This is a genomic window from Lentilactobacillus fungorum, assembly GCF_016860605.1.
Taxonomy (GTDB): domain Bacteria; phylum Bacillota; class Bacilli; order Lactobacillales; family Lactobacillaceae; genus Lentilactobacillus; species Lentilactobacillus fungorum.
Genome location: NZ_BNJR01000010.1, coordinates 1 through 57,671, shown reverse-complemented (window position 1 = coordinate 57,671; position 57,671 = coordinate 1). Strand labels below are relative to the sequence as shown.

Below are 57,671 nucleotides of genomic sequence, written 5' to 3'. Positions count from 1 at the left end.
GAACAAAGGTATTAATAATTAACAGCAGCGAAATAACGCCAAATAGTAAAATGGTCCCTAAGAACCCCTGCTGCTGATTACCATGACCAAACAATGCAACTAGTGGTAACGTGAATACTGCCACAACAATTTGAATCGAACTGCCGAAAAACTGGCGGATAACGCCCAACAGGGTTAATTCCCGCGAATTCTGAGACATCGTCGGCAAAATCGACGTAATCGGCAAATTAACCGCTGTATAAAGAAAGCCTAATCCAAGGTATGTCACATACGCCCAAGCAAGCTTTCCCGAGTAAGAAAAGCTGGGCGTTACAAACGTTAACACAGCAAAAATAACGTATGGCAATGAGTACCAAAGAAAAAACGGCCGGCTTTTACCAAACCGAGAATGGGTGTGATCAATCATCACGCCAATAATAAAGCTTTCAGCAACATCCGCCACCCGCGCAACCATAAATAGGATGGCGGCGTCACTTGGTGCTAGACCATAAACATCCGTATAGAAAAAAAGCAAATAAGTTGTCATCATCTGAAATATTAAATTATCAGCGGCGTCGCTGAGCCCATAACTAATGCGTTCTGGCCAGCGAGTGGCCCATGTAGTAGCCTTCAATGAACCGACCCTCTTTCGTAACTAGATTGTACACAATTCTGTTATTGTGAACAACTGTATTTTCATGGATTTGCGCTCTTGGCTACTTGGCTGAAACGTGCGAAACCAAGCAGAAGTCTGCACATAAGTCACGCCCGCCAAAAATCCTAAACCCATGGATTTTCGCTTTTGGGCCACTTTGCCGAAACGTGCGAAACCAAGCAGAAGTCTGCACATAAGTCACGCCCGCCAAAAATCCTAAACCCATGGATTTTTGGCGGGCGTAACTTATGCTCCGACTTCTAAACGCTTGGTTTCGCACTCTCTAAAACTTAAACTGATCCACCACTTCAAACGTTACATTTTCATTTGCCTTTAATAATTTTGCGACCGGGCACTGATCCAATGCTTCGTTGACCATTTGTTGAGCTTGATCGTTGTCTAAATCATGGAACAAAATTTGGCAACGGACGATAAATTTATAACCCTTCGTATCCTTCACGATATCGACCGCCGTATGAATAATACTATCCGGCTTTAACTGATGCTGCCTTTCAACAATCCCAATTGTCGCGTTGAAACACGTACTTAACGCAAACCCAATAAATTGCTCTGGATTAGTTCCCGGGCTGTCCATTAGTGAGCTGCTAACTCCAAGTGCCAGGCCTTCATTGCCCCTGACATAACTTTCGCCGGTCAGCCCATGTTCATTTACAACTTCTGTATGATAAAGTGATCCGTCAACAGCCATTATTAATTCCTCCCATTAACAAATGATTGACTTCATTCAACACCCCCATCATATGTGATTTTATTTAGTAAGTCCATCAAATAGCGCTCACAAATTGAAACCGCTCACTAAACTGATCCACCCCCATTTATCACCCATTTTTTGATATACTGGAAAGCAGTGTTTCGATTACGAAGGGGGTCTCCTCATGGACAAAAATGAAATGAGCTTAAAATGGCTGGTTACCGGTGCGCTATTCAGCAGCATCGGGATGAGCTTTGTCTGGCCGCTTACCAGCGTCTACTTACATAATCGACTAGGTGTATCGCTTACCTGGATTGGCGTCGTCTTGTTATTTAATTCCCTCGCCAGTGTCCTTGGCAGCTATTTAGGCGGTTATTTATACGATCGCCAAAACCCATACCATCTACTAGTCGGCGGGGTCACCGCTTCAACGATTACCTTGCTGATACTTGTCTTTTTCCATGGCTGGCCAGCATTTGGAATTATTTTGTTTTTCAACGGGATCGCCAGTGGCTGGAACTTAGCTGTGGTGAACTCAATTGGCACCAGCATCAAGGAAAAAGACAGCCGCTACGTGTTTAATATGCTCTATTTTGTCCAAAACTTGGGCATTGTGATTGGCACTTCGCTAGTTGGTTTCATTTACAGCATTAGTGTCACCCTTTTATTTGTCGTGGCCAGCACGTTATTTGTCATCTTCTTGGCAACGGTGATCATCAAATACAAACCAGCCGCCAACAAGAATCGCAAGCGGGTTTCGGATACCGAAAAAACAGCTTGGCGTTCCAGCCAGCTGCCACGAGCCAATGCAATTATTCTCACAACTTTTTTCATGTCGCTTTTTATTATCTGGATTATGTATCAACAGTGGGTTTCCAACCTCTCCGTTTATATGACCAGTCTGGGAATTCCGCTTCGAAACTACAGTTTTCTTTGGACCATCAATGCCGGCTTGATTGTCGTCAGCCAAATCATTATTAATTGGCTGGCCCGCTATCACGAGAACTTAATCTTGCAGGTCTTTTTTGGCTTTACCATGTTAGCGGCTTCCTTTTTTATCTTAATTTTTGCGAGGACCTATCCCATCTTCGTCCTCGCAATGGTGACGTTAACAATTGGTGAAGCCACCGCATTTCCGACAATCCCAGCACTAGTCAACACCCTCACCCCAATTGAAGCTAAAGGGCGCTATCAAGGCCTCATTCAGTCTTGGGCATCCGCTGGTCGGGCACTCGGCCCCCTTTTTGGTGGTCTCGTCATTGAAATGACCTCATTTCCCGTGCTATTTATCATTGCAACAATTGCAGTATTATTGGTGTTAGTGACCACGATTGGTTTATGGCAAGCCCTGCATGGCGAGCTTAAAGCATATCAACGAGGCTAACGGATGTTGTAGTCGTTACCACCATCATTGATGCCTCTGGTTGGTCAGCCGGGTTACCTGAAATAATCGCCAATATAGGCCAAAATTAATCAAGCCAATTATTGCCAGCATTCCAAACGCCCACTGGGACCCCAAAACAACGTTTTGTCCACTAGACAACCCGGATGACTGAACTGCCGTCATGAAGACTGAAATCACGGCCGTTCCAATTGAACCGGCAACTTGCTGACCAGTCCCATATAACGCGTTGGCATCATTTTGCTCGGCTTTATCCAAATTTTTCAACCCATAGGTCATCGTATTTCCAAAGGCCATCGCCCGACCACCGGCATAAATGGCATAAAAAATAGCGACCCAAAGAACTGAAATATGGCGGGCAAAGATCGTAAACCCAATCATCATGACAAAATAAAACGTGTTGCCTAAGTATAACGGCAACTTGCCGCCATAGCGATCCAGCATGATCCCATAGAACGGTTGGCCGGACGCGTTTAAAATACTCCCAGGCAACAAAATCAGTCCACCAACAAATGAGGTCGCACCGTTAACCAACTGAACATAACTTGGCAGCATAAAGTTAATCCCTAAGTTTGAAAATTGTAAGAGAACGTAAGGCAAAAAACTATAGATAAAGGCCGGGCGTTTAAAAACCGACAGCTTAAATAGCGCTTTATGGCTGTATTTGGATCGCCAATAAAACAAACCAAACGCTGCCATACTGACCATTACTCCTGCCAAGCACTTAACCCAGCCAGTTGGTGTTGCTAGTGTATTGACACCTACCAGCAGCGAAATCATTCCAATCGATAGCAATCCAAACCGAAGCCAGTCAAAGGGGTAACGTGTAGCAGGCAACCTTGTATACTGCTTAATAATCCCAATGCCCACCGCTAGGAGAATCACCGCAACGGGCAGCGTACTCCAAAAAATCATCCGCCAGTTCGCCAAGTAGACCACTGCTCCGCCAAAAGTCGGCCCAAATGCCGGCGCCACAATCAAGATTAAATTAGTAATCCCCAAATAGGTTCCTAACTTACTTCTAGGAACAACTTCTAAAATGATATTATTCATTAATGGGGCTGATAGACCCACACAACCAGCTTGAATTAGTCGGCCCACTAGCAAGATCAAATAAGTGGGGGCTAATGCGCACAAAACATCGCCAACAATGAACAACAGAGCCGCTACCACAAACAACGTGCGATTGGTAAACCGACGCTTTAAGAAGGCCGAGCAAAGCATCAACAAGGCCACGGTTAATAAATACCCAGTGGTCACCCACTGAACGGACGTTAGTGAAACACGAAACTGCTTCATTAACGTTGGAAAGGTCACGTTCATCGATGTTTCAATCAGAATACCTAAAAAAGTTATTGAAGCAATCACGGCTACTGCCAAAAACGGATGGTTATGATGTTGACGGTTACGACTGGCTGCTGGCATATCACTTGTCCCTTCTAATTTAATTGAATTGATGCACAACAATTTATTTTAACATTTTCACTAACCAAATTGGTCAAATAAAAACGCCTCAAAGGACGCCTAATTGCGCTGTCTTTGAGACGTTTTTGACTATTTCAACCTATCACTACGACCGATTCATTTGACTGTGGCGAACACCATAGCCGAAGTAAATGGCCAAGCCAAACACAAACCAAATCCCAGAAGCAATCCAGGTTTCAGCTTGCAGCTGTGAGAGCATCACTAGGCACAATAGCCCAGAAATGATTGGTAAGATTGGATACCATGGCACCTGATACCCATGGTGATTTTGAATCTCTTTGTTTCGCCTAAGTGGAATAATGCCAAATGAAACGAATAAGAAGGCAATTAAGGTGCCAATATTAACCAAGTTAGTTAATTGGTCAAGCGGCACAAAGCCGCCCATAAACGCAATTACGATCGTAATGGTGACCAAGCTATTCCGAGGGCTGCCATGCTTATCCAACTTACCCAAGAAGTGTGGCAATAAGCCATCCCGACCGATCGAATAGATCAACCGCGATGAACTATAAGTCATTGTGACCATCATCGTAAACATCCCGGCCAATGCCCCAAGTGAAATGATGCCAGCAACCCAGTTCAACTTAACGAATTGTAGGGCAAACGCCACTGGGTCAGCCACGTCTAATTTGGTATACGAAACCATCCCAGTTAACACAACTGAAACGCCAACGTATAGAATCGTTGCCACAATTAACGTGCCAATAATCCCAATTGGCATGTTTTTCTTGGGATTTTTAACTTCGGCCGCTGAACTAGAAACCGCGTCGAAGCCAAGATAAGCAAAGAATACGGCTGCCGCGCCGCCAAGAACGCCACCATGGGTGCCACCAACCCAGCCAAATGGCAAAAATGGGTGCCAGTTGGTTGGCTTGACGTAAAAAGCCCCAACTAAAATAAAAAGTAGAATAATGCCAATTTTAACGACAACGATAAAGTTGTTCAACCGAACAGAAGACCGCATCCCATGATTGAGCATCCACGAAATTAAAATAACAATGATAATGGCAATCAGATTACCATAAGTTCCCTGACTGGGAACAAATGGGCCAGAAATTGCTTTTGGAAAACCGATGTGAAACCCCGTCAAAAACGATTGAAAATATGCCCCCCAAGCGCTGGAAACAGCCGCAACCGCAAGGACGTACTCCAAAATCAGTGCCCAGCCAAGCACCCAACCGATGACTTCACCAAAAACCAGATTTCCATAGGAATAAGCACTGCCGGCAACTGGCAACGCCGATGCAAATTCTGCGTAACACATTGCTGAAGTTGAACAAACGATAGCGGCCACAATGAATGACAAAATAATACCGGGACCTGCTTTGGTTGCCGCAACCGTCCCGGGCAGAATAAAAATACCAGTTCCAATAACTGCCCCAATTCCAAGCGCAATTAGATCAAAAGCTGACATCGTTTTAATAAACTTCTTGTCTGTTTCCAAGTAGCGATCCAATCTTTCCCGTTGAAAAATTCTTGAACCCAATGACATGATCCGTAACCTCCAGATAAAAATTAACTCTTGATTAGAATTATTAGTCTATTTTAACTTTTATGAATCCTAAAAGTCAATCAGCCAAAACAAGTGGAACCGGTTTCTATCGTAAAAAGTCATTATCTAAAACCTTTTGGTCCAAATATTGTATTCTAGTACTAGCAAGTGAGTTGAAAGGAGCCTTACCATGCAGAAAAATCGTCTAGAAGCCTTTACGGATGCCATCGTCCCGATCATTATGACCGTTTTAGTTTTGGAATTGGGTATGCCCAAAACGTCTACTTGGCAAGGATTTTGGGCGATGCGGGAACAGCTTTTGGCATACGCCATTTCATTCTTTTTACTAGCCATCGTTTGGGGAAACCATCACCACATGTTTCAGCTCGTCCAAACAATCAATGGTCTAGTGATCTGGGCCAATACGATCTTATTATTTTTTCTTTCATTTGTCCCGTTTGCGACCGAGATTGTAAATGATGACCCAAACAGTTTGTTTAGCTCCCAGTTGTACACCCTATTGTTCATCTGTATTAATTTAGCCTGGAATTTCTTGCGGGTAAGCCTATTACGGGCCAATCGCCATCATCAAGTTTTGGTGGCTGCCCTTGCGCATGAACCTAAGAGCTTAATCACGCTGGCTGCCTTCGTTGGTGTCTTTTTGTTAACGTTTGTCTGGCACGAATTTGGCATGATTGGCACTTTTTTAGTGATGATGCTGTGGATTATGCCTTACAAACGGATCGAAGAAGCGATGAAACGCCTATAAAGACTCGTTAACATTCGTGCTGAACTTTTAAATATGTAGAGACAATCAAAAGGGCCTTGAGAGTATGTCATCTCGAAGCCCTTTTGATTATTTTTTAAATCACTAAGCTCATGAGAACGCCTTGGTAACCTAGGAGTTTTCCCTTCAGCTCTTTTCAGTTGGCGAACTAATCTTTTGGATTGGGTCAAAGTAAGCCAGTTGCGTGTAATCCACATTACCACTATCAGTGATGGCTAAATCTGGAATGGCCGTGATTGGTAAAAACGAGAGATAAAACAGTGGATCGGGAAGTCGACTGCCAAGTTGTTCGGCCGCTTCTTTAAGTTCGATTTCTTTTTGCGCCAACTGTTCTGGAGTTAGATCCGTGGTAATCCCGGCAATTGGTAATTCCAATAAAGCAATCACTTTACCATCAATGACCACGACTTGGCCACCGCCACTTTCAATCAACGTATTAGCTGCCAGCGCCATATCCTTAGCGCTAACCCCAGCAACTACCAAGTTGTTATCGTCCGGAGAAGCTGACGTCGCAATCGCCCCTCGTTTAAACGACCACCCTGACAAAAAGCCATGGGATTGATTGCCATTGATACCGTACCGTTCAATAACCGATACGGCCGCCACATCTTTGGCAGGGTCCGGCAAAACAACTCCATCTTGGATTGCTAACTCAACGTCTTGAGCTTTTCTCACGAACGGGCCAACACTGTGAATTGTTCTAACCGTTGCCGTCCCTGCTAATTGCGTCACATGATAATCAAAATCTTGTGGTTGCATTAACTCATGAGCAAGCTTGCCGCGAAGCTGCTCTGAACGATGAGGCGGGTTAAACGCAGCGATCACTTGCTGATTTTCAGAAATTAATTTTCCCTTGCTAATGACGGTCTCAACGTTAAACGTTCCCGGTTGATCGACTAACAGGATATCGGCAGCTTTCCCCGGCGCAATCGAGCCCACTTGATCATCAATGTGATAAGCTTCAGCCCCATTGATCGTTGCCATTTGAATGGCCGTCATCGGACAAACACCTGCTCTAATCGCTAATCGAACCATGTGATCCAAATGACCGTGAGCCAAAATATCTCTGGCATTCACGTCATCGGTACAAAAACTTGTGTGCCGAGCAACCCCAGGGGCGCCCTCCGTGATTGCCCGAATATTTTCCTTGAGAAATTGGGTAACCGAGGATTCTCGAATGACCACGTGCAAGCCTTTACGGGCCTTTTCTAAAAACTCTTCATGAGAATAGCTTTCGTGGTCAATATGGACGCCGCTCATTAAAAATTGATTGAGGGCTTTACCAGTTGCCATTGGTGAACAGCCAAAAATCGGCTTGTGATTCTTTTGGGCAGCCAAAATGGCGTTAAGGGTGTCTGGATCTTTGGTTTCGACAGCTTCACGGACCGTTTCCCAAACACCATAGCACTTTTCATTAGGCTGCAGCCGCTGATGATCTTTGGCCGATACGTCATATTTAATTGTTGATTTGGGAATGGTATACGGCGTTTTGTATGGTAATCCCCAGAATACTTTTAAAGGGCTCTGATCAATTTCTGCGAAAATTTCATCTAATCCTGCCAAGCCAATCGTTGAAATGTACTCATCCAACCCCGACACAATGCTGGTTGTCCCTCTTGGAACGGTTGCTTGCGCAAAACGAGTCATACTCATTTTACTGCATTCAACGTGAATGTGGCCGTCAATCATGCCAGGAACTAAATACTTGCCAGTCGCATCAATTCGCTTGGTAGTAGGGCCAACGTAATCATCGACGTCATCGTCAACCGCAACAATTTTATCATGGTAAATCGCAACGTCTGCCGGATAATACTCCGCAGTATCCACGTTCACCAACGTTCCATTTTCAATGACCATATCGGCAGGAACTTTGGCCGCGCCGGCATCAATTAATTGTTTGAATTCTTCGATCGTCATTTGTATTCTCCATATGTTTAAAGTGAGCGGAGCCAGGCGCTTAGAAAGCGGAGCGTAAGGCTCCTCTAACGGAAATTCCCGGTTCTGGAATTTTCGTTAGAGGTGCTTACGTGTAGCTTTCTGCCTGGCGCAGCTGTCCTACTAAAGTGAGCGGAGCAAAGCGTTTAGAAACTGGAGCATAAGTCTCCTCAACCAGAAATTCCTGGGCTTGGAATTTTTGGTTGAGGTGCTTATGTGGAAGTTTCTGCTTTGCGCAGCTGTCCTGCTTCTTTTCTTAACTTAAGACTTTGGCACAATGTTTAAGACGTAAAGCAACAAAATGAAAACAAAAAACATTGCCCACATAATGTAATTAACTTCTTTGCGTCGACCAGCGACCGTCATCAGAATTGGGTAAGTTAAGAAGCCAAAGGCAATCCCATACGAGATGTTATAAGTCAAGGGCATCCCAATGACCGTTAAGAAAGCTGGCATGGCGATTTCAAATTTATCCCAATGGATTTCTTTGAGTGCTGATACCATCAATACGCCGACAATAATAAGCGCGGGGGCTGTCACTTGATCAGTTACAACCGTCAGTAATGGTGAAAATAGCATTGAAAAAGCAAATAATACGGCAACTGTTAATGAAGTCAAACCAGTTCGACCACCAACGGCAATTCCGGCAGATGATTCAACGTAAGCAGCGGTTGGCGTTGTTCCCATCACTGAACCGGCCAACATTGAAATGGAATCAGACATCAAAGCACGCCCAATTCGTGGCATTTTGTTATTTTTCATGATGCCAGCTTGTTGAGCCAAACCGATTAAAGTACCAGCCGTATCAAAGAAGGCAACTAATAAGAAGATCAAGACAACTGCCCACATCTGGGGATCCATAATTGATGGCAAATGCGTAATCCCCACCCCAAAGGTCGGCGCCATGCTTGGCGCCATTGAAACCAAGTGAGTTGGCATCGCAATCAGGCCGGTAACCAGCCCTAAAATTGTGGTAGCCACTAGGCCAATAAAGATGGCTCCCGGTACTTTTTTAGCCATTAAGATGGCAATCACAAAGATGCCAAAGATTGTCAGCCAAGTGGTCGGCACAGTTAAGGAACCAATGGCAACCAAAGAAGTCTTGCTGGCAACGATTAAACCGCCACCCTGCATGCCGACAAAGGCAATAAAGATCCCAATTCCAGCAGCCATCGCCATCTTTAAGTCCTTTGGAATCGCATCGATGACGATCTCACGAACTTTCAAAAATGACAAGATTGTAAATAACACGGAGGCAACAAATACGCCAGCCATAGCTTTTTGCCAAGGAATGCCCATCCCTAAGACAACGGAAAACGTGAAGAAAGCATTATCGCCTAACCCAGGAGCAATGGCAATTGGATAGTTAGCCAAGAAGGCCATTAACAAACAGCCCAGAATCGAGGTGACTGCGGTGACTGTGAACACAGCCCCTTTATTCATCCCAGCAGCCCCAAGGACACTTGGGTTAACGAATAAGATGTACGCCATTGATACGAACGTCGTCAAACCAGCCAGCATCTCACGGCCAATTGTCGTATTCTGTTCTGATAAATGAAAGGTTCGATCTAGCAGGCCACTGCCCACTAACGTATTGTCGCTCAACTTTTGCATAATTGCTAAAATCCCTTTCCAATAAATAATTTATGCTTCGTATTATTCCACATTTTCAATCATAATTCAATAGGATCATTCGTATTTTATCGTATTGACGATTAAATATATTATGTTAAACTATTGATTGTAACCAAAACACGAACATTTTTGGAGGAATAACGCATGCCAACTGAAGTATCTCCTGAGTTTACTAAGGGATTGCCAAAAGCCGAACTTCATTTACATATTGAAGGCACCCTAGAACCTGACTTAAAATTAAAACTCGCAAAGCGTAACCATGTCGACATCGGCCAAACAACCATTGAAGAAGTCCAAAAAACCTACCAATACGATGATTTGGCTTCTTTCTTAGCTGTTTACTACCCAGCCATGAACGTTTTACAACACGAACAAGATTTCTATGATCTGGCATTTGCTTACCTTCAACGCGCAGCGGCCAATCATGTCCGTCACGTTGAAATCTTCTTTGACCCTCAAGCCCACACCAGTCGTGGCATTCCATTCGCAACGGTCATCAACGGGTTGCATCGTGCGGTTGTTGATGCACGGGCGCTTAATGTTGATGCAGCGTTGATTATGTGTTTCTTACGAGACTTCTCTAAGGAATCTGCTCGCAAAACATTGCTTCAAGCAATGGCCTACAAAGATAAAATCATTGGCGTTGGACTAGATTCCGATGAACATAATAACCCGCCATTGAAATTTGCCCGTCAATTTGAAGATGCCGCAGCTGCAGGACTTCATTTAACGACTCACTGCGATATTGACCAAAAAGACTCAATCGAACACATTCGCCAAGCGTTGGAAATGATGGATGTTGAACGTTTGGATCACGGCACTAACATTGTTGAAGATCCAGATTTAGTCGACTTTGTAGCCAAAAAGAAGATCGGCTTGACCTCTTGCCCGCTATCTAATAGTTTTGTTTCACCAGAAATGAAGGGCAAAGAAGTATTGGCATTGCTAGCCAAAAATGTCAAAGTTTCGATCCATTCTGATGACCCAGCCTATTTTGGCGGCTACATTAGTGATAACTACTACGCTATCGCTAATAAATTTAATTTGACAAAGGACCAAATCGTTACCTTGGCGAAGAATTCCTTTGAAACTTCTTGGATCAGTGATGAAAAAAAGGCTCTTTATCTCAAGGAACTCAATGACTACGTTGCTACCCATTAGCTTAAATTCAGTTTTTCAGTCTTAAAAAGCGACTATGAGCAAAGAAAATGCCCACAGTCGCTTTTGTAATCCCTATTAAGTTATTAAACACTGCCCAAAGCCGAAGCTCAGCAATCGCACCCGTCATTATTCCGCAGCTTTTTCTGCTGTGAAATCTTTTAGCGCAATGTTGCCATCCAAAATACCGCTATTACCAGATAACTTCATCTGCTGGTTAACAAAGTCTAACTTCATCGGATCATCCAGATACATCTTTGAATAACCTTTATAGTACCAATCACCAAAGTTAGTTGATAACTTGGCGTCATAGTCAGGCACCTCAGCAGCTGGATCCACCGCAATAATATCAAAGCTGGTGTCTAATGAACAAACACCTACCTTTGAAAAGGGGCCAACCCCATCATCGAAACTCAACAAAAATTTACGATTATTCGGAAATACTTTCTTGAGTTGGGTCAGTGCATTGTCTGTAATCATTAATTTCATTTTATCAGCTCCTCATCTTTATACGTTACGCCCTTCCCAGATAAAGTCAACTAGATTGTACACAATTTATATTTTAACTTTGCTTATTCACGGTTATAATGATTTCGAGGTGATTGAATGACTAAACCAAACAAAATGAAAGCAATTGTTATTAATGAATACGGCGACGCATCCAAACTAGTTGCCCAAACGCTACCATTGCCATCGATTAAGGCCAACCAAGTGTTAGTTAAAGTTGTCAGCGTAGGCGTCAATCCAATTGATTGGAAGACTCGCAGCGGCCTGCGTCAACAACGATACCCGTTTAAATTTCCGATTATTCTTGGCCAGGAAATGGCTGGCGTGGTTTCGGAAGTGGGTGCTGAAGTCACTGGCTTTAAACCCGGTGATGCAGTTATGGGGTACGGGACTCCCAGCAATCGCGGGACTTACGCTGAGTTTTACGCCATCGATGCCGATCAACTGACTCATAAACCGATTACCGTTTCCTTTCAAGAAGCAGCTGGCCTGTCGCTTGCCGGGACCACCGCTTGGGAAGCGCTTTTCAACGCCGGTCAGCTTAAAAGTGGCCAAACCGTGCTGATTTTGGCTGGTTCCGGCGGTGTCGGTTCGCTGGCAATCCAGCTGGCTAAAAATGCCGGCGCTCACGTAATCACGACAACCAGCACAAAGAACATTGACTTTGTTACCAAATTAGGTGCTGATCAAGTCGTCGACTACACGGCCGCTGACTTCACCAAAGAAGTTAATCCTGTTGATTTAGTGTTCGATACGCTCGGTGGGCAAAATCAATTAGCTGCATTTAAAGTCACTAAGCCGAGCGGCCGGATCATCTCGATTGTCGAAACGTTGCCGCAAACAGCTGAGTTAAGCAAACAGGCTCATGTCTATTTTGAAAAGATGAATGCCGCCCCAGCCCACGAAATCATCTCTCAACTCAGTGCCCAATTAGGCGCTGGCAAACTTAAAGTGCCATTGGCTAAGCAGCTATCCTTCACAGTAGCCAATGTCCGTGAGCTGCATCAATTGAGTGAAACCGGACACGTCGTGGGTAAGTTAATCCTAAATGTCTAACGATACAATCAACGGATCGGATGAAGCGTTATTTACTAAAACTTCTTTTATGACTTCATAAAAAAGGGCCAGCTGAAAAATCAGCTGGCCCTTATGCGGCACTCATATTGCTATGAATGGACTTCTTAGACTCCACAATCCATCGAAGTCAGGCACCACAAATCCGTGCTTAAATTGTGTCCCGCTCAAAATATCACCTAGTCGCTTGCGCGAACAGCAAATGCTGCGTGATCTCTCGACTCATCGCACAAGAACAGTATGCCACAATTTATTGTTAACATCAACTATTTCTTAGACTTATCTTTAGGTTTTTTCTTTGCTGTTTCCGCCAAATTCGCTTGGACGGCCGTGAGCTTCTCAACCACCCAATCATTCATCGTCTTCGAATAATCATCAACGTGCCCAATAAAGTCCCCGGCACTGGCAACTTCATCAATTCGTAACCCGGATTGGTTCACCAGTGGCGACGTGATAACCAAATAAACGTTCACTGCCAGCTCATCTTGATCAGAAATCATTTTAGAAATCCTGGCCGGTTCTTGTAATGGTAAGTTAATCAAGTTGGTTTCCAATCGAATCGTCGCATCGACATCACTCACCTGAAGTTCACCATACCCGAGCTTTCCTAAATTAAGTTGTTCCTCAACAAATGCATAAACCGGCTGCATGGCGGCCCCTGGATCAGCAAGAATTGCTGCCAATTTTTGAGAAATCGATTTTCCAGGAATCTTTTCGTTAGTCACGTCTTCGATAAAGCTTGCTACATCTCTTTGCATTTAATTGCACCTACTTTTTTAGATCTTTTAATTTTTCAGCCTGTTTTTCTCGATGGCCCTTTTGTAAAACAACCCGCATCCGGTAGGCCAGCATAAACCAATATAGATTAACAGTAATGCCCACAGTCGCAATTGCGACCATCAGTACGCGAATAATCACGTTTGCACTGCTATTGGTCATCATCACGTTTGCCATGCCCACAAAGCCAACTGTGTAGATCGCAACCACGGCTGCCAACAAATAATAGCTGACCTTAACTTTTAGGATGGCCAAAATGAGGGTTGCCGCATAAAAGGCAATCGCAATATAAGTCACTTGGAACGCTTCTGACAGCTTAATCGTCGCATGTAATTTCATAACCGGCAAAACCATTAGCCAGTTCATCACTAAAAACATCCCTAAAGATACAACCGCCCACCAGACAACTTTTTTCTCTTCTGCTTTCATCTAATCCCCTATCCTATGCTTTCAAGAAAAAAAGGATAAATTCAGTTGTGAATTTTATCCTTTTACCTTCAGTCTTAGTTTAACTTATTTAGTTAAGTTAGGAAAGTTAAGTTCATCAATCTAATGAATCTTTTCGAAAAGCAATAGTGAGTTTGCTAATCAAATAGCATTGCCAAAATATCGTCCTTGGCGATTCCCGTAAAGTACTGGTTAGTGTCAATATCTTTTAGGACGTTAGCGACATCTTGGCGTTCAAAGCGAACGCCTTTTAGCTGGTCGGCCACTTCACCGGCATCTTTCGGGCCAAAAAAGTCACCGTAAAATTTAACGTTTTCAATCTTGCCATCCTCAACTTGGAGCCGCGCGTCGATTGTGCCATTTGTAAAGTGTTGACGTTTCTTTACGGTAAATTCAGGTGAATTGCCATAGACCCAATTCCAGTTGTTATAATAATCATCAAAAATCTTATCAATCCCATCTTGATCCGCTTCAGTTAGCTGATACGCCTTATCTTTAATCTGATCAAGATCATCCACATGGAACAGCTCTTTTAACAGTCGATCCCGGAATTCCGGGGTAGTGAGATTTTGATACTTCGGCGCTAAATAAGGCTTTAAATTCGTAACTCGAGAACGAACGGATTTAATCCCCTTTGACTTAATCTTATCTTCTGGGACGTCCAAAGCCTTTGGAATAACTGAAAGGTCCACGTCCAACATTAACGTTCCGTGGGAGAACGTCTTGCCATTTTTGGTGTACATTGCATTGCCAGAGAATTTCTTGCCGTCGACTAAAATGTCATTTCGACCGCTGACTTCTGCTGAAGTTGCCCCCATGTCGTGCAGGGCATCAACAATTGGCTGGACAAATGATTTAAAGTCGCCAAATTCTTCACTGTCACTGTCAACCACAAAGCTAAAGCAGAGGTTACCAAGGTCTTGGTAAACCGCACCGCCCCCCGATAGACGTCGGGTAACCACAATGCCGTGCTCGTCAACGTACTTTTTATTAATTTCTTCAAGCGTATTTTGGTTACGGCCAACGATAATACATGGTCCTTCGATATAAAATAATAATAGCGGTTCGTCGAATTGAATTTCATTCATCAGGTATTGTTCGGTCGCCAGGTTACGGCGAATATCATTTGATTTCATGACATAATAATACATATTCAAAACCCTCTTTTCATTTTTTAACTCACAAAGAATGTTAGCACCAAAGGTAAGCGATTACAATCACAAGAAAGGGGCACTCCAATTTTTTCAATTTTAAGTTGGCAATGCCCCACGATAATTACCAATTAGCGTTACACCCCCACTAAATTTGAGAAAACTGCTTGATAACTTCACAAAATAACCTAACCACCCATTGGTCACCGAGAACTGTTTCAGTTTATATACACCGAACACTTCATTATTAATAAGATAATACCGATTTCTAATCGCTTGCCCCCACTCATTTTTTTGCTTACATTTTAGCCGGAGAATGTTATAGTTTAAGTAGATGTAAAACGATGACGGGGTGATAACATGCAAGAACAAAACTACCAAAACGTCCTAGTACCTGTTGACGGTTCGGCTGTCACTGAGCACGTATTGCAGCGAGCAATCGAAGTTGCCAAAACCAACGACGCCCATTTAGATATTTTAAATATCTTAGAGGTCAACCAGTTTAATCAGACTTATGGGAGTGCTGTAAGTGGTGACGTTGTTTTCAAATTGACTGAAAATACCGAAAACAAACTAAAGGAAATGCAACAAGAAGCTGAAGATGCTGGCGTTAAGGACGTCAATATTCATATTCGCTTCGGAAATCCAAAGCCAATTATCGCTCGTGAATTTCCAAATGACCATGACACCGACGTCATTGTCATGGGATCGACTGGTTTAAGTGCCGTCGAACGGTTAATTATTGGCTCCGTTACCAGTTACGTTACGCGAACTGCTAAGTGCGATGTCTTAATTGTTCGTTCAAAAAAGCCTAATAAGCCAACCAAATAAAAGCGTGATTAATGAGCTGGGACAGCGATAGTTGTCCCAGCTTTTGTATCGTCATCGTTAATCGCCTACAAAGAAACAGTCATCAACAATGCTGTTAAGCTCAACGACCACCCCTATAAGCAAAAGTGGTTGGTTTAGCTGTTAACAGCCGCTTGTTTCAACGACTTCATTAAAGAGGATAACCGCATGCAACCTACTCAATGGCAATACCATGAAATCGTGCCGCCAAGGATGGATCGGCACTCGCTCAAATCACTTATGAAAGACTACTGGCAATTACCCCGCCACCTCATTTTTAGCATCCGCCGTGCTCGGCGGGTCCTAGTTAACGGTCGTTATCAACCGGTCAACTTTACCGTCAATGCCTACGACCATGTCGAAATGACCTTTTTGCCCAGTGATTTTGCTCATCCTTTCCCCCAGGTTAAACCTGATTCAGCAGCCAACGTAATGATTTTATACGAAGACTCAGATCTGCTAGTCACTAATAAACGATGCGGCGATAAAACCCATCCTAACCAACCCGGTGAAGTCGGGGCGACCATCAATCATCTAGCCGCATACTTAGCGCCTAAAAGAACTGTTCCATATATGATTCATCGCCTTGACCAGCAAACTAGCGGGGCAATTATTTTTGCTAAAAATCCCGTCGTAGTCCCAATCTTAGTTGCCAACATTCGCGAAAAGCAAATCAAGCGAACCTACTTGGCATGGGTGCAGGGAACCAGCCTGCCAACCCAAGGCACCATCTCGCTGCCAATTGGACATGATCCAAAAGATAAACGTAAACGCCAAGTTAACGGCCAAAATAGCGTGCCGGCTGTCACCCATTATCAAGTTATCACCCAAAAAGGGAACTATTCGTTATTAAAGATTCAACTAGAAACTGGGCGGACTCACCAAATCCGGGTCCATTTTAAAGCGCTTGGTCACCCCTTGGTTGGCGATCCGCTGTATAATTCAGGTGGTGCAAGCGATTTCTTATTACTACATTCATGGCAGGTTCAACTGTTACTGCCATTTTCAAAAACAGTCAAGACAATCACCGCACCGTTGCCAAAACATTTCATTGATTTTCAAAACCAACTATGAGTGATAACCCTCGTACTTTGAAAGGAGATTCCTATGGCCGATAAATTATTATCTACTTATTCTGCAACCGAATTATCCAAAATGATTCGAGCTGGTAAAATTGACCGCAAAGAATTGGTTAATGAGTTAATTGAAACAATTAACGATCGAAATCCCCAGCTAAACGCTGTCATTAGCACTTGGCCAGAACGGGCACTTAAGATGGCCGACCAATTTCATCATGCTGACCAAAAGTTTGCCGGCGTGCCAATTCTGCTAAAGGGGCTTGGCCAATCATTCAAAGACGAACTCGACACTGGCAGCTCGCAACTATTGGCAGAGCACAAAGCGACCTTGACAAATAATTTTGTTAAGGGCTTATTAAATGCTGGTCTAATTCCGGTTGGTGAGACTAACGCACCAGAATTTGGTTTCAAAAACGTCACGGATTCAAAATTATATGGCAATGCGCATAATCCATGGAATCTTGATTTTCAACCCGGTGGCTCTTCAGGCGGTTCAGCGGCTGCCGTTGGCGATAATTGGCTGCCGATTGCTGCTGGCAATGATGGTGGCGGCTCCATTAGAATTCCATCATCATTTTCCGGTGCAATTGGCCTTAAGCCAACCAGGGGGCGAGTTCCCGCCGGCCCAATCGAGTGGCGCGGGTGGCAAGGCGCTTCAATCAACTTTGCAATTACCCGACATATTTCAGACACAGCTAATTTACTTGATGCACTGACAACTGTTCAAATGGCTGCCCCCTTTCAAGTGCCTAAGCCATCGGAGAGCTTTTTGACGTCATTAAACAAACTCCCTCAAGATCTCACAATTGCTTATTCGACCAGATCACCGGTTGGCACCCCCGTCTCCGAAGAAGCTGAGCAAGCCGTTTTAGAAGCCGCTCAATTTCTTGAAGATGCCGGCTTTAATGTTGAGGCCGCAGATGCCCCGATTGACGGTATTGGCTTGATGAAGAGTTATTACGTCATGAATGCCGCAGAAACTGCCACCCTATTTGCCAACATGCACTTATCAGACCAAACCATCAAAGATCACGTTGAGCCACTAACTTGGGCGCTAGCCGTAACCGGTCGTTCAGTGACGGCCGTTCAATATAGTCAAACACTGAGCTTTTGGGACACCGTTGCAAGTGATATGGACGAATTTCAGCAAGCCTTTGATTTATACTTAACCCCAACAACTGCCCATCAAGCTCCCAGAATTGATACACAGCTGGTTTCGGATGACAACCTGGCTAAGCTGAAAAACATTGAAGCATACGATCCAGCCGACCAACTTCAGATTATTTGGGATCAGTGGCTGCCGGCACTCACTTTATCGCCATTTACTCAGTTGGCTAATATTTCCGGTCAACCCGCGATCAGTTTACCCACACACGTCGGTAAAAACGGCCTCCCACTTGGAATTCAGTTAATTTCCCGAAAGGGCCGTGAAGATTTATTGCTTCAAATGGGCAAATTCTTTGAGGACCACCATAAGTTTCAATTGAAGCAATAACGATTGTTTTTTTAGACAAGTTGGTCAAAGTAGTGGGCTGGGGCATTTATTCATTTTGGGTCAGTTATGCAAAGCAGGGATCTGTGCGTAAGCACCTTTGCCAAAAATGTCACCTCTAGGAAATTCCGGCAAGGAAACTTACCTTCGGTTTCTAGTCGCTTGACTCCGCTCATTTTAGGACAGCTACGCCAGGCAGAAATCTCCGTATAAGCACCTCTAACAAAAATCCCAAACCCGGGGATTTCTGTTAGAGGAGACTTATACTCCGATTTCTAAGCGCCTGGCTCCGCTCACTCTATTTTAGGACAGTTGCGCAAAGCAGAAGCTTGCACCTAAGCCATCTCGGCCAAAAATCCAAGCCCGGGATTTTCAGCCAAGATGGCTTAGGCTCCAGCTTCTAACCGCTTTGCTCCGCTCACTTTCTTAGGAGGCACTCATGGACATTCAACCAAGATTAATATTTCGACGGCTAATCACCGTATTAACCATCTTTTGCGGCCTGGGGGTTGTTGGGGTTTATTCACCATTAAAAATGCCAACAGCATCAACCACGTTTGCAGCCGCTACGCCGACCGACGCTTCCTTGGCAAACCAAGCTTCCTTAACTAAAGGAAACGTTTCTGCAGCTTGGCAGCAAGGTTATCAAGGTCAAGGAATGGTCGTCGCCGTCATCGATAGTGGCATCCAACCCCATCGAGACCTCACTTTAAGCAACCCAGCAGCCGCCAAAATTACTCGTGCCACCGTCAATCGCTTTATTGCCGAGCACGGCTATGGCCGGTATGTCAGTGCCAAGATTCCATTTACCTACGATTATGTCAATCACGACAATCATCACACTAACCCGGATGCCCAATCTTCCTTTCACGGTGAACACGTGGCCGGAATTATTGCCGCAAACGGATCTGCCTCACAAACTAACGCTCAATACGTTAAAGGTGTCGCACCTCAAGCCCAGCTTCTAAATATGAAAGTCTTTGGCGGTTTTGCTGACGAATTTCCCAGTGATGTTTCCCAGGCAATCTATGACGCTGTCGCCTTAGGTGCGAATGTCATTAACTTGTCTTTGGGAATTCTCGTTGGTAATCAATCAATCGTCGATCAAGAACAAGCCGCCATTCATTACGCAGTTGATCACGGTGTCGTCGTGACGGCTGCCACAAGTAACTTTGGCCACGCAGGCAGCATCTTAGCTGATAATAATGAAGATGCTAACTCTAACCAAACAACTTATGAGCCAATTAATACTGGCACCACTAGCAATCCAGCCGTTTCCGCCGATGCAATTGCTGTCGGTGATGAGAATACAGCTTTAGGGGCCAAAAGCGCGATGGATCCCATTTCTGGTTGGGGACCAACCCCGCAATTTGATCTCAAACCTGACATCAATGCCCCAGGCGAAAACATTATTTCTACTTGGCAGCATAATACGTTAACCTCTGATAGTGGCACTTCAATGGCATCCCCATATGTTGCCGGCGCGGCTGCCCTTGTGATGCAAAAATTGACTCGAACCCAGCCCAATCTCCACGGTAGGCCACTAGTAGCTGCCGTCACGGCGGCATTAATGAACGCGGCCCAACCAATGGCTGATTCTGATTATCCAGGCGAAATCGTTTCACCACGGCATCAAGGCGCTGGCCAGATTAATGTTGCCCATTCGCTTAATTTGACCGGTTCAGCGACGGATGCCAACTCAGGTCAAGGATCCGTGTCGCTCCACTCAATTGGCACAAACACCAATTTTGCAATTAAGGTAACCAATTATGGCAACACTCCGCAAACTTACACCATTGACCCCGGCACGCCCGCCACCGAAACTCGTGAATTGAAACCGACTGGCATCGGCATTGTCCATGACACGCCGTTAATTGGCGCTAGTTTAAAAGCTTCAACTGATACCATCGAGATTGATCCTAACCAAAGCAAAGTAATCAATTTTAACCTGAATATTGCTGATTTGACCCCTTCTAATCGTCAGGTTGAAGGTTACATTGCTTTCAACAACACCGCCAATGCCAGCCAAACGTTAAGAATTCCTTACTATGGCTACTATGGCGACCCCACCACTGAACAAGTTATCGATAAGCCGGCTAACCAATCCGGCAGCCATTTTTTTGGCGGTTATCTACTGGACGATCACAACACGCCACTTGGCCTCTCCGACCGGGTTTCATTAGCCAGTTACGTCAACGCCCATCCAGCTGTTTGGGATAAGTTGGCAGCTAAGATCGCCCCCAAAAAGGTTGCTTTTTCTCCCAATGGCGATGGTCAAGCAGACGCAATTACCCCCTACATTTTTGCCAAGCAAAATTTGGCCAACGTTAAAGTTCAAATCTTAAATCCCGCTGGCCACGTTATTCGTATCGTGGATCAAGAAACTAACACCACTAAATCATTTCATGAAAACGGCAATGCTTATAATAATGATCTAACCCTTTCTGCTTCCATGCGGTTAGCGCCTAAAAAATTTGCTTGGAATGGGACCGTTTATCAGCAATCATTCGGCAAAATGCACCCGGTAGCCGACGGCCGCTATACGTATCAAATTAAAACAACCAACTTCAATTCCGGGCAACATCAAGTTCAAACCTTTAATTTGCCGGTAAAAGTCGATACAGTTGCCCCAACAATTTCAAAAATCAGCTATCAAAACGGTATTCTAGCTGCCCACTATGCTGATAGGGGCGTTGGTTTTGGCCGCTTGTCTGCTATGCGGTTAACGATCAACCACGGCAGCACCATTGGCATTGGCCTGAAAAGTTCAGGCCAGGACAATTGGGGGGTCATCCGTTTTCGTTTGCCTCAAAAGCAACGTCAATCACTGGCCAAACAAGGCGGCCGGCTTCAACTGGCTTTAGCTGACGCAGCCGATAACACCATTAGTCGAACGTTTAAAGTGAAACCAACTATCAATCAAAATCTGCCAGTCTCGACGCAATCCGGTTCTAAAAGCCTGTGGCGGCAAGAAACGCGGGATCTGCCTGCGATGCAAAGCAGGGAACCTTATGCTTTGACGACCCGGTTTACGAAGACCCCAGGGATTCATTTTAAACATCTAAACGATAACAGCCTTTCTATCATTAACGCCGACAACCCTGCGTATAATGCTACCAATCACACACTGCAAATTGATGGTCAAGTAAAGCAGGCACACTCAAAGTTAATCATTTTAGCTAACCCAAACGAAGCCAGCGCCAAAAACCGCGTTCACCTCACTCGAAATGGCAACTTCCAGTTTAAGCTCCCCCTCCATTCGCCCAGTCAACGCGGGATTGGCTACCTTTTTAAACAAACAATCAAACACAAGACTTATTCATATCGGGGTACTTTAGAAGTCATCACTGACACAACCCTACCGACGCTCAAACTTGATCAAGATGACCAAGCTACTTTGAACCATCAAACCGGCACCTACGATGTGACCACCAACCAGCGCCAGTTTACACTAAGCGGGACAGTGGATGATAATGTCGACGGGTATTGGCTTGATATCAACGGTAACAATCTTTTTCATGAACAAAATAACGCCGGGTTTAACCCCCTGCCATCGCAAACCATCGCCAATCCTCATGAAGCGCATCATTTCAGCCAGACCGATAACTTGCAGCCAGGGGCCAATTACTTTACCGTGGTGGCCACTGACCAAGCTGGCAATCACGTCACCAAAGTATTTCGCGTTTTTAAGACAAATTAATCAAAATAAGGATTCAAACGCCAAGCCATTGCCAGTGTTTGAATCCCTATTTTGATTATTTAATAACTATTTTTATTTGCTAATCATCTGACTCATGCTGAGCCTTATAAGCTTTCCAAGCGGCCAGCCCAGCGTCGGTCAAGCCATCAACCGTTTTGCCATCACTTTTAATCAAACCGGCATCAATGAGCGGCTGGGGATGGCCGCCAATCGCATTGTCACAGTAGTCAACAAAGTGGTTGATCAAGGTACCAGAGCCAACCCGGCCAGTTTGAATGGCATCCAATATATCAAAATCAGTTTGTGAGATTTCCATGATTAAATAATCCTCCTTTTAGATGACTTTATTATAATTGAATTTCAGCTAGATTGTACTAAAGACGCTTCAGGAACCGAACCATTTTAGTTCAAAAAAAGACCGCAAAATCCAAACGAATTTTGCGGTCCCTCTTGATTAATCATTGATAATTAATCTAAATTACTTCTTAAGGCCTTCCCACTTCCAGTTAACAACTTCTGGAAGATCAGTACCTTCTTGACGAATGTAAGCATTGTGCTTATCAATCGTGTCGTTCATACGTTGGATGAAGTAACTGCCCTTAACTGAGTAAGCTGGAATATCTTGAACAGCTTCCTTAGCTAAGTCGAAACGATCCAATTGGTTCAAGACGCGCATGTCAAATGGTGTGGTAATGTCACCATTTTCACGGTAGCCATGAACGTGCAAGTTATGGTTGTGACGATCAAAGAAGATGTCCTTGATCAAGCCTTCGAAGCCGTGGAATGCGAAGATAACTGGCTTGTCAGTCGTAAACAAGTTGTCAAATTCTTCATCACTCAAGCCACGAGGGTCAACCTTAGGTGAACGAAGCTTCAATAAATCAACCACGTTGATGTAACGAATCTTCATTTCTGGGAATTCTTTGTTCAAGATTGAGATGGCAGCCAATGCTTCCAAGTTAGGTTCTGAACCTGCGGCAGCAAAGACAACATCTGGTTCTTGACCCTGGTCAGTTGATGCCCAATCGATGTAGCCAAGACCATTCTTAACAAGGTTTTGAGCTTCATCCATGGTATACCATTGACGACGTGGGTGCTTTGAAGTAACGATTAAGTTAATCTTTTCGTAAGTTCTGAATGCAGAATCACCAACAGCTAACAATTCGTTAGCATCAGCTGGCAAATACTCACGGATGAATTCAGGCTTCTTCTCAGCTAAGTGAGTGAGCATACCTGGATCTTGGTGGGTATAACCATTGTGATCTTGCTGGAATACGGTTGATGTATCAACAAAGTTCAATGAAGGATATTGCTTTCTCCAGTATTGTTCTGAAGCTTTACGTAACCACTTGAAGTGTTGAGTCAACATTGAGTCAACTACTCGACCAAATGATTCGTAAGTAGCAAAGAAGCCATGACGACCAGTCAAGACATAACCTTCAAGCCAACCTTCTGCTTGGTGTTCTGAAAGTTGTGAGTCGATTACTCGGCCGTGGTTTGAAAGATCTTCATCATATGGTTCGTGAATATCTTCCATCCATTGACGCTTAGAGTCATCAAGTAAGCTGTAAAGACGGTTTGACTTAGTTTCGTCAGGACCGAAGCCACGGAAGCTGGTAGGGTTAAGTTCGGCAACCTTTTCCAACCAGTTTGACCATTCAATCATATCTTGCTTCTGAGTAACACCACGATCGAATTTAACTTCGAAGTCGCGTACATCAGGGAGCTTCAATGGTTCTGGCTTGATACCACCGTTAGTGATTGGGTTGACGGACATCCGCTTGTCACCCTTAGGAGCAAGTTCACGAATTTCTGGCTTCAATGTGCCGTTTTCGTCAAACAATTCTTCTGGCTTGTATGACTTCAACCAGTCAATTAATAAGTCTTTATGTTCCATTGAACCTGCGGCAACAGGAATTGGAACTTGGTGAGCACGGAATGAACCTTCGATTGGGTTGCCATCAAGATCCTTCTTAGGACCAGTCCAGCCTTTAGGTGAACGGAAGATAATCATTGGCCAGTTAGGTAACTTAACGTTATCAGGTGTCTCGTTTTCACGGGCATTCTTTTGAATTGACTTAATTTCTTCAATGACATGATCAAGTGTCTTAGCAAAGTCTGCTTCAACCTTAGCATGATCTGTGTCAGCCGTAGCTTCAACGAAGTATGGATCCCAGCCCATTCCTTTGAAGTAACTTGTTAAGTCTTCGTCACTCATCCGTGAAAGAATGGTTGGGTTAGAAATCTTGAAGCCGTTCATGTTAATAATCGGAAGAACAGCACCGTCAGTAATTGGGTTGATGAACTTGTCAGAGAACCATGATGCAGCCAATGGGCCAGTTTCTGATTCGCCATCACCAATTTCAACAGCAGCGATTACATCTGGGTTGTCTAAGATTGCACCGGTACCATGTGAAAGTGAGTAGCCAAGTTCGCCACCTTCGTGGATTGAACCTGGTGTTTCTGGTGCAGCATGAGAAGCAACGCCACCTGGGAATGAGAATTGCTTGAACAACTTAGCCATACCTTTTTCATCTTGGCTGATGTTTGGATAGATATCTGAATAACTACCGTCAAGGTATGAGTTAGAAACCATTACTTGGCCACCATGACCTGATCCTTCAATGTAGAACATGTTCAAATCGTATTTGTTAATCACACGATTCAATTCTGCATAAATCAAGTTTTGTGATACGATAGTTCCCCAGTGTCCAATTGGCTTAACCTTAACGTCCTTGGACTCAAGAGGTCGCTTAAGCAATGGATTGTCGCGCAAGAACAATTGGCCTACGGAAATGTAGTTTGCGGCACGCCAGTACTTATCAACAAGTTCCAAATATTCTTTGGAATCGTAATCTACTGTCATTAATTAACACTCCTTCTTCGATTTAACAACAAAGCTTCTGTATAGAATGTTCGAGAAATTGACAGACTTTCGTCTCATCAATTTACATCACTAATACTAAACGATATTTGCAAAAAGTCAACCTTTTTACAAATTGATACGGTCCAATATTAAATGTCCCAAACTCCTATACTTATTAGCCATTATGAACGGTTATAAATCTTTCGTCCACCATTATTAATGTTTTGTAACAAAATTTTCGAAATCATTACCTCATTAGTTCTTGTCGTCGCCGATTCACTAATTGAATGATTAAAAGCCCTGCTAAAACAGCGGCAGTGGTCAAAAAAGTGAGCCGCATGCCAAAAATGAATGCCGCCGGGTGATGATTGGGATAATTACGAGTTGTCTGGCCAAGATAGCTGCTAATGCCACTAAACAGGAGTATGTTGGCAAAAATCGCTCCAAAGGTCATCCCGGTGTTTCTGGCAAATCCTAATAAACCACTGGCCACCCCTAATTGATTTTGGCCAACCGCATTCATGACCAACACATTTGTCGGCGCTTGAAATAGGCCGTTTCCTAGACCAACTATTCCAAGCCAACCACATAAAACTACTAACGAGGTTGAAGAAGAGACCGTTGCCAGGCCAAGCTGGCCAATCAGTAGCGTTACTAGCGAGACGCCAGCAATCATATGAGAGCCTAATCGATCGCTAAGCCAGCCAGCAAATGGCGATATCACAATTTGAATGATTGGAAAGCTAATCAAAATCAAACCGGCTAGGTCTGTCCTGACACCCCGGTTTGCTTCCAGATACAGCGGTTCAATAATATTGACGGCAAAATTAATCCCGTAAACGATGACCGTTGCCAATAACCCAAACGAAAAATCAGGGTTATGAAATAGTCGAAAATCAAAAACCGGATTATCCATTCGTCTTTCTATACTGATAAGTCCAATCATTGACAGAACCGTTAAAAAGCCTAAGCTGACAAAAATCGGATTAGTGAAGCCCATCTCTTGGCCTAACACTAACCCAACAAACAGACTTCCAGCCGTCATAATCAAACTAAGCATCCCCGGCCAATCCAGCGGCCGTTTTTCAATTGGCTTATCCGCTGATAAAACCAGCTGGCCTAAGATAATCGCCACCAGTCCTACCGGTACGTTCACCCAAAATATATAATTCCATGGCAAATAAGCCAAAATCAAGCCGCCTAAACCAGGGCCGGCGATGCCACCGAAGGCAACGACTGAGCCAAAGCTGCCCAAGGCCAACCCCCGTTCGGCCTTAGGGAACGTCTCGGTGATAATGCCAGCATTGGTGCTTAAAGTCATACTAGCGCCGATTGCCTGGATCGCGCGCATCAACAAAATCCAACCAAATCCTAAGTTGACACCGCACAATAATGACGCCAGCGTAAAAATCAGCGTCCCCCATTTAAATAGCTTAACTTTCCCATAAAGATCTCCTAGTTTACCAAACGGCAGCAATAACATACAAGTGACAATTAGATAACTGGACGCAACCCAGTTAATTCGCGCCGTTGAAATACTAAGCGAATGAGCCATCACCGGCAACGCAATGTTCACAATACTGCTAGTTAAAGTCGACATAAACGAAAGTAACACAACGGCAGTAAAAACGCCCCAACGGTTATTCTTTAGTTGGTTATCCACTTGTCGTCATCCCCTATTATTAGGATTTTCTTTCTATAGCTATGTCTAGAATAATCGCTTTTTAACCAAGTGGGGAAAGATTGATTTGAATTCACCTAATTCAGCGCTTTGCAAAATCGATTCGAACAGTTACCTAAACTCTAAAAATGTGGTTTCGCTCGATAGCCAACGAAACGCGCTTGATATATAAACAGCCAAGCCTCCTGTCCCTAAATTTGTCATTTTAGGGATGGGGGGCTTGGCTAATTTGGGTTAATCAGTTGGCTTTCAAAACAAATCAGGTTCGGACAAGCAAAAACCGGCATATAAATTCGGAAACTGGGAATTGACTTAAGAAGCACTACTATGCGCACTCTAAGTGTCTGATGCCTACACGCTAGCCATTTTCATCCAAACTCACAAACGTATTGTAGTTCAAATATTTATAATGAATCCGCATATTGGAAACTTCAAATGGCGTGCCATCATCTAAGAAGAAGATGCCTTCCATCACACCAACCGGTTCGACGGGTTTTAACCCCAACAGCTTTTGGTCTTCTTTTGTCGAAGGGTCAGCCGTAATTGTCATGAATGACTTCGTAACCGATTTGCCCGTTGCATCCTCAAAGTAATTAAAAATCGATCCTTCAACCCGCTCAGCATTAAGCTCCGGAGCCACGCGAATCGGGATGTACCCTAATTCAATCATAAAAGGATTATCATCAAACGACCGCAATCGCTTAATCTGATAAACAAATTCTCCTGGATTCAAAAAAAGTTCCGTTTGCAGCTCGTCACTTGCTGGGATGACCTTGAAATCCAATAATTTAATTTTAGGGACTTGACCATCGCTTTTAAAGCTATCCGTCACGCCTAAGTTAGACCCTTCATACTGAAAGATCGTCTGGTTTTTTTGATATAGTGGGTTAATAAACGTGCCCGAGCCGCGCTTTTTAAAAATGATTCCTTGATTTGCTAGGACGTTCAACGCCCGCTTTACTGAGCTTCTGCTAACACCATAAGATTCACTTAGACTTCGTTCATCCGGTAAGCGCTTAGACACAAATTCGTTAGCCTGGATACGGTTCTTCAAATCTTTCATGATGTTGCGATACACTAAATCAGTCATTGCTGCTCCTTAATTAAATCGTCCAATTGATCTATTATCTCTAGAGTATAACAGATATTTTGTTTCTGTTCAGACAGAATTCGTTTTTGCGATGTGCTAAAATAACTTGTGAGGTGTCGGAAAAATGGCAAAAAAGAAAAACAAAAAAGTTCACAAAACGCTCGTTGAACAAATTCTTGATAAACATCACATTCCGTTTGAACAACTAGAGTTTCCAACTCATCAAGAAGGTGACGTTGCCCAAATCAGTGTCGATCACGTTGACCAAGACGAGCACCAGATTTTTAAAACCCTTGTCCTCGAAGGCAAAAAGACCGGCCCAGTCGTCGGGGTTGTCCCAGTGGATGAACACTTGGATGAAAAAAAGCTCGCCAAAGTTTCTGGTAACAAAAAGGTTAACATGGTGCCGTTAAAGGACCTGTTAAAAACGACCGGTTACCAGCATGGGGCCAACACGCCGATTGGTATTTGGGAGAAGTTTCACTACCCCATCTATATCGACCAAGAGGCTAAGGAAATGGGCCAAATTATCGTTTCATCCGGTCAAATTGGCCGCTCTGTCAAAGTTGACGCTCAACAACTAGTCGATCTGGTGAATGGCCAATTCGCTGACATAAAGGAATGATCGCCAATGCTCACAACCATTTTAATCAATATCGGTTTGGTACTCGGATTAGTGATCGGAGTACCATTTCTTTTTATCATTTTGCTTTCCCTGATTAATCGAAATACCAAGCGCCAGATCGCCACAACCTTTGGCATTAACGGCCAGCTATACTTTGGCTTTCTGGGCATCATGATTCACGAAACCAGTCATTTAGTTGCCGCCATTATTTTCGGCCACAAAATTGACGGCTGGCGTTTAATTAAGTTTCCGTCAGCAGAAGCGCCCACCTTGGGATACGTTCATCACACTTGGCGGCAAAACAGCCTTTATCAAAATATGGGGAATCTCTTTATCGGCGTTGCTCCCATCTTTGGCTGCTGCCTCGCAATCCTATTTAGCTGTCGCCTATTGCTTCCAGAAATTTATCAAACGATCACGCATACCATTACCGGGACGGCATCGCTTGGGTCGCTCAGCTTACCAGTCAATCATTGGGGGTCGGCTTTACTCTTCATAATCATCGCTGCTAATATTTGTATCGGTGGCTTTGATCTAAGCCGCTCAGACTTTCAAAACGCCGAACAAGGGGTTTGGCAAGCAGCTTTTTGGTTAGTCTTAATTGCCATCGTGATGTCGCTGCTGCCATTCCAGTTAGGATTTTTTAATTGGCTAAAACAAGTAATCAGCGTGCTGGTTGTTATCTCTTTATTTAATATTCTTATTTCGATAATCGTCAACCTACTGTTTCGAATTAGATAATCATTTCAAACCATTCCACTCGTCCACAAATTCGCTTAAAAAATCGAGCATAACTTGTTGCCGGTGGGCGGCAATTTCTTTGGCCGTTTCCGTATTCAATTGGTCCTTAAGCTTTAGCAGCTTTTCGTAAAAATGGTTAATCACCGTGCCTCGCTTGCGGTATTCGGATTTATCCATATTTTTACGGGGCATCATCCGAGGATTATACATGATCTCACCAAAATGGCCGCCAAAATAAAACGTCCGGGCAATGCCAATCGCGCCGATTGCATCTAGCCGATCGGCATCTTGGACAATTTGGCCTTCAATCGAAAGTTGGTGGTGTCGTTTAAGATTAGCGCTATAAGACATGTTATCGATAATTTCAAAAACTTGTTTGATAAATGCGTCATCATGGCCGACTTCTTTTAGCTTGGCGGTGATGGCTTTTCGTTTGGCCGCTGGATTGGTCGTTACCTTATCATCGGCCACATCATGCAAATACGCAGCCGTTAGCACCAGTTGCTCGTCGGCCGGTTCAGTTTTTAAAATCAATTGGGCCAGACGAACGACCCGTTCAATGTGCGTGTAGTCGTGACCGGTGGTTTCATAAGCAAGTTCATGTTGAACAAAGTCTCTGATTTGACGTAATCCGGGAATCATGGGGAAGGCTCCTTTTGGTTTTGGGTTGTTTTTTCCATTATAGTCCATCTGATCGCTGGGAAGATGAATGAGCTATGATAACGAAAAATCTTTTCATCCCATGAAATTTGTTTCATTCGTGCTGAAAGGTGGTTTGCCACCTGAATGACCAACACAATATTGTATGGTAGAAAAGTTAAATTGACATACGACCTATTTCACTATATGTCGTATGTCGTTTTGAACCCACTTAATAAAGGCAATTCCATTAAAAGTCTAACTGGAGATTTTAATCGAATTACCTTTATATAAAATCGTGTTTGGTGAATGATCACCTTCACACAAGCATGCACGAGCATCATAATCGAATGTCAGCGCTGCATCATGACTGCTCTCACCTTCTTGAGTATCACAGTTACATATGATTACATTGATTTACAACATCAAGTAGGGTTCCATTACCCGGTTTACTTTTTCTTCTAACAGCATTATAGATTTTAAATTGGGGAACTATAAATATCGTAAAAAAGATGATAATCGTCGAAAAATGATGTGAAAAAGCCTTGAAACAGAACCAATTGAAATTAAAGCCCTAGTTTAGAATCACTTCCAAGGGCCTCAATTATTATTTGAAAGTCCTGACCCGCGTTCCAACTTTTTAATCCGGCTGTTTCGATTGCTCATCACTGCTTCAACAAGCAACAACACCAGCAAAATCAGAATCCAGATAATCAGCACAAACGCCGCGGACTTGGCATCAGTCAAAATGCCTAGCCCTTTATTTAACTTAGGTTTATAAGCACTCGGAATCGCGACGTTTTTAACCATAATATTTCGAATCAACCCCGCAATTTCATATCCCGGCCACTTCACAACCAGTTTTTGCATGAAACTTGGTAACTCACCAAAAATGATATAAGAACCGGAGAAAAAGCCAGTCAGGGCACCAACAATCGCTGATAATGACGAAAACACCGAAATTGAGTTGACTAAATTAGTAATACAAGCAAAAAACAGACAACCAAATAGCACTAACAAAAACGCGTAACCAATGGTCTGGACGAACATCTTCACACTTAACAACGACTTTGCTTGAACATACAGATAAGCATAAGCAATTACGATAAACGCCAACGTTGACAATGAAGCTTCAATAATGGCTGCAATTAAATATGAGACTGACATTGACCACTTTGTCATTTGATTATTAACGATAAAATCATCTTGCTTATGATCCAAGTTATCTTTGATTCGTTGTTCAAACGGTGCCAGGGACGCTGAAATCCCAACAATTGAAATCAACCCAGCAATCATCCAAAGATCAACATATTTCTTTGCATGAATCCCCTTTGGCATTGCTAGTAAAATATTATCTCTGAGAAAAAAGACGTAAATTAACAAGGTAATTAATAGTGCCAAAAACGAGAAAAAGATGGCCATTTTATCACGGCGATAAATCGCCAGAGTTCTCCTAATAAATTTAGTTTTCATTGTGAGTCGCCTCAATATTTTTAAAGAGATCGTCAAATGACGTGTGCTTAACTTCAAAATCTCGTTGCTTTAATTGCTCGTGACCCGCTAAATAAGCAACCACTTCACTTGAATTGTCAAATAACTTAGTTGTCTGCACAATATCCCGTTCCTCATTTTGGGGATTTCCATAGACCACTAATTTGTACCTCGGCATTTGACTGACAAATTGGTCCACAGAACCGAAATACTTTTCTTGTCCATCTTGAATAAACAACACCTTATTGGCATAGATCAGTTCTCCCAAATCATGAGTTGTATAGATCATTCCCACAGTTGGCCCATCACTCATCAAGTGTTGGACTTGCTGCCAAGCCTCATTTTTAATATCAATATCCATTCCTGCTGATAACTCATCCAACAACAAGACGTTTGGCCTCAACATCGTTGTTCTGACGAAATTAACAATTCGCTTTTGGCCGCCCGATAATGCACCATATAATTGCTTGAGGTTTTGAATTTGAAATTGATCAAGTAGTCGTTTGGCGGCTTCCAGCTCCGCATTGCTTCTTGCTCTAAAACGTAAATTTTGGAGAATACTAAGGGTTTCGTCTAAGATATTATTTTGAAAAACAGCGCCAAGACGAGCTTGATTGCGAATAACTTTTCCTTGATCTGGCGGTAAAATTCCCATGATGATTTGCAGTAACGTTGACTTACCAGAACCATTAGGGCCGATTAACGCGATTCGATCTCCAGAATTTAAGCTAAATGACAACCTAACAATCCGGTTTCGCTTACTGACATTTCTAACCTCAACTTTCACGATAACCCTTCTCTCTGATTTGGCTGTAAAAGTATACAAATACATTATAACTATATAATTCACGTTTATCACTCAGCCATTTAATTTTCTGTCCAAGCCAAATGAGGAGAGACAATGCCAGAACTGCATCATCTCTCCTCATTTGGTTAACCTTCAAACACTATCCAATTCTTATAAAGATGCTATTTTGTTTCCACGCCTTTACCTTCATAATCATCAATCATAATCTGCTTCAGGTCGGCGATCAACGGTTCCTTTGGGTTAGCAGTCGTGCATTGATCTTCATAGGCCAAGGTTGCTAATCGGTCTAAAGCAGCATCGAACTTAGCCTTGTCAACGCCTTGAGCCTTCAAGCTCAACGTAACGCCAACTGAATGGGCTAATTCGATGAACTTCTGAACCAATCCTTCGATCAATTCATCATCATTTTTGCCTTGGATACCAATGTATCGGGCAATTTCTGCATAGTCTTTGTTAGCTCGGAAGTACTCATACTTAGGCCATGCGGCAATTTTTTCAGGTAACTTAGCATTGAACCGAATGACGTGCGGTACGGTGATCGCAATGGCAATCCCGTGGGTGATGCCAAATTCGCCGCCCAGTTTGTGAGCAACTGAATGAGTAATTCCTAAGAAGGCATTTCCAAAGGCCATCCCGGCTAAAGTAGCTGCATTGTGCATTTCTTCACGGGCGTGAGTGTCGCCATTGTACGACTTGGTCAAGTTGTCAAATACCAGCTTGATTGCTTGTAATGACAATGGTCGCGTATAATCAGAGGCCATCGTTGAAACAAACGATTCAATTCCGTGGCAAAGTGTGTCCAATCCAGAAGCGGCAACAGTCCCCTTTGGAACGGTCTCAACAAATTGCGGATCCACGATCGCAACATCTGGGGTCAAGGCATAGTCAGCCAATGGGTACTTAACATGGGTCTTAGAGTCAGTAATAACGGCAAATGGCGTCACTTCAGAACCAGTCCCGGAAGTCGTTGGAATGGCGATCATTTGAGCTTTGCGCGGCTTCTGGAAGCGGTATGCCCGCTTTCTGATATCAATAAACTTTTGCTTAGCGCCAAAGAAGCTGGTGTTGGGATCTTCGTAGAATAACCACATGTTCTTTGCGGCATCCAGTGGTGAACCACCACCAAGGGCGATGATTGTATCTGGCTTGAATGCCCGCATCTGGCGAACACCTTTTTCAACTGTATCAGTGGTTGGGTCGGGTTCAACGTCTGAGAATAATGAGTATTCAATTTCATTTGGTCGTCGTTTTAATTCATCCAAAACGGTGTCGACGTAGCCATGTTCAACCATGCCCGGGGTGGTTACGATGAATACCTTGTTGATACCTGGCATATCGTCGAGGTAACGAATTGAGGTCTTTTCAAAGTATACCCGCGGTAACTTAATCCATTGCATATTATTTCGTCTCTTTGCGATTGTTTTAATATTTAAGAGGTCGTAATCAGTTACATTGTGAGAAATTGAGTTAGCTCCCCACGAACCAGTTCCAAGGGTCAATGATGGCGTCATTTCGTTATAAAGATTGCCAAGCCCGCCAAGGCCACCTGGGGTGTTAACCAGCACCCGGGCTGCTTTCATCTTAACCCCAAACTTGAGCGCAACATCGTCATCCATCGTCTGAATACCAGCCGTGTGACCTAAGCCGCCAAAATTGAGTAATTGTTCACAAATGTTAAATGCGTCTGCTTGGGTCTTCGCCCGATAAATACTAATGACGGGGCAAAGCTTTTCAGCTGACAAAGGCTGCTTCGGGCCAATCCCAGTAATTTCAACAGCAAGCACCTTCGTGTCGTCAGGCACTTTAATGCCAGCCAACTTGGCAATATGCTTGGCAGATTTCCCAGGAATTGGGCCGCGGACACTTCCGCGCTTGGGATCAAACATCGTGTCAGATAGCTTTTGTTGTTCCTGCTTAGGAACAAAGTAAACCCCATTTTTAACAAGTTGTTCTTTGACTTGATCATAAATGTCAGTATCAATCACCGCACTGTTTTCAGTTGCACAGATCATCCCGTTATCAAAGGTTTTTGACAAAATCAAATCGTTAACTGCTCGTAAAATGTTTGCCGTTTTTTCGATATAAACCGGACCGTTACCAGGACCAACGCCTAAAGCCGGCTTGCCAGTTGAATAAGCGGCTTTAACCATGCCTGGACCGCCGGTTGCTAAAGTGCTGGCAACTCCTGGGTGATTAATTAATTTGTTAGTCGCTTCAATACTTGGTTCAGTAATCCACTGAATGCAACCCTCTGGCGCGCCGGCCGCAATTGCAGCATCACGAACAACCTTTGCGGCAGCAATTGAAGATTTCAAAGCTTGTGGGTGAAAACTAAAGATAATTGGATTTCGCGTCTTCATTGCGATAATTGACTTAAACAATGCCGTTGAAGTCGGATTGGTAACCGGTGTAATGCCGGCCAACACGCCCAAAGGTTCAGCAACCGTGATCAATTGGCGTTCTTCGTCGTCTTTAATGACTCCCACGGTCTTGTGATCACGAATGCTGTGCCAAATCTCTTCAGTCGCATACATGTTCTTAATTGCCTTATCTTCAGCAACGCCCCGGCCGGTTTCTTCATAAGCCATTTGGGCTAATTCCATGTGCTTATCCTGCCCAGCCATAACCATTTGATGCGTGATATGATCCACTTTGGCCTGGTCAAATGAATCCATCACTTCAAGTGCTTTTTGAGCTTTTGAAACCAATCCATTAATCATGGTATCAACATCGGTCTTAACGACTGGCTTTGTTTGCTTTTTTTCTTCTACTTTATTTTCAATCATTGCTTGCCTCCAATGAAAATAGCTTTGTTATCAATTTCACAATTATTATCATATCACGTTTTTTTAAAATGTAAATCTTTTTCGTTCAAAAAATCACAATTGTTTCAGTAAGCGTAGAATCATTGGTGTATCAAGGTAAATTAAAAGGAGAGCTCCTAGCTAAGCTCTCCCTTAAATGAAACCGATTTCACAATTTTATATGTGAACGCTCTCACTACTTATCAACTTTTGTTAATGGTTTTTCAATGATTGCCAATAATTTTTCGGATTGAATCCTGTCGATAATGACATTCACGGCTACTTGCATTAATTTGTCATTCAAATTAGTTTCTTCAGTCGCCCGGCCACTATTTTGACCATCCATATTTTTAAACGAAAACATCAAGCGTTTAATAAAGCTGTCATATGCTTGTTGCGGATAGATATTAGCGGTCACTTGATCGATGCCATGGCGAATCGTATCAAGCGAAAACGCCGGCTTCAACAAACTAATCAAAAGCACATCAGCAATTTGCATGGTTTGGTACTTCTTTTTAACTGGTGCCATAATCGCCTTATGCTTCACGTAATTATTAATCATTGCCGGGGTTACCTTATCAACCCCAATGGGGCCCAGCGTATCGTTGACCAACGCAGTCACTTGATCCATATACAGTGAGAAATTGGGTAATTCTGACCACAACGGTAATTCGATGGCTTTTAGCTTTTCTTCCCATTGTTTGTATTGTTCTTCGGCGTAGCTCATGAAATCACTCCTTTTGTATTATTATACCATATTATCTAGTCATGAAGACTAGATAATCCCAATAAAATAAGGCTGGCAAAATGAAGCCAACCCCAATAGCCTTTTAATCATTATCGTAACGACCGTGCCTTTTTTTGACGCCGCTTTTCCCGCTGCGTTAAAAAGGTTGAAATGACGCCTTGAAGGAACATATACAGCGGATACGCGGATGCAATTAACGGCACTGCATACAACCAAATATCCTTATCAAAGAACGAAACCAGTGAAAAAATATTATTGAAGAAAATGATAATCGCCAAAAAGACGATCAGCACCAGCAAATCCATCCCAGCTTTGAGCCGATTGAGCGGCCGGGAAACCATCACAAGTGCCAGCCAGCAAATTGCCCCAGTTAATAAGACACATAGTGTTGAAGTGAATTCATAAGGCAACCCAAAGAATGACCCCACAATTTCAATTACGATAATGTAGCCAACAATACAAATCGCGGCCGGTGTCGAAATAATCAGCACCTGTTTCATAAATTGATTGGTAATTCGAGCAAAGTTCGGTTCCAGTGCCAAGAAGAAAGATGGAATGCCCACCATCAAAGAAGTGATTGGGGTTAATTGAATCGGTTCAAAGGGATAATTCATTGCCAAGAACACGAAAATAAAGGATAGGGCAACTGAATACATTGTTTTAATTAAATACATTGAAGCCACTCGTTCGATGTTATTAATAACCCGTCGGCCTTCGTTCAATACGTCAATCATGGCATCAAAATTCGAGTTGATTAGGACAAAGTCAGCAATACTCTTCGTGCTTTCACTGCCAGAAGCCATGGCAATGCCACAATCTGCTTGCCGCAATGCCAACAAGTCATTGACACCATCGCCGGTCATCGCAACGGTGTGCTGATTTGCCTGTAACGCGCTAATTAATCGCTTCTTTTGATCGGGAGTTACTCGGCCAAAGACCGTATTTTCCTGGGCAATTTTTCCAAAGTCTGCTTCTTGATCAATCGTCGACATATCAATTGCGTGTTCAGCTCCCCTAATATCAGCGCTTTGGGCAATCGTTGCCACCGTGGTTGGATCGTCTCCAGAAATCACTTTAATATCAACATCTTGATTTCTAAAATACTGAAATGTATTGGCAGCGTTGGGCCGGATAACATCTGATATTAAGACCAGCCCCATTAGTTCTGGATTTACCAGCGGCTTATCAGCAGCCAATGCCGCGACTTGAGCCACTGCCAACACTCGATAGCCCTTTTTGGCATAGCGGGTAATTTGTTCGGTTAACGCGGTCGATAGCGTTTTGAAGATAAATTGCGGCGCCCCAAAAACGTATTGGCCAGCGTCATTGCCAACGCCACTCCATTTTCGTTCAGACGAAAATGGGACGATGGTTACTGGCCGCCAACCAGGATCATCAATTGCTTGCGTAATCGCCCGAGCCGTTTCGTTATTATCACCGGTGCCATACGTAATGCCAGCAACAATTTGTTTTAACTGTTGCGCACTCACAGATGCCTTAGTCGGGATGGCGTCAATGAACTTTAAGTTGCCGCTTGTAATAGTTCCCGTTTTATCCAAACAGATCACGTCAACTCTGGCCAGCGTTTCAATCGCCGGCAAATCTCGTACCAACGTATGTTTTCTTGCTAAATGCATCGCCGATACTGCCAACGTCATCGATGTCAACAACACCAAGCCTTCTGGAATCATGCCAATCATTGCGGCCACCGTTCCTAAGATGGCCCGGTTGACGCCGGTTCCCCCATATAACTTTGCGACAAACAAAATGATCCCTAATGGAATAATCACGTAGGTTAATACTTTAATAATCCGGTTAATCGTATTTAACAGGATGCTAGCCGTATCTTCACCTTTTTTGGCTTCATTAGAGAGATGATTAACAAACGTATCCGCGCCAACTTTGGTCACTAACATCTTGCCGGCACCGCCAACCAAGAAAGTCCCAGAGGTTAACGGATCGCCCGGCGCCTTTATAATCGTCTCCGATTCACCGGTAATTGGCGATTCATCGACTTCCATCCCGCGGCTTTCGATGACTTGGCCATCAACGGGAATCTGATCCCCTCGCCCAAGCGAAATAATATCGTAGAGGACAATGTCTTCTGAGCGCACGGGGAGTATCTTGGCATTTCGAACAACGCTGATTTTCCCTTCGGAAAGGAGCACCATTTTATCAACCTGGCGTTTAGACCGAATTTCTTGGATAATCCCAATTGCCGTGTTAAATATAGCAATGCCAAGAAACAGCAGGTTTTTATAACTACCCGTGTAAAAGACAAGGGCACCCAAAATAACGTTAACCAAGTTAAAGAGCGTCAAAATATTATCGCGAAAAATCTCCTTTACACTTCTGGTAAGGGACTGTTCGGCAGTATTTTTTTTACCAGCCTTAATTTGCTGTTCAACTTGCTTGTCGCTTAGTCCACGCGCCGTATTGACATCTGCTAGATTAACCTCAGCCATTTACTTGACACCTCGCTTTATATCAATTGTACAAAATAACGATTTAAAAGCACATTCTTTTGCATCTTAATGGCGTAAACTTAAAACTATCTCAAAAAACAACGTCAGGCAAGGAGCGCTTTGACACCCTCATTTAAACAAATAGCGCAATCATCCCTACTTTGGAATGGTTACGCTATTGCTTAAATGGCCAAAGATCAGCCGTTTGCCGCAGTTTTAGCCAACTATTAATGGTATTACAGTTGTATTGGCGAACCAGAAATTCGCTTTTATCCATGCTTCGTCATCGTTAACGTACCAATTGCATTGAGATTACCGGACAATCTTCTTATTCAAAACTTCTGAAAGCTTCTTTAGGGCATCATCTCGGGTTTTGATGACATCCATATTCCAAATAATCGAATCGATGTCGCCACCATCAAAATCAAACTTTTCAAAGTAGATATAAGGATCATCGTCACTCTTTTGGAAAACCTTATCAATTCGGTCAGCAAATCCCTTGGTCCAATCGTCATCATCCATTTCTGGAATCTCTTTTTTGGTCACGTAACCTTGTTGCTTAATCAGGTCAACCGCCTTATTGATATCATCATCCGAATAATCAAATTTTTTGCCGGTTTCGCGTTCTGCTGCATCGGCTTTTTGCTCTGCTGCACTTTCCTTAGCCTTTTGAGCCATAAACCTACATCCCCTTATTTTGATAGGGCAGCTCCTCAAGCAATCAACTTGCACCAAATACCCATCACACAAGTTCCTATTTGACAATGGGTATTACTTTGACGGTCTTAAAGCATCGAGCCAATCTAGCAATCATGAATTGCTTGACGCCGCTCATTTTGAATCTATTATAAGCGTAGCACTGTTTCCCGGCAAAATTAAGAAAAACGTCGAGACTAATTGTCAATAATTCCTAAATCACTTAAAAATTGTCTTATACGGGCGTATAATGAATTGTAATCTGAGGTGTAACAGATCAGCATTAATATTATTATATCGAAATGAGGAATTGAATTTTGGGAGATAGCCAGATACTGACTAACCTATTGATTGTCATCGTTACTTTCTTCTTCGCGGCGTTCTTTGTTGCCAGTGAATTCGCACTCGTTCAAACAAGAGCCAGTGCCCTTGAAGAAAGAAAAAAGAATTTACTTCAAAGTAAGGCCAATAAACCGAAGCGGATCAAAAAATTAGACCGCGAGATCCACATGGTTACCAACCTGAATGAATATCTCTCTACCACCCAAGTTGGTGTTAGTTTAGCTGGAATTATTCTAGGTTATTTGGGTGAATCATTTGTGGTCACGATTTTAGTGGACGTCATGGAAATCCACAACTCACCAATTGATCCAACAACGGCCCATGCAGTCGGTGCGGTAGTTGGCATTATTATCTTAACTTATTTAGAAGTTGTTTTAACTGAAATTGTGCCTAAAAACATCAGTATTGATATGCCGTTGAAAGTATTGAGTTTCATTTCAACCCCACTGCATTATTTTCATATTATCTTTTACCCATTTGTTTGGCTGCTAAACGTTTCGGCCAACGGCATTGTCAAAATGCTGGGGCTGCAAGTTGCTAATGAAAATGACGAGTCGTTCTCACAAGCTGAAATTTTAAATTTGTCAAGAAATGCAGTTAAAAGCGGCCAACTGGAACAAAATGATTATCTTTATATGCAACGGGCTTTTCAATTAAACGATAAAGTTGCCAAAGATATTATGATCGATCGTACGCAGCTGATCGTCATCGATATTACGACTACTGTTAAACAGGCCATTCAAGTTTACCTACAGAAAAAGTTCAGCCGAATTCCGGTGGTTGCTAACAATAATAAAGACAAAATCTTAGGTTATGTTTATAACTATGATTTAATTCGCCAGTCGCAAGTTGATTCAACAATTAAGGTTGACCGCTTGTTGCGAGATATTTCAACGACACCTGAAATGACCCCCATTACTGACGTCCTCCACCAAATGATTAACAAGCGAACGCCAATCGTCGTTGTGGTGGACGAGTATGGTGGGACATCCGGTATCATCACCGATAAGGATATTTATGAAGAATTATTTGGGACCGTTCGTGACGAAATCGATCCATCCTTTACTGAATATATTTTCAAACAGCCAAACGGTACTTATCAGGTTAACGGCAAGCTTACGACTCACGACTTTGAACGTTATTTTGATGCCGATTTTCCTGAATTTACAACATCTGATGCCGTCACTTTAGCAGGATATTTCTTGGATAATTATCCCGATATCAAAGCTGGTGATGTCATCTCATTTGAAAACTTTGACTTTAAGATTATCGATTATGAGAATTCATTTATCAACTGGTTTGAAGTTACTAAACACCAACCTGTTAAACATTCGGATGATGACGATGGCACATCAGTTGATCAATAATACAAATAAAAGGCTGTCCTCAGGCGATATGCGGTCAGCCTTTTATTTGTTTGTTAGCATTGTCTTTTAAGTGGGTTTTAGCAACCGCAAAATGTTTGGCCTATTTGGCGTTTTCTAGGTACTTTGCTCCGCTCACTTTCTAGGACAGCTATGCAAAGCAGAAGTCTGCGCGTAAGCACCTTTGCGAAAAATTCCAGGCCCGGGAATTTCTCGCAAAGGAGACTTACACTCCGACTTCTAACCGCTTTGCTCCGCTCACTTTCTTAGGACAGCTGCACAAAGCAGGGATCTGCGCGTAAGCACCTCTAACAAAAATCCCAGAACCGGGGATTTCCGTTAGAGGAGACTTACACTTCGATCCCTAACCGCTTTGTTCCGCTCACTTTCTTAGGACAGCTGCACAAAGCAGAAAGCTGCGCGTAAGTCTACTTGCCCAAAAATCCAAACCCGGGATTTCTGGGCAAGTAAACTTACACTCCGCTTTCTAACCGCTTTGTTCCGCTCACTTATACATTAGGAGGGTTTTACTTGAAAAAGTTATGGCAAAAAACACCCACCTGGGTCACTTATTCGGTGCTGTTTGTCGCACTCATTAGTGTTTTGGTTGGCTGTTTATTTATGACTGGCAGATCAATGATTTGGGAACTGGATGGGATTGCCCAGCATTATCCCATTCTCGTCCAATTTCGACATATGATTGCCCAATTTCTTCAAAACCCAAGTAGTGGTTTTACTCACTGGGCCTGGAATATTAGCTTAGGAGCTGACCAACTTACTAATTTCTCCTATTACGTCATGGGCGACCTCTTTAATTATTTGATTATCCTATTTCCAAAGAGCCAAATTGAAACTGGATTTGCCTGTTTGGTATTTTTAAGAATGTATGCTTCCGGGTTAGCATTCTTGTTATATGCATCATCGTATCATTTTAGTAAGCTCAGTAAGGTGATCGGGGCTTTAGCCTATACCTTCAATGGCTATGCTTTAGCTACTGGGTTCCATCACCCATTCTTTATTCTGCCGCTCATCTTCTTTCCCCTATTATGTTACGGAATTGACCGCGTTTTAACCAACAAATCGTGGCTACCGCTGATTCTGGCTGTCTTTTTAGTGCTGTTGGGCAACTTCTATTTTGCCTGGATTCTTGGCATCGGCGCCATTTTTTACACGGTCATTCGCTTACTTAGCCGCTTCAAACAAGCGGATTTTCACTTCTTTAAGTCTTTAGCTAAATTAGTTGTATCCGTTATCCTTGGTATGGGGATGGCGGCAATTGTCTTTGTTCCAACCGTTATTCTGGCAACCGGTTCTACTCGAATAACTAATAACTTTGCCAACGGGATGAAGTTGTTTCCCCCAGAATATTACCTAAATATTTTCGATTCTATCCTGCCAACTGGGCGGGCAATGAGCTTCTGGCTAGTTATCGGGATTTCATCAGTCTCATTTTTAGGTGTTATTTACATACTACGCCGATTCAAAACGTATCTTTGGCCAAATATCGGCTTACTGATCGTGTTAATTGGGATTTTAATTCCAGCTTTCGGTGCAGTGATGAATGCCATTTCGACTCCCTCTAACCGCTGGGTTTTATTGGCTAATTTAATTTGGGGAATGGCAACCGTTATTTTTGTTGATAATCTCGACCGCTTTACCAAGAAGGATATTAGCTGGTTTGTTATCGCGGCCATTTTATTAATTACGATTGTTTGGGCGGCCAATGGGTTCTTACTGAACTTAGAGCGGCATGACTTTATTGCTTATGGCTTTTTGTTATTGACGGTGATCGTCGTCTTATGCGCGTTTGCGTTTCATTGGCGGCAAACCACCAAAGGACTGGTCCTGCTCTGCGTCTTCATGTTAAACATCGCTGGCAATATCATTGGTATCTATAGTCCCAATTCCAGCAAATTAGCCAACCAGCAATTAACCCGTGGGTTGGCAACTCGGCTGAGCAGTGATTATTATACTGGTGCCAATAAATATCTTGAAACCCAACCGGGCTTCTTTAGGGTCTCAAAAGCACCGCGCTATCACTACAATGAACACCTTCAAAATCAAGCTAATTACACTAACACCAATACTGACCTTTCAATGAATACTGGCTTAAATGATGAATCGGTTTATCTAACCCTTCAAAATGGTTACCTGGGCAAATTTTCTCAATCACTTGGCAACAGCCAATTTTCAATGAATACGCCAATTGCCCAAGGCGATTATCGAACCGCCTTTAACGACTTGCTGGGCGTCAAATATATTTTTGCCAAAGCTAATTCAACTAAACAGCCAGTGTTGCCTTATGGGTATCAGCCAATCCGGGACAAAAACGGTAAGATTAAGACGTTTGAAGCTGCGCCCCGTGTCAACGCCGTCCCGGCAATTGAAAATATGGACGGCACCACCATTTACAAAACTAATAACGCGTTGCCGCTGGTTTATACCCAGGCCAAAACCGTTTCGCCCAGCGTATTTAACCACTTAAACGCCGTTGACCGAGAACGGGTTATGACCCAAGCGGCCGTTGTTAATAGTGATCAAAATAATACCAATCCGCTCAACTATCAGTCGCCAAGCCACAATCTCAAGTATTCTGTTCAAGTTGATAAGACCAAGATTGTTGATTCTGCCAGCCAGCTTACAAAATATCGACTAGGAATTTTGGGTGATGCTAACGCGGACAAAATCATTAAGCAGCCCCATGCTCAAGTCAGCTTATCAGCCAATCTCCAAAAGACCAAAGACCTTTTGGCAAATAATCGAATGATCTTAGAAAATAATGAATACGAAAACCAAAATGGCCTTAAGCAGATGGTCTCAGACGTTACTGGTAAGCCATTTGACTATTCATTGACAATCCAAAAGCCGCAGCAGACCAAAAACGCTGAGTTATACTTGGTCCTTTCGGGAATCAAACAGACCGATGGCACAATTGCCGATCACAATCAATGGTACAAAAATCAATTTCTGCTACAAAACAAGTTTTATTCAAGGTTAGGACAATTAGATGTTGCGCGTCATAGTTTATTAAAGCCAACATTTGGTGGCTACTTCTTTGACGCTCGGGCCAAGGGATATCATAATGGTTATGCTCAATACGATAAGGATAACCTGTCCAACTACCGGCAAATTAACAATATGGTTTTAAACTTGGGCTATTCTACCAGTGCTAGAAAGACTATCACCCTAAACTTTAACCAAGTTAAAAATATCAAATTTAAGTCCGTCAAATTAATCGCCATGCCCTTTAACAAGGCTTACGATCGGCAAATGAATCGGCTTCAAAAAACTGGGTTGAAGAATCTGAAGGTTGACCAAAACGACGTTAGCGGAACCGCTTCGAATAGTCGCGCAACAACATTAGTCACTTCGATTCCGTATTCAACCGGTTGGCAATTAACCATTGATGGTCAAAAAGCACCGACTTTCGTTGTTAATAAGGGATTTGTTGGGGCTAAGCTGCCCGCTGGCAAGCATCAAATTCACTTTAAATACACCACGCCGGGGTTGCCAATTGCCAAATTCGTTTCGATGGGTAGTTGGTTAATCTTTCTTTGCTTGGCCATTTTTACCGGTGCTTACCAACTATTTCACCGGCAAGCCAAAAAGTTCGAGCATACCGCCTCTCATTTAAAGAAACCCAAAGAACACCGCGCTTGATTACTGAAGCAACAACCAGTACAGTTAGATAAGAATATGATTTGAAAGTAATAATGTGCTTATTATTGAGGAGGTCCATTTTGAGTCCAATTAAAATTCTATTTATTTCAATTGAGGGAAATACCCGCTCATTCGTAAAAAAATTAGCCGATTATGCGTCTGGCATGCATGATCAAGATTCGCAAAATCCAGTTGTCTCATTTAAAGAAATTTCGGAGCAAACCGATTTTGCGGACGAAGTCGATCCTTTCTTCGCGTTTGTTCCAACCTATTTAGATGGGGGAAATGGCATTGATACAGGTGTCAAAGAGTTGATGACAAATACACTAGGGGAATACATCGACTATAATCAGAATGCTTCATTATGCCGTGGCATTATCGGCAGCGGCAATAAAAATTTTAACGAACAGTATTGTTTAACCGCTCGCCGCTATGCCTCCAAATTCAACGTGCCATTTCTCGCTGATTACGAGCTAAGAGGGACGGGGCGAGATGTTGAGCGCATCTATGAGTTGCTAAAAACAACCGCGTAATCATTTTAATGACAAGGCCAACGCCAATTGTATTTTTGCTGCTATCACTAAAAATCGGCAACGTTGAACCGTTTGCCTGTCAAATCAATCTGTTTAATTACAAAAACCACAAGTATCCTCAAATCAGGAATGCTTGTGGTTTTTAGTAACTTGTAAGGCCAAACGAGTCTTAGTAGCTGCAATAAGTAATCAGCTCTATGCAGTAATTTATTTTTCAGTTAGTCCATCTTCGCAATCTCTCGGCTTTTGTTGACAACCATTAAGATGATCAAAAAGCCAATAATCAACCCGGCTGCCAGTAAAAATAGTCCCCGATACGATGCAAAGTCGAGAATCACCCCGCCAAACAACGGTCCTAGGGCGCGACCAAACGACATAAATAGGTTATACATTCCTTGAAACTTACCACGCTGCCTAGGGGTTGATAAGCTGTCAATCCAAGCCGGAATTCCTGGAAAGCCAATCATTTCACCAATTGTCGTAATCACCATGACTAAAATAAAGGCCGGATAGGTTTTCGCAAAAATCAAACAGATAAACGATAACGCAAAGATGGCCGTGCCAACATATGTCTGGGTACTCAGTTTAAACCTCGTACTGGCTCGATTAACAAACGGCTGACCAAATACAATCATCAAGCCGTTTAACGTCCATAACAAGCTGTAATTTTCAAATGGAATATGCAAGCTAGTCATATGAACGGGCACGACACTCTCCCATAGCGCATAGGCCAGGTATAGGGATAAGACAACGCCGCAAATTGCCAGAACCATTTTATTAACATCAATCTCTGGTGGTGCGCCTTTTGCCACCGTTGTCTTTTTCGGGATTCGCCGGTCTACGGTTACGTTGAAATCAATCAAGGTAATCACCAACAGAGCGAAATAAAAAAGAGAGGTTACTGCGAATACAACGGTGACGCCATGCTTTAATAAAAAGCCAACCATGAGTGTCCCAATGACAATGCCGACATTTTGACCAATATACAACACATTAAAAATAGCTCGCGTTGACCGACTTTTAATGCTAGCGGCGTATGAGTTTAATAATGTCATGCAGGCACCATCGCCTAAACCAACGAATAACAGCATAATTGAAAACATCGGCCAACCATGGAAGAAGATCAGGATGATGATTGCCGACGTTGAAATGATGACACTAATGATCGTCGTTAAGTATGGAGACCATCTATCAAATAAGTAGCCCCCCAGATAATTCCCCAACATCATAAACCCAGACATCGCCAGCAGCGTAAACCCAGCAAGGGTCAACGACTTATGTAAATAGTTATGCATGTACACCGTTACGAGTGGCCACATGAAGGCTGCCCCCGCATTTAAAATTAAGGAATAAATAATAACCGAGTTAAATCGGATTTCGTTTCTCCGCTTGAACAATTAATCAGTCCTTTCTATAATGGCCATTTCTTGTCATCATTTCTTGTCATCACTTCTTTAACCATTCTCGCATATTCTAAAGGAAAACAAAACAAAAGAAGCCAGAACCAAATTGCTTTGATTCCAGCTTCTCAATAATCAATCACGGGTTAATTACTTTTCTAGCGCAAACTTATAGTAATGTACCGGTGAATTGCCATATTGCACTTTGATGGCTTTATTTGATTTGTTGACGATAATAAAATGCATATTGTCAGTAAATCTTAAGTAGAACTTCTGGTAGGTCTTATGACCACGTTGGCGATAAGTAATGCCCCAAAAAGTCTTACTGTAGGTTGTTACCTTGTAGCTAGCATAGTTAATCAACTTCTTTTGGAACTTACCATTCTGATACAAGCCTTGGTTTAACCCACCAGCTTGGCTAAACTTCGTGACAACCGTGTAACCATTGTTATTACCGGAGCGCCAAGTCCCAGTTGGTTCGTTGATCGTAATCTTGCTACTTGAACTGCTAGTAGTCGAAGAGGTCGTTTTGCTGGTTGAACTGGTACTTGCTGTTGCGGATTTGGCAGCCTTAACCGTCATAATCCGATAAAAATAAGATGTTGAGGAGCGCCGAGCATACACGTAAAGTTTCTGATTAGCCTTAAGGTTGGTATGAAGGTCGGCACTAAACTTACCAGTTTGACTGTCAGATTTGCTTGTAGCAATCGTCTTTTTGTTAGCCGTTCTGACAATAATTGAAACCCCTTTTGAGGCGGTTCCGGTAACGCTCTTTGAAGTGTTATAAACGTTGTTGACCTTCAAGGAAGGCGAACTTGCCGATGCGTTCACTCCGAATCCTAGCAGAAATGAAAATACAACTGCGAAAAAAGCAAATACTTTGATTTTTTTCATCGTTAGTTACTCCTAATTTTTAATTTGCACTTTATATTATAAGGGATTCCCCACGAATGTGTTCGAATGTTAACCCCTTTTATATGTTTCTTAATAAACCGGGAGGGTGCTAAAATGACTGGTGCCGATGTGAAAAGCGCCTTCATGAAAATAATATTCATTTACATTGTCAATACGCTTTTGTTGCCTGGCTATGTGTTATATAATGTTAGCGAACTGGTATAGACAATATACCTGAATGACCTAGTTAATTTATTGATAGGAGTGAACATTTTGCCAACAGAAAGACGTTCTTTAATTGTGCTCTTCGGAGCAACCGGTGACCTTGCCACTCGTAAACTTTATCCAGCAATGCTAAAGCTTTACGAAAAAGGGAATATTCGTGACCACTTTGCCGTAATTGGCACTTCCCGCCACAAGATTGATGATGCCAAATACCGCGAAATCGTCGAAAAATCCGTTGCCAACGAAAGTAGCAACAAAAAATTAGTGAACGACTTTATCAGCCACTTTTATTTTGTAACTCACGATGTTACTAATATTAGTCATTATGCTGACTTAAAAACCAAGGCAGCCGAACTTGATAAACAGTACACGTTAGGCGGCAACCGGGTATTCTATATCTCAATGGCCCCTAACTTCTTTGGAATTGTTGCCAAGAACTTAAAATCTCAACACCTATTATCTGAAAACGGCGGCTTTAACCGGCTAGTTATTGAAAAACCATTTGGCCGTGACTTTGATTCCGCTAAGAAACTCAATGATGACTTAAGCAACGCATTTGAAGAAAATCAAATTTTCCGAATTGATCATTACCTCGGAAAGGAAATGATTCAAAATATTGAAGCCATCCGCTTTGGTAACACCATTTTTGAAGCTTTATGGAATAATCGTTACATTGACAATATCCAAGTAACCTTGGCTGAGAATTTGGGAGTTGAAGAGCGTGCTGGTTACTACGATAACTCCGGTGCGCTGCGAGATATGGTTCAAAACCACATCATGCAAATTGTTAGCCTACTTGCGATGGAGCAACCGGTTGCATTCAAGGATACTGATATTCGACAAGAAAAGGTAAAAGCTTTACGGAGCCTTCGGGTTTATAACGTGGCTGAAGCCTCAACTAACTTTGTCCGAGGTCAATATGGCGGCGTCGGCAATTCCAAGGAATATCGTCAAGAAGATGGTGTGCCAAAGGATTCCAATACCGAAACTTTTGTGGCCGGTAAATTATTGTTTGATAACTATCGCTGGTCCGGTACCCCATTTTATATTCGGACTGGAAAGAAATTAGCCGATAAATTCACGCGTGTCGACGTTGTCTTCAAGAAGCCGCTGGTTGACATCTTTGCCTTCCCACAAAGTGGTAGCGCCCCATTAAGCGCGAATGTCTTAACCATTTTCATCGAACCTAACCAAGGCTTCTCATTGATGGTCAATGCTAAAAACAGTGAACAAGGCTTCCATACTGAACCAGTTAACTTACAATTCCTTGAAGATTCCAAGCGGACCAAAGAAACCCCTCAACCATATGAACGCTTAATCCATGATGTTTTGAAAGGTGACGGTACTAACTTTGCCAGTTGGCCGGAAGTTGCCAGCGCTTGGAAGTTTGTCGATCAAATTCGCCGGGTTTGGGATATTCAGCAGCCAATGTTTCCAAATTACATTCCGGGCTCAATGGGACCAGTTTCTGCTGATGAACTGTTAGCCAGAGATCACCGCGAATGGGTTTATAAACTAAACAAATAACCATGAAAATGTTTTTCAAAATCAAGCCATTTGTTTTCACAATCTTTCAACTTATTTGAACAAATTCCTACTCTAACGTGCTTTTTTGTTCACTTTATGATTGTGAGATGGTACACTATCGGTGTAGTATTGTGTCGTAATTCTTAAAAGAAAAGGATGGTTTTTAAATGTCTGATCAAAAAGCAAATATCGGAGTCGTCGGAATGGCCGTTATGGGCAAGAATTTAGCCCTTAACATTGAAAGCCGCGGTTATACAGTAGGTATCTTTAACCGTACCGGTGCCAAGACCGAAGAAGTAATGAAGGATCATGGAGACAAAAAACTGGTTCCTAGCTATACGATTGAGGACTTTGTTCAGTCTCTTGAAACCCCTCGTCGAATTGTCATGATGGTTAAGGCTGGTAAGCCAACTGACGCCGTTATTGATGAATTATTACCATTACTCGACAAGGGTGATGTTTTAATCGACGGTGGTAACACAAACTTCCACGATACCATGGCTAGAAACGCCCGCCTTGATAAATCAGGAATCAACTTTATCGGCATGGGGGTTTCAGGTGGTGAACTTGGTGCTCTGCAAGGCCCTTCATTGATGCCAGGTGGCCAAAAAGAAGCTTATGAGTTGGTAGAACCAATTTTGAAGCAAATCGCTGCCAAGGCGCCTGCTGATGGCGAACCATGTGTTACCTACATTGGCCCGAATGGTGCTGGCCACTACGTTAAGATGGTCCACAACGGTATCGAATATGGTGACGAAGAGTTAATCGACGAAAGTTACAATATTTTACGAAACCTCGCTGGCTATAACGTCGATGAATTAGCTGACATTTACAAAGACTGGAACAAGGGTGAACTTGACAGTTACTTAATCGAAATCACCGCTGATATCTTGACTCACAAAGATGATTTAGGCGACGATAAGACTAAGCCAATCGTTGACATGATCCTTGACCGGGGTGCTAACAAAGGAACCGGTAAGTGGAGTTCACAAGATGCCCTTGAAATTGGCATCGACCAATCAGTCATTACCGAAGCCGTTTATGCCCGATTCATTTCAATGTTCAAAAAGGACCGGGTTGCCGCTTCTAAGGTGTTACCAAAGCCTAAAGCTGACGTTGACTTCGATAAGAAGGAATTGGTTGAAAAGGTCAGAGAAGCCCTCTACTTTGGTAAAGTGATGAGTTATGCTCAAGGCTTTGACCAATTAAAGGCTGCTTCAGATCAATACAAGTGGGATATCAAGTTAGGCGAAATGGCCAAGATTTGGCGTGCCGGCTGCATTATCCGGGCTCGTTTCTTGCAAAACATCACCGATGCTTACGACAAAAACCCAGATCTTCAAAACTTATTGCTTGACCCTTACTTCACTGATATCTGCAAGAAGTATCAAGAATCAGCTCGTGACGTGGTTGCATTGGCTACTAAGGCCGGCGTACCAGTACCATCATTGGCTGCTGCCGTTTCTTACTACGATTCATACCGTTCAGAAGTTGTTCCCGCAAACTTATTGCAAGCTCAACGTGACTACTTCGGTGCTCATACCTATGAACGTGTCGATCGCCCAGGAAACTTCCATTACACTTGGTATGAAGAACAATAGAGTGCTCTTTAAGCTAGTTTGCTTTTGAGCATTAATAAAATAATAGGGATTGGTGTGCGAGTTTGCATATCAATCCTTATTTTTTGGTTAGGCGGAAAAGCTGGTCATTAGTAAGCAGTGTTAGCTACTTACAAACAAAATAGTAATTTATCAAATTACAATGGCTGCAAATAGGCATGTACAGTGATCCAATCTGCCAAGCAGCTAGCAAGCAGGAGTACTATCCAGATTTTGGAAAGTAAGCAATTGCCTTATTGAAACCTCAAAATTAGAAAAAGAGCTCTAAACTAACAGAAATCCGTTAATTTAGAGCTCTTTTAGTAAGAACTTGTTTAGCTAAAATTGAGTTTCTGGGGATTGGTAAAGATAACTCTTGTCGGGTTTTAAATGCTTGGCAACTGTGGCATTACCATAATAAAGCTGAATTCCTTCAATTTCCACTTTACTCCCTTGACCAGCCCAATCAGAAGCACTTCCCAATCCAGGCCTCATCCTTCCTAAGTAAACCAGCTTTAATTATTTGCTTGTCTACCCAAGAAGGCGTACATCCCCGTGATCAAAGTTGCTTGTTTGTCAAAAAACTAAGCACCTTTTTCCGCCTTAATCTTCTGGCCAAATTCCGTTTCATCAAAATGATCAATCACATTTTGTAAATCAGGTTGGGTCAAGCTGGCCCCAAACAATTCGCTGCCGGGCTCGGTCATAATCCCATCCGCTAATCGGTAATGCCGCACCGTATCAAATCCCATCGTATTCACAAATTGCGCTACTTGATCAACGGCTTCATGGTTATCACCAGTTACGAATAATGCCTTTCGATTAGCCTCGCCAGCTGCTTTGGCCTCTTCTTGGAGGTTGTGGTAGCCCATGTGGTTGAATGTTTTGACAATTGTACTCTTATTGAAATACTGTTGAACCTGCTCACTGGACGTTGACGACGGGTCTAACACTTCTTCTCTAATTCCATCCGTCTCCCACCAGTAATTCATTGCATCAATCACTAACTTCCCTTTAAGCAGCTTGGCAGGAATATTTTTATAGCGACTGAGCGGGATTGCCAAAATAATCAAATCGCTTTTACTAACGACGCCTTGATTAGTCGCCGGCGTCGCCCCCGGTGCCAACGTACTAATGGTCAACGCAATTTTTTGAACTGATCCGGAACCAGAAATTCGGACATGATAGCCGGCTGCAAGTGCCAATTGGGCCAAGACGATACCAACTTTACCAGCACCTATGATCCCAACCGTTTTAATCTCACTCATGCAACCGCCTCCCCGGATAGGATTTCCTTAACGCGCGGAATCACTTTCGTCCCATAAAGCTCAATCATCCGCTCGCGCTGAGCAGCAGTTTGATTGCCAGCCCCATAAACCAGATCAAAACGACCTAAGTCAAGTAAGTTAATTGTTCGGGCAATTCGCTGGGCAACGTGTTCTGGATTACCAACGTAAAAAGAACCCGACTGAGTTTCGCCATCAAATTGCTCTCGACTCATTGGTGCCCAGCCGCGGGTGAGGCCAATTCGATCAAAATTAGCCTTAATATTTTTCCAAGCAACTTCAACAGCTTCATCCTCATCGTCAGCAATAAAGCCATGGGAGTGAACCGCAACTGGATAGACTGGCATGTTGTATTGCGCAGCGGCTTTTTTATATAGATCCAAGTATGGGACAAATCGATCCGCTTGGCCGCCGATGATCGCCAAAATTACTTTATAGCCATACCGGGCCGCCCGAATGATTGACTCTGGTGACCCACCGATACCGATATATGTTTCCAAGCCATCATAGTCAGTCTTTGGATAAACGTCTTGATCCTTCAGGGACTGGGTAAACTTGCCATCCCACGTAATTGGCTTTTCTTTAATCAGTTGGCTATACATTTCAAGCTTTTCGTTGAATAAATCATCATAATCAATCAAATCGTATCCAAAGAGTGGAAACGACTCCGTAAACGATCCGCGGCCAAGCATCACTTGCGCGCGGCCTTGCGAAAGGCCTTCGAGAGTCGCAAACCGTTCATACACCCGCACTGGGTTATCTGAGCTGAGAACGGTAACGGCCGTTGCCAATTTAATTTGCTTCGTAACCGAAGCGATGGCCCCTAACACAACTTCTGGACTGGAGACGCTGTAATCGGGGCGATGATGTTCACCAACTCCAATCACATCAATCCCCAGCTTATCAGCTAGCTCGCCTTCCTTGACGATTTGGCGAATTGATTGGCCGGCTGTCAACAATTCACCATCTTCTTTGGCAACAATGTCTCCAAAAGTTTCGAGACCAAACTGTAATTTATCTACGTTAACCATATGCTTCCTCCCACCGCTTATCTTTTGTAAGTATGATATCAGATTATCTTAAATCGGCGTAAAAAGCAACTAAAGTGTTGCCGCTTCTCGCTTGGTTTCGCATGTTGCAACGGGGTTCAATGGGGTTGTCTATCACTAAACTATCTACTTCGTTTTCTTCCAAATTAACGAAAAAGAACCGGTGACAACCACTTAGTTATCATCAGTTCCCGCTAAAATTTCAGGTATTTAATTATTCGTGGTGTGTCATGCCACTCAGTCGATCAAGGGTTTCCTGCTTAAGGTAGTAAGGGGTGATTCCATCATCCATGGCTTTGGATAATAGCCCCTGTGCCTTCTTTTGGGCAATCACTGTCGGTACTTTTAAGGCCATTACCGACTTATTAATCACCATTTGATGAACATCGACACCAGTCCGATAATGCAACGGTTGTTGACTAATTCTTTGCTTGGATTGTTTAGTCTTTCCTTTAGCCACGAAAATCCCTCCTTACATATAAAGTGAACGCTCATAACCGCCGAGTAAGCTAGGCGCGTAAATGCAGCCATCGAAGCATCAGTCTGCCCCAGCAAAAACTCTTGAAGCCAAATTTTTGCTGGGAATGATTGTATGCAGGTGATTATTTTATATAACTAACCTGCAAGTTCATTAACTTCATAATAGCAAATTCCAAATTGAAAGTATATTGAAATGACTAGTCACGAACGCTAATTTGGTTGAACTTATCTTCATACCACTGATCCCATGATCCAGCCATCAAATGGCCTTCAGCATCATAGTCGGGATTAATCACCGAAATTACGTGCTTAATATCTTGGCCACGATCCTTATACAAGTCCGCTCTCATTTGTTCGGGAGTAAAGGCCTGATTTTCAAAAACAAAATGATTAATATCTGCCAAATAATAGTCAACTTTATATTCGGCTAGAATTTCAAGATCATTTTTCTTTAGCCATCTTAGATAAAAGTCAATAAAATCTTGAATTGCTTTTTTGGTCGCTGTTTCGTCTAGCTTATCGATTGATACGATGTTTGCCACAGTGCCACCTCCTCCATAATCCTATTATGCCACAAATATTAGGGCATAGTCTAATTTAGTAGTATGATAAAAGTGAATCCAAAATAATCAAAGGATGCGGATATTATGTCAAACAGAAAAGTTTATACAGATTATTTTTTTGATGAGCCTGCTTATAACACCCACGATGGTGGCTACGTGCCACTAGTCGAGCCAACGACACCTCAACAACCGCTTAGAATTCCAGAGCTCCTCAAGCCTGACAAAGAAACGGCAAGTGATATGTACTACACGGTCACTGCCCAGGCTGGTGAGGTTCAGTTACTTCCCGGGGCCAAAACAGAGACTTGGGGATTCAATGCACCGTTACTTGGTAAGACCATTCTTTTCAAAAATGGCAAGACCATTCACATTACCTTAAAAAATGACTTACCAGAATTAACAACTTTCCATTGGCATGGACTAAACGTTCCTGGTCCTGTCACCGATGGCGGCTGTCATGCGCCAGTTTATCCAGGAGAAAGTACCGAAATTCAATTCAAGTGCCATCAACCAGCAGCAACCCTTTGGCTTCACGCGCACCCATGCCCATCAACAGCTGAACAAGTCTGGAAGGGCCTGGCAACCATGGTGGTTGTCAAAGATGCCGTCGAAGACAAACTGCCGTTTCCTCACCATTATGGTATCGATGATATCCCGTTGATTTTACAAGATCGCCGCTTCCATGAAAATAATCAGTGGGACTACTTAGCTGACTATGATCCCGATGGCGTTCAAGGGCCTACCCCACTCATTAATGGAACCGTTAATCCATATTTTGATGTTACTACACAGCGATTGCGGCTCCGGTTGCTAGATGGTGCCAACCGACGGGAGTGGCGCCTTCATTTTAGCAATGATTTAAAGTTTACCCAGATTGCCTCAGATGGTGGTGTGCTACCGGAACCTGTCGATTTCACCCACTTGATGCTTACCTGCGCTGAACGGGCTGAAGTGATCGTTGACTTTAGCGGCTACAAGCCAGGCGATGTGGTGACGCTTTATTCTGACGATATCCCAATTGCCCACTTTAGAATTCATGAATTTGCCCCAGATCACACCAAGCTTCCCAATCACTTAGTTGATATCCCTGATCCCGAAGTGACTGCCAATGCTCCTGTCCATCAAGTAGTCATGTCTGGAATGGATGAAGAAGTCATGATCAATAATCAAAAGTTCGATATGCAACGAATTGATGACCGGCAACAAGTTGGCAAAGTTGAATATTGGGATATTTCTAATACAAATGATAAAGCTTCGGGCATGGTCCATCCTTATCACATGCATGGCACCCAGTTCCGAGTCATTTCTAGAAACGGTCATGCCCCTTATCCAAACGAGAATGGTTTAAAAGATACTGTTGGGGTTAACCCGGGAGAAACGGTTCGCTTAAAGGTTTGGTTCGAACACCTTGGCGTTTATATGAATCACTGCCATATCATTGAGCACGAAGATGGCGGTATGATGGCGCAATTTGAGGTCTACGATCCTGATCACCCTAAGAAATATCAACTGATGGACATGACAACCTTGATGAATGCGTTTGCCAAAGAGCGCGGCGTCAAAGTGTCAGACCTCCATATTCCTGGAATGGATATGTAATCTTTATCCTTGCAACCATCTTTTGGATATGATAGGATACCTTATGGAATGAAAATTGAATATGGCTGTTAGGTGAGGCTCCTATGTGAAAAATGCTACTGCTCAGAAACGTCGAAAAACGCCAATGAGTCAGCTGTCCAGGTCAGAGTAAGGCTTGGACTAACGTAGCTGTTATTATAACTACATCACATAGTGCTAAAGCTCAACGACTGGCGAAGCTTTATTTTGTGTGTCCAGTCGTTCGCGGCCGGACATTTTTCATTCTAATCAAACTTTTTAAAGAGGTGAGCATCATGACAGCAGAATTTATAGATCCTGGAGCGTCGAAACATCAGTCTACCAAGGGAAAACCGGTTGTGATGACTCCCCTCACAGCTTTGATTTAACGAGAAATTGTTACAATCGATTTTCCCAAGATCATGAATAGTTTGACCGCCTAAACGTTTTGTTTCTTGCTTAGTGGCTTTAGTGCTATCTGCATCACAAGAAAATTCCCGTCTTCGTTGGTTTAGGTTCGTCAACTCTTTTGGGAATTCGATTAATGCAATTTCTCAGTGGTTTTGAGCATATAGGTACTGACGTACTTGTGTTCAATCGACTTCGGCCGATAAACGCTTCACCCTTTAGGAGACTATTGGGGGAGAATGAGATTAATCGTTATATATTGCCAACACATAAATACGATAATCATAGTAATTATGAGGGACATTACCTCCAAGAATCTGGTGGAAACTGATTCTTGAACAATGACTGCTATCTTATCGAATAACATCATAAAGCCGCCAACGTAAATTCGTTAGCGGCTTTTTAATTTAATGTTTTTTAAATGAAGCAATGTATTTTTTCGACTTTTCTTCGTCAAACTCTTTTTCTGATTTACCAATTACGACGGTTGCAAGCGAATTCCCAACTACGTTAACAGCGGTTCGTCCCATATCCACAATTCGGTCAATCCCGGCAATAAATGTCAACCCGGTTACTGGAACGCCAATCGTTGAAATTGTTGCCAATAAAACAACAAATGAAGCACCAGGAACGCCAGCCATCCCTTTTGAGGTAATCATTAAAACAACCAGTAAGGTAATTTGTTGGCCAATCGACAAGTTAATGTGATATGCCTGAGCTAAGAATAAAGCTGCGATTGATTGATAAATTGCTGAGCCATCTAAATTAAAAGTATATCCAGTTGGAATTACGAAGGAAACAATTCCCTGACTAGAACCAAATTTACCCATCTTTTCAATCATTTTTGGCAAAACTGCTTCAGAGCTGGCGGTTGAGAACGCCAGAACAATTTCATCCTTAATAACCAATAAGAGATCAAAAATACTGAAGCCAAATATTTTAGCAACAATTCCCATAATGACTAGAATAAAGGCAGCCATCGTTACGTAGGCAATCGCCACAAAGTATCCTAATGGAATTAAGGCCCCAATCCCCATTTCGGCTAGAGCAACTCCAATTAAGGCACAAACGCCAATTGGGGCAGCGTGCATTACCCAATTAGTTACTTTAAACATCACTTCTGCTACTGCATTTAAAGCATCAATTAAAATCTGTCCTTTTTCACCAATCGCTGCAATCCCTAAACCGAAGAAAACAGAAAAGAAAATCACTGGCATCATATCGCCATTAGCAAGTGAACGAAAAATATTTGTTGGAATAATGCCTAATAGGGTTCCCCAAATTCCAGTATGCTGTGCGGATTTTGCGGTGGCCATATATTGGCTGATATCAGACCCGTGGAGCGAATGAATGTCGATCATCGTCCCTGGATGAAGCACGTTTGCTACAATCATTCCAAGCGCAATGGCAATGGTCGTCATCAACTCAAAATAAATGATGGTTTTTAAACCAACTCTACCCAGCTTCTTAATATCCCCCATGCTGGCGATCCCGACAGTTAAACAAGATACAACGATTGGTAGCACAATCATCTGAATTAAGTTGATGAACATCGTCCCAATATTTTGCATCGTTGTAATGGCAGTATTATTTTTATAAAAAATGATCCCAAAAATAACCCCCAAAACTAATCCAATCAAAATTTGCCAGCCCAAGGTCAATCGATACGCCTTATAGTGCTTCATAATTTCACCCGTATTCTATTAAAATATGTACTTATATTAATATAAAACAAAAGCCTTCAACAGTAAATAACCATTGAAGACTCTTATAGCT

The 57,671-nt window shown here is 43.0% G+C and carries 45 protein-coding genes and 1 riboswitch (1 of these 46 running past the window's edge); of the genes, 16 read left to right on the top strand and 29 right to left on the bottom strand.

Translation table 11 applies throughout. The features are described from left to right. Both YK48G_RS04615 and YK48G_RS04610 read right to left on the bottom strand, forming a co-directional pair. Positions 1-613: the 5' portion of an MFS transporter gene (locus tag YK48G_RS04615; protein ID WP_203629553.1), read on the bottom strand. 713 nt of this gene lie to the left of the window's left edge; only the first 613 of its 1,326 coding nucleotides appear in the window; it begins with the start codon at positions 611-613; the stop codon falls past the left edge of the window. A gap of 304 nt (positions 614-917) precedes the next feature. Then, on the bottom strand, positions 918-1,343 hold the full coding sequence (locus YK48G_RS04610; protein ID WP_203629552.1) for an OsmC family protein: 426 nt from the start codon (positions 1,341-1,343) through the stop codon (positions 918-920). A gap of 187 nt (positions 1,344-1,530) precedes the next feature. On the opposite strand from YK48G_RS04610, the gene YK48G_RS04605 reads away from it, so the two are divergent. After that, positions 1,531-2,730, top strand: a complete 1,200-nt coding sequence (locus tag YK48G_RS04605; protein WP_203629551.1) for an MDR family MFS transporter — start codon at positions 1,531-1,533, stop codon at positions 2,728-2,730. A gap of 24 nt (positions 2,731-2,754) precedes the next feature. On the opposite strand, the gene YK48G_RS04600 is transcribed toward YK48G_RS04605, so the two are convergent. Further along, positions 2,755-4,173: an MFS transporter gene (locus YK48G_RS04600; protein WP_203629550.1), complete on the bottom strand. Its 1,419-nt coding sequence runs from the start codon at positions 4,171-4,173 to the stop codon at positions 2,755-2,757. A 145-nt stretch (positions 4,174-4,318) separates the two neighbouring features. After that, complete coding sequence (locus YK48G_RS04595) at positions 4,319-5,725, bottom strand: APC family permease (protein WP_203629549.1); 1,407 nt, start codon at positions 5,723-5,725, stop codon at positions 4,319-4,321. A 190-nt stretch (positions 5,726-5,915) separates the two neighbouring features. Between YK48G_RS04595 and YK48G_RS04590 the strand changes: the two genes are divergently transcribed. Continuing rightward, a complete protein-coding gene (locus YK48G_RS04590; RefSeq protein ID WP_203629548.1) occupies positions 5,916-6,494 on the top strand; it encodes a TMEM175 family protein in 579 nt (192 codons plus the stop codon). Positions 6,495-6,638: 144 nt separating this feature from the next. Here YK48G_RS04590 and YK48G_RS04585 read toward each other — a convergent pair whose 3' ends face one another. After that, a complete protein-coding gene (locus YK48G_RS04585; RefSeq protein WP_203629547.1) occupies positions 6,639-8,429 on the bottom strand; it encodes an adenine deaminase C-terminal domain-containing protein in 1,791 nt (596 codons plus the stop codon). Positions 8,430-8,708: 279 nt separating this feature from the next. Beyond that, on the bottom strand, positions 8,709-10,061 hold the full coding sequence (locus YK48G_RS04580) for an NCS2 family permease (protein WP_284692012.1): 1,353 nt from the start codon (positions 10,059-10,061) through the stop codon (positions 8,709-8,711). Between the two features lie 165 nt (positions 10,062-10,226). Here YK48G_RS04580 and add point away from each other — a divergent pair, with 165 nt between their 5' ends. Next, the gene (add, locus tag YK48G_RS04575; RefSeq protein ID WP_203629546.1) at positions 10,227-11,243 is read left to right on the top strand and encodes an adenosine deaminase; all 1,017 of its coding nucleotides are present in this window, start codon (positions 10,227-10,229) and stop codon (positions 11,241-11,243) included. A gap of 126 nt (positions 11,244-11,369) precedes the next feature. Here the strand turns inward: add and YK48G_RS04570 are convergent, their stop codons facing one another. Further along, positions 11,370-11,729 (bottom strand): iron-sulfur cluster biosynthesis family protein, encoded by a 360-nt coding sequence (locus tag YK48G_RS04570; RefSeq protein ID WP_203629545.1) that lies wholly within the window; start codon positions 11,727-11,729, stop codon positions 11,370-11,372. 117 nt (positions 11,730-11,846) lie between these two features. On the opposite strand from YK48G_RS04570, the gene YK48G_RS04565 reads away from it, so the two are divergent. Continuing rightward, positions 11,847-12,803 (top strand): NADP-dependent oxidoreductase, encoded by a 957-nt coding sequence (locus tag YK48G_RS04565; RefSeq protein WP_203629544.1) that lies wholly within the window; start codon positions 11,847-11,849, stop codon positions 12,801-12,803. Positions 12,804-13,087: 284 nt separating this feature from the next. Here YK48G_RS04565 and YK48G_RS04560 read toward each other — a convergent pair whose 3' ends face one another. From YK48G_RS04560 to lplA, 3 genes are all read right to left on the bottom strand, one after another. Further along, on the bottom strand, positions 13,088-13,579 hold the full coding sequence (locus YK48G_RS04560) for a hypothetical protein (protein WP_203629543.1): 492 nt from the start codon (positions 13,577-13,579) through the stop codon (positions 13,088-13,090). Positions 13,580-13,589: 10 nt separating this feature from the next. Beyond that, a complete protein-coding gene (locus YK48G_RS04555) occupies positions 13,590-14,027 on the bottom strand; it encodes a hypothetical protein (protein WP_203629542.1) in 438 nt (145 codons plus the stop codon). 155 nt (positions 14,028-14,182) lie between these two features. After that, a complete protein-coding gene (lplA, locus tag YK48G_RS04550; RefSeq protein WP_203629541.1) occupies positions 14,183-15,196 on the bottom strand; it encodes a lipoate--protein ligase in 1,014 nt (337 codons plus the stop codon). Between the two features lie 360 nt (positions 15,197-15,556). On the opposite strand from lplA, the gene YK48G_RS04545 reads away from it, so the two are divergent. From YK48G_RS04545 to YK48G_RS04530, 4 genes are all read left to right on the top strand, one after another. After that, positions 15,557-16,027 carry a universal stress protein gene (locus tag YK48G_RS04545; protein ID WP_203629540.1) on the top strand — a complete coding sequence of 157 codons (471 nt, stop codon included), beginning with the start codon at positions 15,557-15,559 and terminating at the stop codon, positions 16,025-16,027. A gap of 186 nt (positions 16,028-16,213) precedes the next feature. Then, the gene (locus YK48G_RS04540) at positions 16,214-17,119 is read left to right on the top strand and encodes an RluA family pseudouridine synthase (protein ID WP_203629539.1); all 906 of its coding nucleotides are present in this window, start codon (positions 16,214-16,216) and stop codon (positions 17,117-17,119) included. A gap of 33 nt (positions 17,120-17,152) precedes the next feature. Next, entirely contained in the window at positions 17,153-18,619 is a 1,467-nt protein-coding gene (locus YK48G_RS04535) for an amidase family protein (protein WP_203629538.1), read from the top strand. 436 nt (positions 18,620-19,055) lie between these two features. After that, positions 19,056-22,316: a S8 family serine peptidase gene (locus tag YK48G_RS04530; protein WP_203629537.1), complete on the top strand. Its 3,261-nt coding sequence runs from the start codon at positions 19,056-19,058 to the stop codon at positions 22,314-22,316. Positions 22,317-22,395: 79 nt separating this feature from the next. On the opposite strand, the gene YK48G_RS04525 is transcribed toward YK48G_RS04530, so the two are convergent. The 4 genes from YK48G_RS04525 to YK48G_RS04510 all read right to left on the bottom strand — a co-directional run bounded on the left by YK48G_RS04525 (position 22,396) and on the right by YK48G_RS04510 (position 27,953). Next, on the bottom strand, positions 22,396-22,632 hold the full coding sequence (locus YK48G_RS04525; protein WP_203629536.1) for a hypothetical protein: 237 nt from the start codon (positions 22,630-22,632) through the stop codon (positions 22,396-22,398). A 162-nt stretch (positions 22,633-22,794) separates the two neighbouring features. Beyond that, positions 22,795-25,182 (bottom strand): phosphoketolase family protein, encoded by a 2,388-nt coding sequence (locus tag YK48G_RS04520; RefSeq protein ID WP_203629535.1) that lies wholly within the window; start codon positions 25,180-25,182, stop codon positions 22,795-22,797. 247 nt (positions 25,183-25,429) lie between these two features. Beyond that, complete coding sequence (locus YK48G_RS04515) at positions 25,430-26,845, bottom strand: MFS transporter (protein ID WP_232365283.1); 1,416 nt, start codon at positions 26,843-26,845, stop codon at positions 25,430-25,432. A gap of 376 nt (positions 26,846-27,221) precedes the next feature. Next, on the bottom strand, positions 27,222-27,953 hold the full coding sequence (locus YK48G_RS04510; RefSeq protein ID WP_203629534.1) for a GntR family transcriptional regulator: 732 nt from the start codon (positions 27,951-27,953) through the stop codon (positions 27,222-27,224). A gap of 124 nt (positions 27,954-28,077) precedes the next feature. Between YK48G_RS04510 and ybaK the strand changes: the two genes are divergently transcribed. After that, positions 28,078-28,578 carry a Cys-tRNA(Pro) deacylase gene (ybaK, locus tag YK48G_RS04505; protein ID WP_203629533.1) on the top strand — a complete coding sequence of 167 codons (501 nt, stop codon included), beginning with the start codon at positions 28,078-28,080 and terminating at the stop codon, positions 28,576-28,578. Between the two features lie 6 nt (positions 28,579-28,584). Continuing rightward, positions 28,585-29,319 (top strand): hypothetical protein, encoded by a 735-nt coding sequence (locus YK48G_RS04500; RefSeq protein WP_203629532.1) that lies wholly within the window; start codon positions 28,585-28,587, stop codon positions 29,317-29,319. Here the strand turns inward: YK48G_RS04500 and YK48G_RS04495 are convergent, their stop codons facing one another. The 7 genes from YK48G_RS04495 to YK48G_RS04465 form a co-directional block, all read right to left on the bottom strand. Next, positions 29,320-29,961 carry an HD domain-containing protein gene (locus tag YK48G_RS04495; RefSeq protein ID WP_203629531.1) on the bottom strand — a complete coding sequence of 214 codons (642 nt, stop codon included), beginning with the start codon at positions 29,959-29,961 and terminating at the stop codon, positions 29,320-29,322. A 597-nt stretch (positions 29,962-30,558) separates the two neighbouring features. Continuing rightward, positions 30,559-31,431, bottom strand: coding sequence for an ABC-2 transporter permease (locus YK48G_RS04490; RefSeq protein WP_203629530.1), 873 nt, complete (start codon positions 31,429-31,431; stop codon positions 30,559-30,561). After that, positions 31,421-32,236: an ATP-binding cassette domain-containing protein gene (locus tag YK48G_RS04485; protein WP_203629529.1), complete on the bottom strand. Its 816-nt coding sequence runs from the start codon at positions 32,234-32,236 to the stop codon at positions 31,421-31,423. Before YK48G_RS04485 ends, YK48G_RS04490 begins: the two co-directional genes overlap by 11 nt. Positions 32,237-32,418: 182 nt before the next feature. Next, positions 32,419-35,043 (bottom strand): bifunctional acetaldehyde-CoA/alcohol dehydrogenase, encoded by a 2,625-nt coding sequence (gene adhE, locus YK48G_RS04480; protein ID WP_203629528.1) that lies wholly within the window; start codon positions 35,041-35,043, stop codon positions 32,419-32,421. A gap of 214 nt (positions 35,044-35,257) precedes the next feature. Beyond that, complete coding sequence (locus YK48G_RS04475) at positions 35,258-35,788, bottom strand: DUF1836 domain-containing protein (protein WP_203629527.1); 531 nt, start codon at positions 35,786-35,788, stop codon at positions 35,258-35,260. Between the two features lie 110 nt (positions 35,789-35,898). Then, the gene (locus YK48G_RS04470; protein WP_203629526.1) at positions 35,899-38,274 is read right to left on the bottom strand and encodes an HAD-IC family P-type ATPase; all 2,376 of its coding nucleotides are present in this window, start codon (positions 38,272-38,274) and stop codon (positions 35,899-35,901) included. Between the two features lie 312 nt (positions 38,275-38,586). Next, complete coding sequence (locus YK48G_RS04465) at positions 38,587-38,952, bottom strand: hypothetical protein (protein WP_203629525.1); 366 nt, start codon at positions 38,950-38,952, stop codon at positions 38,587-38,589. Positions 38,953-39,287: 335 nt separating this feature from the next. Between YK48G_RS04465 and YK48G_RS04460 the strand changes: the two genes are divergently transcribed. The 3 genes from YK48G_RS04460 to nrdI all read left to right on the top strand — a co-directional run bounded on the left by YK48G_RS04460 (position 39,288) and on the right by nrdI (position 44,869). Beyond that, positions 39,288-40,679: a hemolysin family protein gene (locus YK48G_RS04460; RefSeq protein ID WP_203629524.1), complete on the top strand. Its 1,392-nt coding sequence runs from the start codon at positions 39,288-39,290 to the stop codon at positions 40,677-40,679. Positions 40,680-41,207: 528 nt separating this feature from the next. Next, a complete protein-coding gene (locus tag YK48G_RS04455) occupies positions 41,208-44,336 on the top strand; it encodes a YfhO family protein (RefSeq protein WP_203629523.1) in 3,129 nt (1,042 codons plus the stop codon). An 80-nt stretch (positions 44,337-44,416) separates the two neighbouring features. After that, positions 44,417-44,869, top strand: coding sequence for a class Ib ribonucleoside-diphosphate reductase assembly flavoprotein NrdI (gene nrdI / locus YK48G_RS04450; protein ID WP_203629522.1), 453 nt, complete (start codon positions 44,417-44,419; stop codon positions 44,867-44,869). Positions 44,870-45,087: 218 nt separating this feature from the next. On the opposite strand, the gene YK48G_RS04445 is transcribed toward nrdI, so the two are convergent. Both YK48G_RS04445 and YK48G_RS04440 read right to left on the bottom strand, forming a co-directional pair. Then, positions 45,088-46,266 (bottom strand): MDR family MFS transporter, encoded by a 1,179-nt coding sequence (locus tag YK48G_RS04445; RefSeq protein WP_203629521.1) that lies wholly within the window; start codon positions 46,264-46,266, stop codon positions 45,088-45,090. A gap of 153 nt (positions 46,267-46,419) precedes the next feature. Continuing rightward, positions 46,420-47,163 (bottom strand): Ig-like domain-containing protein, encoded by a 744-nt coding sequence (locus YK48G_RS04440; RefSeq protein WP_203629520.1) that lies wholly within the window; start codon positions 47,161-47,163, stop codon positions 46,420-46,422. Positions 47,164-47,436: 273 nt separating this feature from the next. On the opposite strand from YK48G_RS04440, the gene zwf reads away from it, so the two are divergent. Continuing rightward, a complete protein-coding gene (zwf, locus tag YK48G_RS04435) occupies positions 47,437-48,915 on the top strand; it encodes a glucose-6-phosphate dehydrogenase (RefSeq protein WP_203629519.1) in 1,479 nt (492 codons plus the stop codon). 167 nt (positions 48,916-49,082) lie between these two features. Continuing rightward, positions 49,083-50,516, top strand: a complete 1,434-nt coding sequence (gene gnd / locus YK48G_RS04430) for an NADP-dependent phosphogluconate dehydrogenase (RefSeq protein ID WP_203629518.1) — start codon at positions 49,083-49,085, stop codon at positions 50,514-50,516. Positions 50,517-50,852: 336 nt separating this feature from the next. On the opposite strand, the gene YK48G_RS04425 is transcribed toward gnd, so the two are convergent. The 5 genes from YK48G_RS04425 to YK48G_RS04405 form a co-directional block, all read right to left on the bottom strand. After that, entirely contained in the window at positions 50,853-50,996 is a 144-nt protein-coding gene (locus YK48G_RS04425) for a hypothetical protein (protein ID WP_203629517.1), read from the bottom strand. Between the two features lie 101 nt (positions 50,997-51,097). Beyond that, positions 51,098-51,781 carry an NADPH-dependent F420 reductase gene (locus tag YK48G_RS04420; RefSeq protein ID WP_203629516.1) on the bottom strand — a complete coding sequence of 228 codons (684 nt, stop codon included), beginning with the start codon at positions 51,779-51,781 and terminating at the stop codon, positions 51,098-51,100. Next, positions 51,778-52,830, bottom strand: a complete 1,053-nt coding sequence (locus YK48G_RS04415; RefSeq protein ID WP_203629515.1) for an LLM class flavin-dependent oxidoreductase — start codon at positions 52,828-52,830, stop codon at positions 51,778-51,780. Before YK48G_RS04415 ends, YK48G_RS04420 begins: the two co-directional genes overlap by 4 nt. 232 nt (positions 52,831-53,062) lie before the next feature. Further along, positions 53,063-53,308: a hypothetical protein gene (locus YK48G_RS04410; protein WP_203629514.1), complete on the bottom strand. Its 246-nt coding sequence runs from the start codon at positions 53,306-53,308 to the stop codon at positions 53,063-53,065. A 217-nt stretch (positions 53,309-53,525) separates the two neighbouring features. Beyond that, entirely contained in the window at positions 53,526-53,870 is a 345-nt protein-coding gene (locus tag YK48G_RS04405; RefSeq protein WP_203629513.1) for a hypothetical protein, read from the bottom strand. Positions 53,871-53,975: 105 nt separating this feature from the next. On the opposite strand from YK48G_RS04405, the gene YK48G_RS04400 reads away from it, so the two are divergent. Continuing rightward, positions 53,976-55,490, top strand: coding sequence for a multicopper oxidase family protein (locus YK48G_RS04400; RefSeq protein WP_203629512.1), 1,515 nt, complete (start codon positions 53,976-53,978; stop codon positions 55,488-55,490). Between the two features lie 57 nt (positions 55,491-55,547). Next, a riboswitch (M-box (ykoK) riboswitch) is annotated at positions 55,548-55,711 on the top strand. Positions 55,712-56,302: 591 nt separating this feature from the next. Here YK48G_RS04400 and YK48G_RS04395 read toward each other — a convergent pair. Further along, entirely contained in the window at positions 56,303-57,580 is a 1,278-nt protein-coding gene (locus YK48G_RS04395) for a cation:dicarboxylate symporter family transporter (protein ID WP_203629511.1), read from the bottom strand. Between the last annotated feature and the right edge of the window lie 91 nt (positions 57,581-57,671).

Bases quoted from the DNA above. Each gene is read 5' to 3' on its own strand.
- YK48G_RS04475 (WP_203629527.1), bottom strand. From the start codon at position 35,788: ATGAGCTACGCCGAAGAACAATACAAACAATGGGAAGAAAAGCTAAAA.
- YK48G_RS04520 (WP_203629535.1), bottom strand. From the start codon at position 25,182: ATGACAGTAGATTACGATTCCAAAGAATATTTGGAACTTGTTGATAAG.
- YK48G_RS04585 (WP_203629547.1), bottom strand. From the start codon at position 8,429: ATGACGATCGAAGAATTCAAACAATTAATTGATGCCGGCGCGGCCAAA.
- YK48G_RS04610 (WP_203629552.1), bottom strand. From the start codon at position 1,343: ATGGCTGTTGACGGATCACTTTATCATACAGAAGTTGTAAATGAACAT.
- YK48G_RS04535 (WP_203629538.1), top strand. From the start codon at position 17,153: ATGGCCGATAAATTATTATCTACTTATTCTGCAACCGAATTATCCAAA.
- YK48G_RS04580 (WP_284692012.1), bottom strand. From the start codon at position 10,061: ATGCAAAAGTTGAGCGACAATACGTTAGTGGGCAGTGGCCTGCTAGAT.
- YK48G_RS04600 (WP_203629550.1), bottom strand. From the start codon at position 4,173: ATGCCAGCAGCCAGTCGTAACCGTCAACATCATAACCATCCGTTTTTG.
- YK48G_RS04420 (WP_203629516.1), bottom strand. From the start codon at position 51,781: ATGAGTGAGATTAAAACGGTTGGGATCATAGGTGCTGGTAAAGTTGGT.
- YK48G_RS04560 (WP_203629543.1), bottom strand. From the start codon at position 13,579: ATGCAAAGAGATGTAGCAAGCTTTATCGAAGACGTGACTAACGAAAAG.
- YK48G_RS04545 (WP_203629540.1), top strand. From the start codon at position 15,557: ATGCAAGAACAAAACTACCAAAACGTCCTAGTACCTGTTGACGGTTCG.
- YK48G_RS04540 (WP_203629539.1), top strand. From the start codon at position 16,214: ATGCAACCTACTCAATGGCAATACCATGAAATCGTGCCGCCAAGGATG.
- YK48G_RS04565 (WP_203629544.1), top strand. From the start codon at position 11,847: ATGACTAAACCAAACAAAATGAAAGCAATTGTTATTAATGAATACGGC.
- ybaK (WP_203629533.1), top strand. From the start codon at position 28,078: ATGGCAAAAAAGAAAAACAAAAAAGTTCACAAAACGCTCGTTGAACAA.
- YK48G_RS04595 (WP_203629549.1), bottom strand. From the start codon at position 5,725: ATGTCATTGGGTTCAAGAATTTTTCAACGGGAAAGATTGGATCGCTAC.
- YK48G_RS04490 (WP_203629530.1), bottom strand. From the start codon at position 31,431: ATGAAAACTAAATTTATTAGGAGAACTCTGGCGATTTATCGCCGTGAT.
- YK48G_RS04525 (WP_203629536.1), bottom strand. From the start codon at position 22,632: ATGGAAATCTCACAAACTGATTTTGATATATTGGATGCCATTCAAACT.
- YK48G_RS04495 (WP_203629531.1), bottom strand. From the start codon at position 29,961: ATGATTCCCGGATTACGTCAAATCAGAGACTTTGTTCAACATGAACTT.
- YK48G_RS04510 (WP_203629534.1), bottom strand. From the start codon at position 27,953: ATGACTGATTTAGTGTATCGCAACATCATGAAAGATTTGAAGAACCGT.
- YK48G_RS04605 (WP_203629551.1), top strand. From the start codon at position 1,531: ATGGACAAAAATGAAATGAGCTTAAAATGGCTGGTTACCGGTGCGCTA.
- adhE (WP_203629528.1), bottom strand. From the start codon at position 35,043: ATGATTGAAAATAAAGTAGAAGAAAAAAAGCAAACAAAGCCAGTCGTT.
- YK48G_RS04470 (WP_203629526.1), bottom strand. From the start codon at position 38,274: ATGGCTGAGGTTAATCTAGCAGATGTCAATACGGCGCGTGGACTAAGC.
- YK48G_RS04400 (WP_203629512.1), top strand. From the start codon at position 53,976: ATGTCAAACAGAAAAGTTTATACAGATTATTTTTTTGATGAGCCTGCT.
- gnd (WP_203629518.1), top strand. From the start codon at position 49,083: ATGTCTGATCAAAAAGCAAATATCGGAGTCGTCGGAATGGCCGTTATG.
- lplA (WP_203629541.1), bottom strand. From the start codon at position 15,196: ATGTATTATTATGTCATGAAATCAAATGATATTCGCCGTAACCTGGCG.
- YK48G_RS04465 (WP_203629525.1), bottom strand. From the start codon at position 38,952: ATGGCTCAAAAGGCTAAGGAAAGTGCAGCAGAGCAAAAAGCCGATGCA.
- YK48G_RS04530 (WP_203629537.1), top strand. From the start codon at position 19,056: ATGGACATTCAACCAAGATTAATATTTCGACGGCTAATCACCGTATTA.
- YK48G_RS04440 (WP_203629520.1), bottom strand. From the start codon at position 47,163: ATGAAAAAAATCAAAGTATTTGCTTTTTTCGCAGTTGTATTTTCATTT.
- YK48G_RS04555 (WP_203629542.1), bottom strand. From the start codon at position 14,027: ATGAAAGCAGAAGAGAAAAAAGTTGTCTGGTGGGCGGTTGTATCTTTA.
- YK48G_RS04570 (WP_203629545.1), bottom strand. From the start codon at position 11,729: ATGAAATTAATGATTACAGACAATGCACTGACCCAACTCAAGAAAGTA.
- YK48G_RS04415 (WP_203629515.1), bottom strand. From the start codon at position 52,830: ATGGTTAACGTAGATAAATTACAGTTTGGTCTCGAAACTTTTGGAGAC.
- add (WP_203629546.1), top strand. From the start codon at position 10,227: ATGCCAACTGAAGTATCTCCTGAGTTTACTAAGGGATTGCCAAAAGCC.
- YK48G_RS04590 (WP_203629548.1), top strand. From the start codon at position 5,916: ATGCAGAAAAATCGTCTAGAAGCCTTTACGGATGCCATCGTCCCGATC.
- YK48G_RS04395 (WP_203629511.1), bottom strand. From the start codon at position 57,580: ATGAAGCACTATAAGGCGTATCGATTGACCTTGGGCTGGCAAATTTTG.
- YK48G_RS04500 (WP_203629532.1), top strand. From the start codon at position 28,585: ATGCTCACAACCATTTTAATCAATATCGGTTTGGTACTCGGATTAGTG.